This is a genomic window from Desulfotomaculum sp. OF05-3 (assembly GCF_003435535.1).
GTDB classification, from domain to species: Bacteria; Bacillota; Clostridia; order Lachnospirales; family Lachnospiraceae; genus Pilosibacter; species Pilosibacter fragilis.
Genome location: NZ_QWGO01000008.1, coordinates 1 through 57,671, shown reverse-complemented (window position 1 = coordinate 57,671; position 57,671 = coordinate 1). Strand labels below are relative to the sequence as shown.

The following is a 57,671-nucleotide window of genomic DNA, read 5'->3' as shown; positions in this document are numbered from 1 at the left end:
TCCTGTATAATGAGGAATCGTGCAGGGAATACAACCTGGACGGACACGAGAGGTTTAACGGACAGTTTGACTTTTCTGTATCGCTCGTAAGAGCAGGCAAAAATCGTACCAATTCTCTGATTACCGCAGGCAGCGAGGTAATGAAAGAGATTAAATTAAGGTAAATAAATGTAATAGTGAAAACATGTTACAACACTGATAACTGTGAAGAAAATGAACAGTTACCACACCTATGGATTATCAGGAGGAATGAAACAATGAACACAATCGACAATCTGGCGATCAATTCCATCAGAATTTTATCCGCAGATGCGATCCAGAAGGCAAATTCCGGCCATCCGGGACTTCCCCTCGGCAGTGCGCCGATGGCTTATGAGCTCTGGGCACACCACATGAACCACAATCCGGCAAACCCGGAGTGGGCAAACCGTGACCGCTTTATCTTATCCGGCGGACATGGCTCCATGCTGTTGTATTCCCTGCTTCACCTGTTCGGATACGGCCTTACAAAGGAAGACCTTATGAACTTCCGTCAGGTCGGCTCCCTGACTCCGGGACATCCGGAATACGGCCACACCGTAGGCGTTGAGGCTACAACAGGACCGTTAGGCGCAGGTATGGGCATGGCTGTTGGTATGGCAATGGCTGAGAAGCATCTGGCATCCGTATTCAACAAGGAAAGCTACCCGGTTGTCGATCACTTCACATATGTACTCGGCGGCGACGGCTGCATGATGGAGGGAATTTCCTCTGAGGCATTCTCCCTTGCAGGAACACTTGGACTTGGTAAACTTATCGTTCTCTACGATTCCAACCGCATCTCCATCGAGGGAAGCACAGACATCGCATTCCGCGAGAACGTGGAAGAGCGCATGAAAGCATTCGGCTTCCAGACAATTACCGTTGAAGACGGAACAGATATCGATGCCATCGGCGCAGCAATTGAGGTTGCAAAGGCTGATACTGAGCATCCGTCCTTCATCACCATCAAGACTGAGATCGGCTTCGGCTGCCCGGCTAAACAGGGCAAGGCAAGCGCCCACGGCGAGCCGTTAGGTGTTGACAACATCAAAGCAATGAGAGAGACTCTCGGCTGGCAGTATGAGGAGCCGTTCTTTGTACCGGAAGAGGTCTATGAGCATTATTCCCGTCTCGCGGAGGAGAAGGCAGACGTTGAGGCAGCATGGAACGCTATGTTTGCCGCATACTGCGACGAGTACCCGGAGATGGAGAAGCTCTGGGAGCAGTACCACACAGCTCCGGACGCAAAGTCACTGATCGAGAACGAGGCACTCTGGCTCACAAAAGACAAGGCAGAGGCAACACGTTCCCTTTCCGGCAAGATGATCAACATCTTAAAGGACATCATGCCGAACATGATCGGCGGTTCTGCTGACCTTGCTCCGTCCAACAAGACAGCCATGAAGGATGCGGGCGACTTCTCCGCAGAGAACCCGGCAGGCAGAAACCTCCACTTCGGCGTAAGAGAGCTTGCAATGACAGCGATCGGCAACGGTATCATGCTTCACGGCGGTCTCCGCGCTTATGTTGCGACATTCTTCGTGTTCAGTGATTATGTAAAACCGATGGCGAGACTTTCCGCACTGATGGGAGTTCCGCTGACATTTGTTCTGACTCACGACAGCATCGGCGTTGGCGAAGACGGACCGACCCACGAGCCGATCGAGCAGCTCGCTATGTTCCGCGCAATGCCGAACTTCCATGTATTCCGTCCGTGTGACGCGACAGAGACATCCGCAGCATGGCTGTCTGCAGTAACATCTGAGAAGACACCGACAGCGCTTGTCCTTTCCAGACAGAACCTCAATCCGATCCCGGGAAGCAGCAAGGACGCGTTAAAGGGCGGCTATGTGATCGATGACTGCGAGGGAACACCGGACGCAATCCTGATCGCAAGCGGTTCGGAGGTTGATCTTGCGGTTAAGGCGAAAGCAGAGCTTACAGCTGAAGGCAAGAAGATCCGCGTCGTATCCATGCCGTGTATGGATATCTTCGAGGAGCAGAGCGCAGAGTACAAGGAGTCCGTACTTCCGAAGGAAGTCAGAAGAAGAATTGTCGTTGAGGCACTTTCCGACTTCGGCTGGGGCAAGTATGTCGGCCTCGACGGAGCTTATGTGACCATGAAGAGCTTCGGAGCAAGCGGTCCGGCAGCAAAATTGTTCGAGAAGTTCGGATTTACGGTCGAGAACGTTGTAAATACTGTAAAGACCCTGTTCTAATCAGATAGATGGAAAATGCGGCAGCCCGATGTGAAATGGGCGGCTGTGAAAAATAGGGGCTGGCGCCTGGACTATGGGGCGGCAGCTCCGCAAGGTCGTGTGCTGTCCGGACAGATGGCTGAAAGCCGTTGTTGGACGGATAGCGGAAAATCAGGGAAAAGGGGAGCACACATGAGTTTAAAGTGTATTGGAATCGATATCGGCGGAACAAGCGTGAAGCTCGGTATCTTTGAGGAGGACGGAACTCTCGTAAAGAAGTGGGAGATTCCGACAAGAAAAGAGGAGAACGGAAAGTATATCCTGGGCGATATTGCGGCTTCGATCCGCAGAACGGCAAAGGAAAGCGGTCTGGAGCTCTCTGATTTTTCCGGAGCGGGAATGGGATTCCCTGGACCGGTTCTTCCGAACGGACACTGCGAAGTGTGTGTAAACCTCGGCTGGAAGGCCGGAAATCCGCAGCAGGAGCTCAGCAGACTGCTGGATGGTATGGTCGTAAAAAGCGGAAATGACGCGAACGTCGCGGCTCTCGGTGAGATGTGGCAGGGAGGCGGAAAAGGCTACAAAAACCTTGTCATGGTAACTCTGGGAACCGGCGTCGGCGGCGGCATTATCCTGAATGAAAAGATCTGGACCGGCGAACAGGGGGTCGGCGGTGAGATCGGCCATATCCATGTGATGGAAGGTGAGAAAGAGGCGTGCAATTGTGGCGGACACGGCTGCTTAGAGCAGGTGGCTTCCGCGACAGGAATCGCCAGAACCGCAAGAAGAATGCTGGCGGCAGATAACCGCCCGTCCACTCTCAGAAGCTTAAAGAACATCAGCGCGAAGAACGTGCTGGATGCAGCGAAGGCGGGAGATGCGCTTGCACTGGAATCCCTCAATAAGTCCTGCTATTACCTTGGCTGGGCTCTTGCGACGATCTCCATGGTTCTGGATCCACAGGCATTCCTGATCGGCGGCGGTGTATCCAAGGCCGGAATATTCCTGACTGATATTATTAAGAGGTACCACGATGAGTTATCTCCGATGGCAACAAAGAAGGCGGACATCGTTCTTGCGAAGCTTGGAAATGATGCCGGAATCTACGGTGCCGCGAAGCTGATCATCGGATAAAGAAGAGAGAGTCCGGTGACGGACTCCCTTTTTGCTGTGAACGCACATAGCGCATGTATGGGTGAAAAAGAAAAGTGTCCGCCATAAGTGGACACACATTACCCCTAAAAAAGAGGAGACCCCGGTCGCGACAACCGGGGCAATTATGAAAAATCTATGTGCAATTTGTCTAGTTGGTTAAGTCAAACGACTTTTTGTTTATGCAATAAGTATAAAAAACAAATGTGAACAAATTGTGAACGAACTATGAAGTTATTGTAACACATTCTTATTTGTACGTCTGAGAAAAACGCAATAGAAGGAGAAGATCAATGGCAGTTGAAGAACTGAAAAAAACACTTGTCCTGGGACACAGAAATCCTGACACGGATTCCATCTGCTCAGCCATCTGCTATGCTGGTTTCAAGCATCAGCTTACCGGCGAGAATTATGAGCCGTGCCGTGCCGGAAATGTAAACCCGGAGACACAGTATGTGTTAGATTATTTTAAATTAAAGGCCCCGCGCCTCGTGGAGAACGTCAAGACGCAGGTCAAGGACATCGAGATCCGCAAGACAAAAGGCGTGTCCCGTGGAATTTCCTTAAAGAATGCATGGGGACTCATGCAGGAGAACAACGTCGTCACACTTCCGTGTGTGACGGAGGAAGGTCTCCTGGAGGGCGTTATCACGATCGGCGATATCACCAAGTCCTACATGAACTTATATGACAGCAGCATTATCTCAAAAGCGTGCACGAAGTACGCGAACATCCTTGATACTCTGGAAGGAAGTATGGTAGTCGGCGATTCTGAGGCATATTTTGACCGCGGAAAAGTCCTGATCGCGGCCGCAAACCCGGACCTGATGGAGAACTACATCGAAAAACATGACCTGGTCATCCTCGGAAACCGTTATGAGTCCCAGCTTTGCGCCATCGAGATGGAAGCAGGCTGCATTATCGTCTGCGAGGGCGCAGGTGTATCCCTTACGATCCGCAAACTGGCACAGGAGCGCGGCTGTGCAGTCATTACGACACCGTATGACACCTACACAACAGCCCGTCTGATCAACCAGTCCATGCCGATCAGCTACTTTATGACGAAGGAAAACATCATCGAATTCTCTGAGGAAGATTACCTCGACGATATCCGCGAGATCATGGCGAGCAAGAGACACCGCGATTTCCCGATTCTTGATTCTGACGGAAAGTACATCGGCATGATCTCCAGACGTAACCTCTTAGGCGCAAAGGGAAAGAGTATCATCCTTGTGGACCACAACGAGAAGAGCCAGGCCGTAGAGGGCATGGAGAGCGCCGATATCCGCGAGATCATCGACCACCATCGTCTCGGAACTGTTGAGACCATGTCCCCGGTATTCTTCAGAAACCAGCCCCTAGGCTGCACCGCGACCATCATCTACCAGATGTACCAGGAGAACCACATGGAGATCGATAAAACGACCGCCGGTCTCTTATGCAGCGCGATCATCTCCGATACCCTGTTATTCCGTTCCCCGACCTGTACACCGATCGATAAGGCAGCCGGACTTGCGCTCGCGCAGATCGCTGGTCTCGATATCGAGAAGTACGCCATCGACATGTTCTCCGCAGGAAGCAACCTGAAGGGAAAATCCGACGGCGATATTTTCTACCAGGATTTTAAGAGATTCACAGTAGGAAATTCCGTATTCGGAATCGGCCAGATCACCTCCTTAAATGCAGTGGAGCTCAAGGATCTGAGAACAAGAATGTCCGCATATACGGAGAAAGAGAGAGAGCAGCATGAGATCGACATGATGTTCTTCATGCTCACAAACATTCTGACAGAGTCCACAGATCTGATCTGCACCGGACAGGGAGCGGAGCAGCTTATTGCCAATGCGTTCCATGTAAAGGATGAGGATATGGAGAACGTCAGCGGACAGACCGGAATCGTGAAGCTTCCGGGCGTTGTTTCCAGAAAGAAACAGCTTGCGCCGCAGATCATGATGGCATTACAGTAGTAATTTTTGACGGCAGTTCGGCTGTGGGACCGGCTGGATCAGGAAAAGTCATGACCGGGCTGCCGTATTTATAAGTTGGAAGCAGCGGTTGTTACACATTTGAAAGAAAGTACGGATAGCAGACACTGCAGGTGTGAGAGGCCGGAAAGGTCGCGATTGAAGAAAGGCAGGATCTGTAAAGATGGGAAAACGACAGTTTAAACCAGGAAATATGCTGTACCCGGTTCCAGCTGTCCTTGTGACGGTGGCTGACCGGGAAGGAAATTCGAATATTTTTACGGTGGCATGGGCGGGAACCATCTGTACGAATCCGCCGATGCTGTCCATCAGTGTCCGGCCGGAACGACACTCCTACCATATGATGAAGGAAACTGGGGAGTTCGTCGTAAACCTGACGACGGAGTCCATGGCCTGGGCGACAGACTACTGCGGCGTGCGCTCCGGGCGCGACGTGGATAAGTGGAAAGAGACCGGGCTGACCCCGGAGAAGGCGAACGTGGTGGATGTACCGGTGATCAAAGAGAGCCCGGTGAACATCGAGTGCCGCGTTGTGAAGGTGGAAGAGCTGGGAAGCCATCATATGTTTATCGCCGATGTTGTGGCGGTGGATGTGGATGAGGCGTACATGGATGAAAAGGACACCTTCCATCTTTCCATGGCGAAGCCGTTAGCCTATTCCCATGGAAGATATTATGGGATGGGCGAGGAGCTGGGAAGCTTCGGGTACAGCGTGAGAAAGCAGGAAAAGGGTGCGAAGGCTGGCAGGAAAACTTCAAAATCAGCGGAAAAAGCCGGAGGTGCCGGGAAAGTTCGAAAGTCTGCAGACGTGAACGGCGGAAAGAAAGCAACTACCCGGCCGGAACAAACCAGAAAGGCGAATAGTCAGAAATCCGACGGTCCGCGGAATGATAAGAAGAGACAGAAGTAGTCTGCAGAGTGACTGCAGTCATACGGAACAGTTAACCAGAGATAATTACAGCGACAGGCAAAAGAGCGAGGCATAAGTTATGAAGAAAAAAAATATTCTGATGATCGGAATGCCGGCGTCCGGAAAGAGCACCATCGGCGTGCTTCTTGCGAAGCGTCTTGGATATTCCTTCGTGGATGTGGATCTTGTGATCCAGGAGAAGACCGGAAAGCTTTTGAAGGAGATCATCGCAGAAGAGGGCGATGACGGTTTCCTGCGTGTCGAGGAGCAGGCGAATCTGGATCTCGATGTAGAGAAGTCCGTGATCGCGCCGGGCGGAAGCGTGATCTATGAGGCGAAGGCCATGGAACACTACAAAGAGACCGCGACGATCGTTTATCTGAAACTTTGCTATGAGGATCTGGAATCACGTCTCGGAAACCTTGTGGACCGCGGTGTTGTCTTAAAGGACGGCATGACACTCAGGGATCTCTACAATGAGAGACTTCCGTACTACGAGAAATATGCGGACATCACACTGGATGAGACCGGAAAAGAGTTCGGTGAGCTGGTGGATGAGCTGAGAGCGTATTTTGAAAATTTAGAGAAATAAAATATCCCCGCCGCGTGAGAGAGAGGGGAACGCGGCGGGGAACCCGGGCACGGGGACAGGATTGGAAAGACCCCGGTACCGGTATTACAAAATTTAGTGAAATAGCATATCAAATATTTTTTCCGATACTCTTCATATATTCTTTGAAATCATCCCCAAATTTCAACTTCATACACTCGAGAACAAGCTTCACGCAGCGATCGTCACCGAGTCTGGCGTTGTTGAAGGTCAGGTCATAGTTGACCGGATTTGTCCAGTAGTTGCCTCCGGTGTAATACTTATAATAGTCCGCGCGGTACTTGTCCGTTTTCGTGATCAGATGGTGCGCTTCCTCGACAGTAATGTCATCCATGCGCTCCATGACACGGCGCAGGGTATAGCTTCTCGGTGCTTCCACATAGATGCTGACCACATTATCATAGTCCTTTAAGATATAATCGGCGCACTTTCCGACGATCACGCAGGACTCCGAAGCGGCAAGCTTCTCGATGATGATCTTCTGGTACTCGAAGAGCCGGTCATCTGAAGTAAATCTCGATAACTCACCGGTCGGTGAATGGCGTTTCGGCAGTGCCTGAAGCTGTTTCGTGATCAGACTGCCGTTTAAGGTCTCGTCAGCCTCTTTAAAGTAATGTTCCGGATAACCGCTGTACTGGGAAGCGAGCGTCAGGATACGGTTGTCGTAGCTGTGGATATTCAGCTCATCTGCCAGCTTGGCGGCGATTGCACGTCCGCCGGAACCGAATCCTCTGGCAACTGTGATAACAAAGTTTTTCATACAAGATCTCCCGTCCTTTCCGTAAATTTGACACTAAAAACAGAATAAACTGTCCGGTGAAGCCGGTTGAAATAGGATTTCCGGCTTTCCTGTGTCGAGATCTGTGTAGAATCCCGGGATGTTGCCGGCTTTTGTAAGTGTGTAGCCAAGCTCCTCAAAATGCTGTTCCATGTAGGCGGAAGTCTTCCACTCGCGGAATCCTGTCTCCGGATGTGCCCAGATATGGTCAGCGGTGTCATAGATCAGTTTTTCGTATTTTTCGACGAGAGAAATTAATTTTTTAGAATCTACCATTGTGTATTACTCCTCCTAAATATAAAAATTGTAAGGATCAAGATATTTGTGAGATTTTATTCGTATAAGAAACATGCTACCATATGTCCGTCGCCGGTGTCCACAAGCTTTGGAATTTCTTTCTTACAGCGCTCCGTGCAGTGCGGGCAGCGGCCTGCGAGCGGGCAGCCAACCTGATCCCCGATGGGGCTCGGGATATCGCCGGTGAGGGGCAGGCGTTCTTTTTTATCAAAGGGGCTTTCCGGCGGGATCGCGGAGAGAAGTGCCTGTGTATACGGGTGCTTCGGATCTGCGTAGATTCCCTCGGAGGTGTAGAACTCCATGACACGTCCCAGATACATGATCATGATCCGGTCGCTGATGTATTTGATGATGCCGAGGTCATGGGAGATGAACACATATGTCAGGTTAAACTGCTTCTGCAGGCGGCGGAAGAGGTTGATGACCTGTGCCTGGATCGAAACGTCCAGAGCGGATACCGGCTCGTCGCAGACGATGATCTTCGGCTCCATGGAGAGGGCGCGGGCAATGTTCACACGCTGCCTCTGGCCGCCGGAGAACTCGTGGGGATAGCGCTCCATGTGCTGGATGTCGAGACCGACCTCCTGAAGATACTCTAACGCTTTCTGACGGCGTTCCCTTGCGGTGTCACCGATGTGGTGGACCTTCATCGCTTCCTCAATAGAGTAGGAAGCTGTTTTTCTCGGGTCCAGAGAGGAATACGGATCCTGAAAGATCATCTGGATGTCCCTGCGGGCTGCCTCGCGCTCGTAGACCGGCAGATTCCAGAGATCCTTGCCATTGTAGATGATCGTTCCGGCGGATGGCTTGTGGAGCTTTACAAGACAGCGTCCAAGTGTGGATTTGCCGCATCCGGACTCACCGATGATGCCAAGGGTTTCACCCTCATAAATATCAAAAGAAACATCGCTCAATGCGTGGAGAAGCTTACTCTTTTCCCCTATTTTTTTTCCGCGGATCACGAAATCCTTACTGAGATGATCGACGCTCATGATTACATTTTTCTGCATGTCATATTCACTTCCCCTCGTGTTAATCTGTGCTCGCCGTCCTGTCTGTGGCATGCCACGAAATGTCCGGGAGCGACTTCCTTAAGCGGTGGTACCTGCTGTCTGCAGATCTCCGTCGCGTAAGGACAGCGGTTATAAAAGTTGCAGCAGTGGCCGGTAAGGCGGAGATCCGGCGGTGTGCCCGGGATCGTCTTTAAGTCCTCCTTTGTGGAGCTGCTGAGTTTCGGCATGGAGTCTAAAAGACCCCAGGTGTACGGGTGAAGCGGCTCTTTGTAGAGCGTCTTTGTATCCGCGTATTCTACGGTATTTCCTGCATACATGACCATGACGGTGTCGCACATCTCCCAGACAACGCCAAGGTTGTGGGTGATGAGTAAGATCGCTGTGTTGAGCTTCTTCTGGAGATCCTTTAAAAGCTCAAGAACCTGGGCCTGTACGGTCACATCGAGGGCGGTCGTCGGCTCGTCAGCGATGATGAGCTTCGGATGTCCGCAGACAGCCATGGCGATGATGACACGCTGGCACATACCGCCGGAAAGCTCATGTGGATACGCATCCATTCGTTTCTCGGCTTCCGGGATGCCGACAAGCTTCAGTGCCTCAACAGCCTTATTCCAGGCCTCCTTTTTGCTGATCTCTTCATGCTCTCTGATCATTTCCACCATCTGGTGGCCGATCTTGAATACCGGATCAAGGGAAGTCATCGGGTTCTGGAAGATCATGCAGCACTCATCGCCGCGGAACTTTTCCATCTGCGCTTCGGAGAGATTCCGGATGTCCACACCGTCAAAGATAATGGAGCCGTCCACGATCTTTCCGGTCTTTGCCGGCATGAGCCGCATCACGGAAGCGCTTGTGACGCTCTTTCCGGAACCGGATTCACCGACGATCCCCATGGTCGTGCCCTGACGCAGGCTGAAGCTTACGCCATCGACAGCCTTGGAAACGCCGCTTGCCTGATAGAAATATGTTTTTAATCCATTTACTTTTAAGATTGCATCGTTTTCACTCATAGCCTGCACCTCCTACTGTTTCATTTTCGGATCCATGACATCACGGATACCATCGCCCAACAGGTTGAAACCGATAACAGTCACGAGGATAAACGCGCCTGCGGTTCCCGCAACGTGCGGGGCGGTTGTCAGGCAGTCACGGCCGACACGGAGAATGCTGCCCCAGGAGGCGGTCGGAAGCGCGATGCCGAGTCCTAAGAAGCTTAAGGATGCCTCGGAGATGATAGCGCTTGCGATACGGAGTGTCGCGTAAACGATGATCTGGGATACACAGTTCGGCAAAATATGTAAGAACAGAAGTCTTACCGGGGAAACACCGACAACGCGGCAGGCGTTGCAGTATTCTTCTTCCTTTACGATCAGTACCTGGCCTCTTGTGACACGGGCAAATCCCGGTACGCTTGCGATACCGATGGCCAGAATGACGTTCATGACGCCGTTTCCGAGAACGGTGATCAGGATCATGGCTAACAGGATGAACGGAAAGGAGAACATGCCGTCCATGATCCTCATGAGCACCGCGTCGATCCATCCACCGAAATATCCGGCGGTAAGTCCGATGAGAACGCCGATGATCGCGCCGACGATGGTGGCGCCTACGGCAACGATCATGGAAATACGGGAGCCGTAGATGATACGGGACAGGATATCACGGCCAAGGTCATCCGTGCCGAAGAGATGTCCGGGAGTGCCGATTCCCTTAAACGGCAGGACCGGGTTGATCGCGTTTGGGTCATATGGCGCGATGAGCGGGGCAAATACGGCGATGACTACCATAAAAGCCACGATGAAGAAGCCGACGAGGGCTGTTTTGTTTCTCGCTAATTTATGCCAGGCATTGTTCGCGTTCCGCTCTTTTACGAGCATTGCGATGTTGGCATCCATTCCAAGCGCCTCACCGGAAACAACGGAGGACGCAGCAGCAGGTTTTTTCTTTTTTGATAATGTCATAACTCATCACCCCTTTTCCAGTTTAACTTTCGGATTCAGAATCGCGTAGGCGATATCGACCAGCATGTTGCAGAAGACGAACATGATCGCGGAGAACAGGACCGCACCCTGGATCAGGGAATAATCACGGTTGTTGATCGCAGTGTTGATCATGGTTCCCATGCCCGGCCAGGAGAAGATTCCCTCGGTGATGATGGCACCGGTGAAGGTTCCGGCGATCTGCAGACCTAAAACTGTGATGAGCGGCGGGAGAGCATTCTTTAATCCGTGGATCAGGATGACTTTGAGTTTTTTGATTCCACGGGCTCTGAGACATCGGATGTAGTCGCTGCTCATGATATCGATCATGCTGGAACGCATGGTTCTCGCAAAGGTTGCCATCGGGATCGTCGCGAGGCAGAAGCCGGGAAGGATCATGTGGATCACAACATCGCCGAAGCCTTTGGAGAGATCGCCCATACCCATAACAGGCAGAAGATTCATTTTAACGGAAAACTGAAGAACCAGCATGAGTGCCAGCCAGAAAATAGGCATGGACACACCCACGAGCGTGATGACCATGACAATGTAATCGAAGATCGTATTCTGCTTTAACGCAGCAATGATACCGACGCTGGTTCCGATGATGAAAGCGAAGAGAAGTGCTGTCAGCGTCAGGGTCAATGTGTTTGGAATTCTGGAAGTGATGAGTGGAAGAACGTCCTGACGGTAGCTGTAGGAGTAACCAAAGTCACCGTGGACAAGTCCGCCAAGGTAGAGGGCGTACTGCTCAGGGAGCGATTTGTCGAGGTTCATCTCGGCTCTCATAGCTTCGATGTCCTCCGCATTTGCCTCGATACCTAAGATCGCCACTGCCGGATCGCCCGGAAGCATTCGTGTGAGGCAGAAGGTAAGTGTGACGACGACCAGAAGTGTGGGGATCGTCTGCAATAATCGTTTTATGATGATCTTTCCCATATAAATCCAATCCTTTCATAGCTGTCCTGTTCTCTTCACCGGGAAGAATGTGAAGAGAATGGAACAGTTAAATCTCTGTGAGTGTACAGAAAAAGGGAAACAAACTTAGGATTTGCCTCCCCCTTTCTATGTGTGAAATCCAGCTGCTTTGTGTCTTTAGCACTCACGCAGCGACCGCCGGTTTTCGTAATCCGGGCTATCACCCTGCTTACTCAAACCGGTTTGGTCGTCAAATTCTATTTTTCAACCCAGATATTGTTGAATGGTGTCGCGACTAACATCTGGTTGTCAGCACGGAGAACCGCGTCATGTACCTTCGGGGATACTGCCCAGTTCCGGCACTCATATGCGTAGTAGATGCCGGTGTATTCGTTCATAACCTTCTCAATGACTTTCTTATAGGACTCCGCGCGCTTTGCGTTGTCTGTGGAGCCAAAGCCTTCATTTAAGAGTTCATCCATCTCCGGATCGTTGTAGCCGCCTGCGTTGGAGGAGGCGTGAAGTGTCTGGGAGCTGAAGAACTTTCCGAGGAAACCGTAAGGATCCGGATCGCTGTTCCAGCTTACACCGTAGCTGTTTACAACATCGGACTGCCAGGAATCAACAACCGCTGCGGACCAGTCGGCCATGGCGGAAGACTTGATATCAAGTGTTACACCGATCTGGCTCCAGTAGTACTGTAACATCTGTGCCATTTTCTCGCGATAGGTAGTGGAACCAATGTAAAGGCTCATGGTAAAGCCATCCGGGTAGCCTGCTTCCGCGAGGAGCTTCTTTGCACCTTCCGGATCGTAGGATGGTACAAGATCATTGTATGCAGTGTCATAAGCGAAGGAGTATACCGGAAGCGGCTGATAAGCTCTTGTGCCTTCTCCGTACTGATAGATACCGGCTACCATGGAGTCGATATCGACAGCCATTGTGAGTGCTTTTCTGACATCAGCGTTTGCGGTCGGTCCGTTCTGCATATTGAAGCGGACATAGGTGACAGCGGAACTCGGGGCCTGAAGTAAGAGGTCCGCATCCTGCGCACGCTTGATAGCTTCACCCTGAAGATACATCGCAATGTCGACCTCACCGGTCTGGACTGCGTTGATCGCCTGATTGGAATCGGAGATGATTCGGAACTCAATACCGTCTACGTTCGGCTCTGTGCCCCAGTAATTCTCATTTTTCTTTAATGTGACTTTTTCATCGGTTACAATTTCTTCCAGTGTGAAAGCACCTGTTCCGACGATGTGGGAACCGAAGTCTTCTCCCCAGCCTTCAACTTCCTCTTTCGGAAGGATCGCGTTTCCGATACCGGCTAACTGGGAGATAAACGGTCCTGCAACGGATTTCATATGGATAACGACCTGTGTCGGGCTTGCAGCTTCGCAGTAATCGAAGAAATCACGGCAGATACGGTCTGTGGTACTCTCTTCCTTGCTTCGTTCAAGAGAGTATACAACATCATCCGCGGTCATCTTTCTTCCGTCCTGGAATTTCCCTTTCTGGAAGTATACATCATCACGGAGGTTGATGGTGTAGGTCAGGCCGTCATCACTGACAGTGTAATCAGTTGCCAGACTCGGGATCACATCTTTGTAATCCTTATCCCAGACAAACAGGGTATCGAGAACATTGTACATAATGTGGTTTTCGTACATGGTTGAGTAGGCTTTCGGATCAAGAGTGCGTGGGGATGAAGGCATTGACACAACAAGCGTTCCGCCTTTCACTGCTTCGCCGTCGCTTGAGCCGACCGCGATACCGCCGCCGAGTGTCTGATCCGTAGATTTTGCGTCCGGGGATACCGCATTGGAGGAAGCCGCTGCTGTTTCAGCAGTGGAACCTGCTGCTGTTGTGGAGGATGTCTGGGAACCTCCGCATCCTGCCAGGGAAGATGCTGCCATAACGGCTGCAGCTGCGAGTGCAATAAGTCGTCTCTTCTTCATAAATGAATCTCTCCTCTCTCTTTTCTTTTACGAACGATCCGGGTGGGGAATCTCCGGTGCCGGTGGGTATCCGGCAGTCGCTTCCGGAGAACCGGAGAAACTGCTCAATAATCTTACAGTTAAGTCCGGGTAAAAAAGAAAGGCGCACTTTTGTCAGAAGTTATCGCCTTTGATAGTTGGAATGGATCGTTAATAAAATTATGTGCTTAAGAATAAAACCATAACTTAAAAAAGTCAAGTATTTTTTAAATTAACTTTACTTAATTCGGCACAATAATCAAAAAATAAGAATTATGTAACTTTTGTTTCTACAAAATGGAAAAGACTGTCAATAAAGAGACAGCGGCTCCGATCATGGACAGTCTTTCAGGAACCGATTTCTGTTTGAACCGGATATGATTGGAAAAAATAGTGACTGGATATAGGAATTTTTAATAGCAAAGATTCTGAAAATAAAATTGACATATGGAAAGAAGTGTGCTAATCTTTAATCCATAAAAATTAAAAACAAAAAGTCGATGAGCAAAGAGAGTACATTCGGAATGAAATCACAGAGAGCTGTCGGTGGTGGAAGACAGTATGGAATTCCCTATGGAATGGGTTTGTGAGACGCCAGGTGAAAGAGATTCGAGTAGCTGCGGCCGTGATTCCTGCGTTAAAGGATAAGAGTATCGAAAGAGATTTCCGTACTCTGAAATGAGACAGATTGGTGGCAGATATTCCGATGTGGGATAGCTGCTATTTTTGTTTGAAAGTGTTGTCAAGCGGATAGCCAGAATGACGTGCTTGCACGTCAGGCGGATAGACATTTGACAACCAAGCCTACATGAGTAAGTAGGGCGATAGCCCGGATTACGAATGGAGGCGGCAACTGTGGGAGTGCCGTAGGCACGGAGCAGTTGGCTTTCGAGGAAGCCTGATCTGTGAAATCGGGTGGCACCACGAAATATTCGTCCCGGCATAGTGAAAACTATGTCCGGGATTTTTTAGTTCAAAAAAAGAACTTTTCGGAGCGGCATCCCTTACTTATTCCCGCAAGAGGCAGTCGACCAAAACGAGGAGGAAATGATTATGAGAAAAATGAAAACCATCATGAGCCTTGCTGCCGCCGCAGCTCTTGCAGGAATCCTGCTTACCGGATGCTCCACAGAGGCGGACGAGAAGGCGACAACAGCGGCAGAGACAACAACAGCCGTAGCCGCAGAAAGCACTTCCGAGACCGGAACTGAGGCGGGAAAGACGGAGGGCGGCGCACTTGGCGGAAAGAAGATCTCCGTTATGACCCCGTATCTCACATCTGTCACGACAAACCAGATGGCAGGCTATATTAAGGAAGATCTGGAAGCTGAGGGCGCGGAAGTATTCGTGATCGATACGGCAAACGATTTTGCGGAGCTCGCGAGCCGGATCGAGGATGTTGTTTCTTCCGGAACCGATGGGATCGTCCTTGTGAGCGCTGACCCGAACCAGGTAGCAAACCAGCTTCAGGACGCTTTTGACGCGGACATCCCGGTATTCGGATGTGACAGTGGATTTATCGATGGAATGGAGATCAATGCGACAAGCGACAACTACCAGATGGGTGAACTTATTGTGAGATATTTATTTGACGATCTGATGGGCGGAAAGGGAACCGTGATCGCCCTGACCCACAGACCGCATCCGGGCGTTGTAAAGCGCTGCGAGGCATTTGACGATATTATTAAGGAATATCCGGATATCAAGCTGATCACAGAACAGCATGTACCGGCAGAGCAGCCGATCAACGACGCGCAGGACATCGTTGCAAATCTCTTAACGGCAAACCCGGACAAAGATTCCATCACAGCCGTATTTGCGGCATGGGATGAACCGGCCATCGGCGCTGCAAAGGCACTTCAGGAAGCAGGACGCGAGGAAGTGATCGTCACAGGTGTTGACGGAAACGAGCAGGCTGTTGAGATGATCAAGGATGGAACAAACTTAAAGGCAACTGTAAAACAGAACTTTGAGGGAATGGCAGATATCGTGTGCGAACAGATGGACAAGTACTTTGCCGGTGAGGAGATCGAAAAAGGTGAGATGTACGCACCGGCGGAGCTGATTACACAGGAGAATGCACAGTAAGCAAATGAATCCGGATAAAAATGCCGAAAAATTTTAGAAGTGCTGTTTCAACGGGCATGATACTAAAAACGCTGAACAGGCATAAAACGGAGAATAGAAACAAAAATTAAGGCAGGTAAACAGGATGTTGCTGGATGTAAAGAGCGTAGATAAAAAATTTAACGGTGTATACGCATTAAAAGGTCTGGACTTCTCCCTCGGTGAGGGGGAGATCCATGGCCTTGTCGGTGAGAACGGAGCCGGAAAGTCCACGTTCATCAAGATCCTCGGCGGTGTCTACAAGAGAGACGGCGGCAGTATCCTGTGGAACGGAAAAGAGCTTTCGGAGACGATCCGCCCGGAAGACAGCAGGGCCTTCGGAATCAACATTATTTTCCAGGACAATGTCCTGATTCCGGCGTTCACGGGAATGGAAAATATCTGTCTCGGAAGACCCTATCCGGTAAAAGGCGGGCTGATCCAATGGAAAGAGATGGAACGGGAAGCCGCGGCGAAAGCGGCGGAGCTGGGGATCCATCTTGACCTTAAGAAATCGGTATCCATGATGACCCCGGCACAGAAAAAATGCGTGGAGATCGTCCGGGTGATGATGAGTGACTGTAAGCTTTTGATCCTCGATGAGCCGACAGCGTCCCTTTCCGATAAGGAGACGAATCTGTTATTTTCCATTGTGAGAAACTTAAAGGCAAAAGGAACCTCGGTCCTCTATGTGACACACCGGTTGGAAGAGATCATGGAGCTGACAGACCGGGTCACGGTCTTAAGAAACGGAACGCTGGTGTCCACGGTGGATACGGCAGGAACCAGCAGAAAAGAGCTGGTACGGCTGATGAGCGGGAATGAGGCTGCGTCCGGAGTTGAAGATGCGGAAACGGGAAAGGATGCCGAAGGAAAGATTGGAAAAACAGCTCTGGAAGTCCATGGGATCCGCTCCAAAGACGGAATCGTCCGCGGCGTCGACCTGAACGTAAAGTCCGGTCAGATCACCGGAATGTTTGGCCTATGCGGAAGCGGGCGGACAGAGTTTCTGGAATGCATTTACGGAACGAGAAAGCTGGCGGGCGGCGAGGTCACGATCGACGGAAAGACCACGGTCCACCCTGCTCCGCCGGAATCTATCCGACAGGGAATGGCGTTCATCTGTGAGGATCGGAGAGGAAAAGCCATGATCCCGTCCTTCACTGTCGAGGAAAACATGATGCTCTCCTCCATCGACCGCTACACGAAAGGCGGCTGGTTCCAGAAACGGGCGGCATGCAAAAAGGCGGCGGACATGATCAAGGTGTTAAAGATCAAGTGCATCGGCACCAGCCAGCCTGCAAAAGAGCTTTCCGGCGGAAACCAGCAGAAAGTCATTTTCGCAAAGGCACTCCTCACGGAGCCGTCGATCTGGCTTTGTGATGAGCCGACCCAGGCGGTGGATGTGGTGACGAGACAGGAGATCCACAGACTCTTAAGAGAAGAGGCGAAAAAGGGCAAGGCCGTCCTTTATGTATCGTCGGACCTCACGGAGCTTCTTGAGATCGCCGATGAGGTTGCCGTCATGGCATACGGAAAAGTACGAAAGACATTTGAGAATAAAGACCTGAAACCGACGGACGTGCTGGCGTGCTGTTATGAGGCGGAGAGGGAGGAAAACGACAGATGAGAGGAAAAGCATTAAAGAATTACGGAACGGTGGCGGCGTTAGTCATCATCATCGGAATTTTCGGACTCCTTAGACCTGCGTCGTTTTTTACACTGAAAAACTTCCTTAATATAACACGCCAGGCAGCGCCTCTCGCAATGGTGGCGCTGGGAGCGACCTTCGTTATGACCGTCAACGAGTTCGACCTTTCCATCGGAAACATCGTGAGTCTCGGCGGCGTGGTTGCGGCACTTTTATCGATCCAGGGTGTTCCGATCCCGGTCTGCTTTCTGGCCGCGGTAGTGGCCGGTCTGATCGTCGGCTGCGTGAACGGAGTGATCGTAGCAAAGTTCGGGATCCTTTCCTTTATTACAACACTTGGCATGGGAACCGTACTGGACGGCGTGATTTACGGACTTACCGGAGGCACGACTGTATTTAACGGGATTCCGAAGGCGTTTACGATTCCAGGGATCTTAAAAATCGCGGGCATCCCGTTTATCACCATCGTGGCGGCAATGCTTTATATCGTATTCCACATGTTTATGAATCATATGTCAGCCGGAAGAAAGCTTTATGCCATCGGAGGAAGTAAAGAGGCGGCAGAGACGGCAGGAATCCGGATCTTCCGTTACCGAATTCTCGCTTTTGCGCTCAGCGCGGCAATGGCAGGTCTTGCAGGCGCTCTCGTGGCATCTCGTGTAGGTTCCGCGAATACCACAGCGGGGCAGGGATATTTCTTACAGTCCTACGCGGCGGTATTTATCGGATGCACCGTCTCAAAGAGCGGTGTTCCCTGTGTGATCGGAACCTTAGTCGGAACCATCATTCTGGCGGTTCTGGCGAACGGACTTACGATCCTTCAGATGCCGAGCTTCATGCAGAACATTATCACCGGCGGGATCATCATTCTCGCAGTTGTGCTCCAAAAACTCGGCGCGGGTCATGGTTCACGGTAGGGATTTTTGGTACCGAAAATACCGTAAAATAACATTGAGAGCGGATTTTACCAATTTAGGATGCGAAGGATTGGCAAAATCCTCAGTACTGTGTAACGGTACGGAACGGGGAGGGAATAGATGTTAGCAGCAACCTTTGATATCGGAACGACAGCCGTCAAGGCAGTGGTCGTGAACGAAAATGGAGAGCCCGTCTTTACCGGAAGCTCCGTGATCCACACCATCGAAACGGGAAACTTCAAGGAACAGGATCCGGATGAGTGGTATGGGTCGTTCTGTAAGCTGTCAAAAGAGATGTTTGAGATCATCCCGCCAAAGGAGATCGGGGCTATTATCTTCTCCGGACAGATGCAGGATGTGATCTCGGTTGGGACAGAAGGAAAAGCACTCCGGAATGCGATCCTTTATTCCGACGGTCGGGCGGACGAGCAGGCACGGGTGATCATAAGAGAGGCGGCAAGGCGGAATGTAGTACCTCTCGGGGACGCGTATATCGCGGAGATTACGGGAAACCATTTTGACGGATCGATGCCGCTTGCGAAGATCCTGTGGTTAAAAGAAAATGAGCCGGAGATTTATAAGAAGACCGCATGTTTTCTCATCAGCTCGAAGGACTATATAATAGGTAGACTTACCAGTGTGTTCGCCGGAGACATGACCGCCTGCTCCACGGCGGGGGCCATGGATCTGGACAGGAAGATCTGGTCGGAGGAGCTGATTGGAGCGGCGGGAGTCGATATTAAGAAGTTCCCAAAACTTTTTTACTCCCATGAGTGTGTCGGCACGGTCACGGAGACCGGGGCGACAGAGAGTGGTTATCCGGCAGGAACAAAGGTCTATGCCGGAACCGGGGATGCGGGAGCGACGACACTTGCCAGCGGCATCCTGGCACCGGGGGAGTACAACATCAACCTCGGAACCTCCGGCTGGGTGGCAGCCGTATCCAACCAAAGGATGGAGAGTGAAGGCGGCGGATTCAATCTGGCGGCGATGCAGAAGGACCTGCTCATCAATGTAGTCCCGTTCCTAAACGGCGGAAACGCCCACCGGCTGATCGCGAAGATCCTGTCCAGGGATCCCGACGGGGCACCGGATTTCGGGTATATCTCAGAGCTTCTTGAGAAAGCGGAACCCGGAAGTCACGGACTGTTCTTCCTGCCCTATGTGGCAGGTGAGCGGTTCCCGATCATGGACAGCAGCGTCCGGGGAAGCTTTCTGGGGTTATCTCAGGCGACCACGGCGGCGGACATGGCACAGAGTGTCCTCGAGGGCGTGGCATTTTCCATCCGTCAGGGTCTGGAACTGTTCGACCATCCGGCGTCAAAGATCACGCTGATCGGCGGTGGAGCGAGGGAGCGGCGATGGTGCCAGATCTTAAGCAATGTCATGGGACAGAAGATCTTTGTATACAAGGATCCGGACCTTTTACCGGCACTGGCCATCGCCTCGGCGGTGTTTGTGGCGGAGGGCGTGATCCCGGATTACAAGTCCTTTATCGAGACACTGGAGAGCCAGGGACACTGTGATACGGTGGAGCCGGATCCGGAAGTCTCGGAGAAATACCACAGAATCTATCAGAAATATAAGAACATTTATCCGCTGGTAAGAGAGTTTTACAGCAGATAAAGGTCAGTCGGCAGCCATGATTTTTTTAAACCTGTGGTCTGCAAAAATAGAAAATATGGTAACGGTTAAGTAACATTTCCGCTGCTACAAAATCACGATTTCGATAACTGTCTGGCGGAGATTTGAAAAATCACTCCGGAAATATGGGTATGGACAGTTACAGACAATAAACCAGTTTACACGAGGAGGAAAAATATATGTCAAAAGGCAGATTTGGCGCGCATGGCGGTCAGTACATTCCTGAGACGCTTATGAACGCAGTACTGGAACTCGAAGAGGCATACAACCACTACAAAAATGACCCGGAATTCCAGAAAGAACTCACAACACTTTTAAATGAATACGCGGGCAGACCGTCAAGGCTCTACTACGCGGAGCACATGACAAAGGATCTCGGCGGAGCGAAGATCTATTTAAAGAGAGAGGACTTAAACCATACCGGTGCCCACAAGATCAACAACGTGCTCGGTCAGGTGCTTCTCGCGAAGAAGATGGGAAAGACCCGTGTCATCGCTGAGACAGGCGCAGGCCAGCACGGTGTAGCGACAGCGACGGCGGCAGCGCTCTTCGGCATGGAATGCGAGATCTACATGGGCGAGGAGGACACAAAACGTCAGGCATTAAATGTTTACAAAATGCGCCTTCTCGGAGCAAAGGTGCATGCGGTGACAACCGGAACAGGAACCCTCAAAGATGCTGTTTCGGAGGCAATGAGAGAGTGGACGAACCGGATCGAGGACACCCACTATGTTCTCGGCTCCTGTATGGGACCACATCCGTTCCCGACTATCGTCCGTGACTTCCAGGCGGTTATCTCCAAGGAGATCAAGGAGCAGATGTTAGAGAAAGAGGGACGTCTTCCGGATGCAGTTCTTGCCTGTGTTGGCGGCGGATCCAATGCCATCGGCGCATTCTACAACTTTATTGAAGATAAAGACGTTCAGCTCATCGGCTGTGAGGCAGCAGGACGCGGTGTGAACACGGCAGAGACAGCGGCGACCATCGCCACAGGACGTCTCGGAATCTTCCACGGCATGAAATCTTACTTCTGCCAGGATGAGTACGGCCAAATTGCCCCGGTATATTCCATCTCTGCAGGCCTTGATTACCCGGGAATCGGACCGGAACATGCGAACCTTTACGACACCGGACGGGCCCAGTATGTGGCGATCACTGACGACGAGGCAGTCGATGCGTTCGAGTATCTCTCCAGAATCGAGGGAATCATCCCGGCGATCGAGAGCGCCCATGCCATCGCATACGCAATGAAGCTCGCACCGACGATGGGAAAGGATAAGATCATTGTTGTCAATGTTTCCGGAAGAGGAGACAAGGACTGTGCAGCAATCGCAAGATACAGAGGGGAGGATATTCATGAGTAAGATCGCAAACGCCTTCAAAGGCGGAAATGGAAAGGCATTTATCCCGTTTATCACCTGCGGTGACCCGTCCTTAGAGGTCACGGAGCAGCTTGTATACGCAATGGAGGAGGCAGGCGCAAACCTCATCGAGCTTGGTATCCCGTTCTCCGATCCGACGGCAGAGGGACCGGTGATCCAGGCGGCAAATATCCGCGCCCTGTCCGGCGGCGTGACCACCGACAAAATTTTTGCAATGGTTGAAAAAATCCGGAAAAACACACAAATTCCGATGGTTTTCATGACCTATGCGAATGTTGTCTTCTCCTACGGAACTGAGCGCTTCATCAAGAAGGCGTCTGAGCTTGGCATGGACGGACTGATCCTGCCGGATGTGCCGTATGAGGAGAAAGAAGAGTTTGATTCGGTATGCAAAAAGTATGATATGGATCTGATCTCCCTCATTGCCCCGACCTCCCATGAGAGAATCAGCATGATCGCGAAAGAGGCGTCCGGCTTTGTATACTGCGTATCCTCTCTTGGCGTTACCGGAACGAGAAGCGAGATCACAACGGATATCGGCGCGATGGCGAAGCTTGTGAAAAAGGCGAAAGATATCCCGTGCGCGGTTGGCTTCGGAATCTCCACCCCGGAGCAGGCAAAGAAGATGGCAGGTCTCTCCGACGGCGCTATCGTTGGTTCCGCGATCGTGAAGCTCTGCGGAATGTATGGAAAAGATGCGGTTCCGTATGTGAAAGAGTATGTGAAGTCCATGTGTTACGCGGTGCATGGGATCTAAGAAGCGGCTGGGAAACGCTCCGCGAGGATGCGCAATGATTTTGATAGGAATAAGTCAGCTTCGCTGACCAGAATCACGCGCCAAGTTTCACGGTCGTTCGACTTAAATGAGAAGAATGTTGTCAAAATGGTAATTGGGAACATGCACTTCACATGCACTTTTGCGAGGTAAAGTGTTTGCGTTGTACCGTACTTTGTGCTAAAATTAAATAACGAACTGTCAATTCTGCGGTGCAGGGACTCCTTTGCACCGCAGTTGTTTGTGTTACTTGCGCAAAGATGTAGGTTGTCGCAAGCAACCGCGCGAGACGCACGAATGTGCCAAGGCACGTTCCTTTTTGAAAAGGAGAAGGATGTATGCCAGTAGGAATTATCATCAATGCCCTGTCCGTCGCCATCGGTGGTGTGGTCGGGGCTTTATTTGGGCATAAGCTGCCCACAAGGATCAATTCAGAGCTCACGAAGATCTTCGGCGTCTGCTCCATGGGAATGGGCGTGAGCTCCATCGGTCTTATGAAAAATATGCCCGCCGTTATCTTTGCGGTGATCATTGGGACCGCGTTTGGGCTGGCGGTGAATCTCGGCGGGATCATCAACAGCGGCGCGGCGTGCATGGAGAAGCCGGTCGGAAAGATCTTCCCGAATAAGAATGCGTCCATGTCCAGAGAAGAGTATATGACGATGCTCGTGACGATCATCGTGCTGTTCTGTGCCAGCGGAACAGGAATCTATGGATCTCTGGATTCCGGAATGAGTGGTGACCACACGATTCTGATCTCCAAGTCCATTCTGGACTTCTTTACTGCGATGATTTTTGGAGGAACCCTGGGAATGGTGGTCGCGGCTGTTGCAATCCCGCAGTGCGTGATCTTTCTCGCAATCTTCGCTGCGGCGAAGTTCATCTTTCCGCTTACCACACCGGATATGATCGCGGACTTCAAGGCCTGCGGTGGTTTTCTTCTTCTGGCCACAGGTTTCCGCATCGCAAAGATCCACAACTTCCCGGTCGCCGATATGATCCCCGCGATGGTGCTCGTCATGCCGGTGAGCTGGTTCTGGGGGAATGTGGTGGTGCCGATGCTGTAAGAGTACAGGCGGACGAGAAAAGTACATAATATGAAAATAAAAAATCCCTGAGTATGCAGATCAATGTGATGTGCGTATTCAGGGATTTTTGCAGTCATGTATTCGGAAGAAGCTGCCAGCGGCAGGTACTGATATTATCGGTCAATACCATAATCATAATGAGAGCCGGTTTATGCGTTCTGGTAGTGTTTGCGGGACTGCTGTCTCATCAGGCAGACCAGTGTCACGACTGTGACGCCAAAGCAGTCGATCAGCACGTCCGTAAACCGCCCTGCGCGGCCCGGGACGAAGAGCTGGTGGAATTCGTCGGTGCAGGCGTAGAGGAAGACGATGGCGAGAGCGGTGAGAAGACGGCGTTTCACATTGGAGGTCCGATACGTAAAGTGCAGTCCAAAACGGACGGTGCAGTAAAATACCAGATATTCAGTCATATGAGCGGCTTTCCGGATGGGGAAGCTCATAAGTTCGATGAGGTCGGCGTACTGCGCCGGATTTCCGTGGAAAAAGCCGAGCTTTGTGCCGAGTAAAAGAATTAAGCGGCTTACGGTGTCGCTCATCTCCGTGGACTCCGCCGCCGGCTGGGCGGAGAACCAGCAGATGGCGGCTGCGACGAAGATCGCTGGGAGCCAGGAAAGCAGCTTTGCGGCAGTAGGATATTCTTTTTTATCATTCATATTTCCTTTTTTAGATACACTTGCATTGTCCATATCTTAAAAGCTCCTAAAAATCTGTAGAAATCTATTATTTTATAATCATGAAAAATCCACTGAAGTAATCTCAAAAAATGGTCTTTTTAACTGGGGCAGTGTATTGAAAAGCAGGGGGTAGATACTGCATGCATTACAGCGAAATCTCACCTTTCGCTCTCGCTCTCCGGTCACGGATGGAATGGATCACCGGAACCATGAAAATCGCCACAATTCCACCTGCAAATCCATTATTATATAAATTCATGCCTCCATACACAATTCCGACATTCAAGGCGACGGAAGAGTGCAGGAATCCGGCGAGAAGTCCCATGAGAACTCCGAATTCCCCCGCAATCGGTGCCAGTGTCGTTGAGAATAAAAGTGCCAGCATCGGTGACGGGGAGTTAATGGTCCAGCGTTTTGTGAAGCTCGCGAAGAGGACGCCAAACATGATCGGGGCGATGTTCCGGATATGTTTTCCTGTGGCGGAAAATCCTACGATCGTGAAGATTCCGCCGATAGTCGGTCCGTTTAACTCGCCGCCGACGCCGAGAATAAAGATCGTTGCAAATAAACCGTTGACTGCCATATTGAGGATCGTTGCCGCGCCCCCGTTATCCCGGAGATAATCGGTTCCGCCGATTCCGGAGCAGGATAAGATCTTTCTGTAGGATTCACCGACTTCCTTTCCGCCGAAGAGGAATGCCGCAATGATCATGGCGGCAAACAGCCCGCAGAGGATCGCAAACAGCAGCTGGTTATTGCCCTCGGACCAGATCAGGCGGGACTCAGTGGTGATGCCGAAGGATTTTAACACGGATACAACGACGGTGGCGATGATCCCGGCGGAAAAACCTACGTTATAGAGGGAGTAACCTTTGTGGGAATAATGAACATGGGTGGATAACGGCGGCAGCACGAAACCGATCATGAGTCCCACAGCGAGGCTGATGAGAAGCCGTAGCAGGTAGGGGAGATCCGAGATATACATGATCTGCGTGATGATCGGGGACAGGCTGGTGCCGTAAAAACCGATGTAAACGTAACGGGACAGGTGTGTTTTATGGTAGTGGGAGTAGAGGTACACACCAAACAGGATCGCCCAGATATTTAAGAGGTTCTTTCCGAACAGGGAGAAGCCGAACATCAGGCAGCTGGATGTGATCGTATGTCCGTCCATCTCCATATCAAGGAAATAGATGGTCCAGATACATAAAAGCGTCAGCAGTCCGGCGTTGATAAAGGAAGTTCCGATGCCGCCGACCAGGAAGTAGTCCGTGATCAGGAAGTCCGGCTCCTTGATCAATGTCCAGAGTCCCGGAAGGATTTCAGTGATGGGCTGTAAAAACAGTCCCACGATCATGAAATAGAGTGGGATCAGGGACAGAAGACGGAATTTCTGGAGTCTTGTGATGGGGTGGAAATTTGTCATGTACGTGTCCTTTCTAAAGATAAAATTACAAGTGAAAAACCATTGAGAATGGGCTTCGTGACAGGCTTTTGCAGTGCAGCATCTGTAAATTCTGTGCCGCGGTTCGGAAAATTGGGGTATCCGACGGGCATGGAGGAATGCGCACATGGATTAGTATACCGTAAAATTGCAGTAATAGAAAGTATTTCTGTGAGAAAGAGAATTTATTGATTTCGGATATATGCTGACAGAGTTGCTTGCAGCCTCAATAAATAATAGAGATGATTATGTAATAACTCAAAATACAATTTGAAATAAAAAAGAGATCCAGGCATAGAATGCGTTGGATCTCTTTTGCTCCACCGAAAAATGTCAGTGCGAAAAGTTTCTGAGTATCGGAATTACTGAATGAACAGCGTGTTCACATCAAGCTCATTCTCAATCATGCCGGATTCATACATGAAATCGGCTGTCTTCTGGAAACCTTCTTTGTCAGCGTCAGTGATTTCTGTGGAGAAGTCATAGAAACCGTACATTTCCTTTACCGCGTCAACATCAAGGTCAAGTGTTGCGGCAACAGTCTCCATGGTTGCCTCCTGGTTATCAGCCATGTAGGATGCGATCTCTTCCTGTGCAGCGTTTAATTTTTTAATGACATCCGGATGCTCGTCGTAGAACTTCTGGGTCGTTGCAACTGCGATCAGTGCGCTGATCAGGCCCTCACCGTCTGCAACAAGGTGGTAGCCCTGCTGTTCTGCGTTGTAAGCAGTTGCGCCTGCGAGCAGGGCAACGTCAACGCTGCCGCCATCAAGACCTGCCTTTGCGTCAGGAATGCTCATGTTTACATAATTTACATCGTCAAGAGTCATGCCTGCCTGAGCAAGGTAGGAGACAAGGAGTTCATGAAGGTTGGTACCGGTTGGTCCTGCAATCGTCTTGCCTTTTAAACTCTCCGGAGTTGTCAGAGTCTCATCCTTGGAGTACATGCAGAATGCCTTCGGGGAACGGCTGTACATGTTTAATACCTTGATGTCAGCACCGTTTGCAGCGGACAGGATCACGGATGTTGCACCTACTGCGTAGAGAACCTGAACGTCGCCGGAAGCCAGAGCCTGTGTCTGGTCAGCGCCGGAAGTAAGCTCTGCGTACTCAACCGGAACGCCGAGTTCTTTCGCGAAGATTTCCTGGTCCTTCTCGATGATAGTCGGTACATTTAACGGGGACGTTACATAGGTAACGGTGAGTTTGTCGATGGATGTCTCAGCGTCAGCTGTAGCCTCGGCAGAAGTTTCAGCCTCAGCGGAAGTCTCAGCGGTTGTCTCGGCAGCAGAAGCAGCCTCAGTCTCTTTGCCCGCAGATCCGGAGCAGCTTGCAAGGGAAAATGTCATGCATGCCGCGAGTCCTAATGCGATCAGTTTTTTCATTTTGTTTTGTCCTCCTCATGTAAGTTGAAAAAATAAGTGTATGATACGCCTAAGTTAATAGGCAGATATCCGAACTTAATAAAATGATGGGAATCCCTTAAATAAGGAAACCAGCTATTAAAATTTTTTTTGGGACAGCTCATAACATTATGTTTATGCTTTGAATGTAATATCTGCTGGAAATAGCGTAAGAATAATATCATAAAAATCAGAATATCTTGAATTACACATAAAATATATTTAATTTATAAAATTCAGATTCTCAATGATATCCCTCTTGAGTACAATAAACTCCTCATTCAGCAGATTTCTTTCCCCGGATGGCGTCTTCACCGGATAAACATGCTTCACAAGCCCCTTTTCAATCATCACGATCTGGTCACCGAGGATCAGTGCTTCATCGATGCTGTGGGTCACGAACATGATGCTGGAACGTTCCTTCTGCTGAACGCGGAGAAGTTCCCTCTGCATCTGTTCCCTCGTGAAATAGTCGAGAGCCGCGAATGGCTCATCCATCAGGATAAAGGTTGGCTTGTAGGCCAGTGCCCTGGCGATGGCCGCGCGCTGCTGCATGCCGCCGGAAAGCTGGGACGGGTATGCCTTTTCAAAGCCGGACAGGTTCACCGTGGAGACGATGTCCTGGATCTTCTCCTGATCGACCTGATTTTTCTTCAAACCGAAAATAATATTGTTCCAGACATTGAGCCATGGCATGAGCCGCGGTTCCTGGAACACAAAGGCGGTCTTGTGGGCGCCGTCCCAGAGAACCTCACCGCTGTCAGCGGATTCCAGACCGCCGGTGAGCCGCAGCAGAGTCGTTTTTCCGCAGCCGCTCTGACCTAAGATCACGGTGATCTTTCCTTCCGGGATCTCGAGATCGACGCCGTTTAAGACAGGAAACGTCCGGCCGTCAACCTGATATGTTTTATGAATGTCTTTTAATCTAATTCCAGCCATTTTCACCGGCTCCTTTCAGAAAGATGCTGATGAGAAGACCGAAGATCCGGTCTGTCAGATAACCTGCGATGCCGATGGCGAAGATGCCGACGATGACCTTGTCGGTCCGGGACATCTGCTGGGCAAACAGGATCATGTGCCCCAGACCGGTGGACGCTGCGACCATCTCAGCACCGATGATGGCACGCCAACTGTAACCCAGACCGATGCGCATTCCCACGAGAATGTCCGCCATGGCGTAGGGCAGCATGATGCGAAAGAATTTCTGCCGGTCCGTGTAGCCGAACATGGTTCCGACTTCCAGAAGCTTCTGGTCACAGCCCGTAAATCCCTTGACGATGTTTAAATACATCGGGAAAAAGGAGGCCAGAACGATGATGACCGTCTTTGTAGTTTCGCCGATTCCGCACCATAAAATAAGTAGCGGGATCATGCTGAGCGGCGGTACGTTCCTGAAGAACTGCACCAGGTATTCATAGTAACCTGCGGAGGCCGGAATCATCGCCCGCAGCATACCGAAGGCAAATGCCAGGATAAAGGCGATTACAAAGCCTTTTCCGACACGCAGGAAGCTGATCCTTAAGTCACGGAAGAGTTCACCGCTCTGCAGCATTTTGCAGAAGCTCTGGAAGACCCGCCACGGGGACGGGAGCACATAGGAACTTAAGATGCCTGCACGGCAGACGATATACCAGACGGCAAAGACCGCAAGGATGCCGATGAATGGCGGGAAATATTTTTTAAACTTCTGATTCATCGCACTCCATCTCCTCTGTGGCAGCCCTGAACACAGTACAAAAGCTCGATCAGTTTTGCGTTTTTCCAGTCATTTCCGGTCACATAGGATTCAATAGCCGGACGACCGGATCGGCTGACAACGGAAAACGGAAGATCCTTAAAGAATCCCGGTGGAATCGGACTTGCGTCCGGCGCGGGTTCCGTTGGCTCGCCAAGTGCAACGAGAAAGCGGTTCCATGGTACGAAATGTGTGTCTTTTAATTCCAACTTATTTCCCATGTCGGCTAAGATCCGGCATGGAGTTGTGATGATCTTTTCACCGTCCGCGAGATCCGGACGTTCTGCCAGTTCTCTCGCACAGTGGATCAGAATCGGCTCAATATCCGCGATCTGGATCTCAGGCTGCAGGGAATGTACCAGAGATACCGCTGCCGGACATCTCGCGTCCGCAAAAGTTCCATCTGCATGTTCCAAAAGCTCCCGATACTTCCGAAGCACGATCTCGCCCCAGCTTTCCCGACAGACCACTCGCGTCAGGTCATGCTTTTCCAGCATCCTCTCCAGTGCCTCCACCGAGATCATCCTCTCCGATACTGGATTGATCCATAGATAAGTCAAAGTAAAACCCCTTTCAATTAGCTATAACTAACCAATATTATTCAGCATAGCAGATTAGTAGGGAAATGTCAATTGAGAATGGAGGTCTTTTATAGTTGAGGAGAATTTTAACTTGACAATTATAATACATAATGACATAATGACTATATAATAACATGTCAATAAACGCCAAGGAGGAAAGTGAATATGGCTCCTAAAACAATATTAAGCAATGAGGATCTTGGAAAAAAAATAAAAGTCAGGCGCAATGAACTTAGACTCACAATTGAAGAAGCGGCTTCGCGAGCGGGCGTAGGTGTAAAAACCTGGTGCCGCTATGAATCAGGAGGCTCTATTCGAAAAGATAAATGTAAAGGAATTTGTAAGGCTCTAAACTGGCGCAGTTTTCCTGACAATGCAGGCAGTGAGCCGGGGAAAAATTTGATTGAAGAATACAAGGGACATAAAGCATGGTCACAGTTTTTAGCAGATAACTATGGAGTTAAAGCAGCTGTGTCTTTTGCCGTAGGCAGTGATGTCCTGCTTGATTATATTGAACAGGATCTATCAGATCTTGCATCTATGCCTGTGGGTTCTCATATTGGTCAATTAAACACATCGTTTATTAAGATGGATCTTCCTGCACAGTTTCTGATGAGATATACGTATGATTTTCTTTATCAAATGAAATGTACACTTGTTCATTTGCGCAGAAGTTTAAGTACTGGGAGAATGGTTAAAGCACATACAGTTATGGAAGAACTCATTATTTATTTATGTAATGAGGAAGCAATGGCGTTTATGGAAGTCAGCGATGAACGGGTAGCAACAGATAGTAAAAATTTGGGCTATTCAGAGGACTGGGTTTTTGACATGTTTGATGATGAAGATATTATTACTTTTTTATATTCCAATAGTAATTTAGAGGAAGATCATCCGTATTTTTTCACGCATTGGAATGAACAGCAATTTTATATGGATAATGAATAAGAGATAGTGTAAGATTTAGGGAGATAGTATGAATAAAAATGATACAATGAAATGGGAAGACATTTATAAAGTCTGGAAATGGGAAATGTGTAAATTTCCTGTTTTATCAGCTCAAAAGTACTGTTTAAAAACAGAAATTTCTAAACCGCGATTTGGACCGTGTTACAGCTTCAACTGGATTGAAAAAGAAAGAAGGAATCTATTGAATCTGATGTAGCGGCCCTAACTTCAGGACGAATGGAAATTGAAGCAGGGTGGAGCAAAGGAACAATTAGAACGGCTGCCTTGTTATGTTCTTGTGAAAAGGAAGAAGAGTTTGCTGCTGTTTGGATTTGTGCATTTGTGCTTTCTTTGACGCGGGGAAGATCAGGCGGAGATGGGACTCATAGAAATGCATTTAACTTGGAATATGAGGCAGCTCCTGTGTTTGCGAGAAAATATGGCTATTGGCATTCAAATTCAAGAGAATTTTTCCCGGAATTTTATATTCCTATGGAATTGTTTTGGGAAGATAAAAAATTGTCAGTATCCGCTCTTGTAAAATTGGCAGCACTCAATGCAGCAGTGGTAATAGGAAATTATACTCCTGTTGAGTACAAAAGAATATAACCTGTTAAATATGAAAGCAGCTGAAGAAGGGAAAGCCAATAAAATTAAAATAGGAAGTGAATGTATGGATATTAAAAGGCATGTTTACCAGACATTACTCAAATGGAAAAATGACAATTGTCATACGACACTAGAGGTTAATGGTGCGAGGCAGGTAGGAAAGACGTATATCATTAACAAATTTGCAGATGAAAATTTTAGTCATAAAGTGTATATAAACTTATTTGAACTGAGCGGAGAACAGTTCCTTTCCTGTTATCAAAAGGCATGCGATTGGCAGCCGGGAGAGGGACCGCGCCCTCAAGCTCCGCTGCATGATGCATTTCGTCTGTTTGATGAAAATTTTTCAGACACAGAGGACACCGTTATTATCATAGATGAAATTCAAGAGTCAGCAGAAATTTATAACCGAATTCGTGAATTCACACGACAGTTTCGGTGCCGCTTTATTGTTACAGGCAGCTATCTTGGAAGGATCTATGAACCGGAATTTCGGTATTCAAGTGGGGATGTTACAAGTATTCAAATCTATACCTTATCATATGAAGAATTTCTGGAAGCAGCAGATACGGATCTATATGAAAAATATAAGCTGCATGGAAAAAAACTGGATTCAGCGACAGGGGCAGAATTAAAATCATGGTATGATATATATTGTCAAATTGGTGGTTATCCATCTGTTGTTCGTGAATACTTAAATTCGAAAAGTATAGAGCGAGCACGGAGTGAATTGATTAGAATCATTGATACCTTTATGAATGAATCAATTCGTTATTTTACAGATGTTCTTGACACTCAGGTATTTACGGATATTTTTCTTTCAATTTGCAGGATACTTGGCAGAGAAAAAAAGGGACTTGAAGAAGATAGTATCAGTGAAGAACTTCAAAAATTGGTAACAAGAGACTATTCCAGCAATATTAGCAAGGCAGTCTGCAACCGGGCAATTAGTTGGTTACGTTTTTGCGGCGTAATTGGATTTTGTGGGAAAATTATAGAAATGGACATTCTAAATTTTAAACCAGGATGCAGATGCTATTTTATGGATCTGGGATTAGCAAGTTATTATATGGCGCGAGTTGGGGCTGCACAAACAGAAATTGCAGGCATGCTGAGTGAAAACTTTGTATATATTAATTTGAAGAAGCGGCAGGATTTTCCAGAAGAAATTGCCTTTGAAATGCCAGCATTTGCGACTTTTAAGGGTGGAGAAGTAGATTTTGTGGTACAAGGTCTGAAGTCCTCCCGGAGATATGCAATAGAAGTGAAAACTGGAAAACACATTGGAAATACGGCAAAAAAAGTATTGGAATCGGGAAAAGCTGATTGTTTATTGTATTTGAAAGGTGATACGTTAGGGGGGCAGGAAGGAAAAATAGAGACCGTACCCATTTATCTTCTGGAAAAATTGAATTTTTAACTTGAAATCTTAGAAAGGCAGTGATATACTTTCAAACGTTGCTAAGCCCGCAAAAACCAAGGTCTTAAAGGGCTTTCGCCGATTCCCGGCGTAAGGTCATATACTTGCAGTATATGCCTTCCGCAGCAGTTGGCAGATGTACATGCGAACATGTCCGCCTGACTCATTGCTGCGCGAAAATGAATCGAGTGTTCGTGACCTTCCACTCGTAAAACAAAACTAAAGGAGAAACTGAATATGAAAAACAACGCAACAAACAGCCCGGTACTGACACTTGTATACGGGGCGGCTATCGCGGCGATCTATGTGGTGCTGACGATGGTGTTCCTGCCGATCAGCTTTGGACCGATCCAGTTTCGGATCTCTGAGCTTCTCTGCGTACTTCCGTACTTTACCCCGGCGGCAATTCCGGGACTCTTTATCGGATGCCTGCTTGCCAACTTCCTTGGCGGCGCGGCGGCTCTCGATGTGATCTTTGGAAGTATTGCGACCCTGATCGGTGCGGTAGGTTCTTACCTGCTCCGGAAAAACCGCTATCTGGTATCTGTTCCGCCGATCCTCGCGAACATGATCATTGTTCCGTGGGTGCTCCGCTTCGCATACGGTTCTGAGGACATGATCTGGTTTTCCACGATCACAGTCGGAATCGGAGAGATCCTGGCTATCGGCCTTCTTGGTCAGATCCTGTTATCCGTTCTGATCCGGTATCAGCATGTGATTTTTGGAAAAGCTGCAGCGTAAAATTAGTGATCCCGTATCTGTTGGATGAAAAATCCAGTAGATGCGGGATTTTTTATGGAACAGGAAATTTCGAGAAATTCCCTGTTCCATAAAAAGGTACTAACGTGCCAAAGATGCGCACTCGCGCGAAGATATAGATTATCGCAAGTGACCGCGCGAGGGGCTGTGAAAAAACATAGCCTATAAAAAAGAAGGGCCAAATGATTTCTCATTTTTTCACACGCCCTTTTTATATAGAAAGTGCTGCACAGAAAAGAAAAGATCTGCGTGAATTTCGCCTCATGTTAATTTTTCCTCGAGGATAGATTTTCTTTAATTTTTGTGATATCATGTGTAAAAGACTGTGTATATTTAAACACATATTTTATACGTGCTTAAATGTATACAGTGTAAAACATTTAAAATAGAGATCAAACATCCGAAAGGAGACAACGATGTATCATATCGATTTTAATAAACCAGAACACATTCACTTTATCGGAATCGGCGGAATCAGCATGAGCGGACTGGCTGAGATCCTGCTGGAGAGAGGATTCACAGTAAGCGGCTCCGATGCCCATGAATCCGAGCTCACCGATAAGCTCACCGCCCACGGCGCAAAGGTCGTCTACGGGCAGCGGGCGGAGAACATTACTGACGATATCGACGCTGTTGTATATACAGCGGCAGTCCACCCGGATAACCCGGAGTACGCGGCGGCAGCGGCGAAGAATCTGCCGATCCTTTCCAGAGCAGAGCTTCTCGGACAGCTCATGAAAAACTATGAGAAATCCATCGCCGTATCCGGTACCCACGGAAAGACAACGACGACCTCCATGCTGACGGAGATCCTTATGGACGAGAAGAAGAACCCGACGATCTCTGTCGGCGGAATGCTGGACTCTATCGGCGGCAACATCCGTGTCGGCGGTCCGGAGCTCTTCGTGACAGAGGCCTGTGAGTATACAAACAGCTTCCTGTCCTTCTTCCCGAACATGGAGATCATATTAAATATAGAAGCAGATCACCTCGATTTCTTCAAAGACATCGAAGATATCCGCCATTCTTTCCGCAAATTTGCGGAGCTTCTTCCGGAAAACGGCATCCTGATCATCAACAGCGATATCCACGACTATAAGGAGATCTGCGACGGACTTCCGATCAAGGTGATCACCGTCGGAAGTGATCCGGCAAAGAGCCACTACAGTGCCGCGGACGTGACATTCAACGAGAACGCTTGCGCGACATACATACTTTTAGAAGACGGAAAAGCAATTGATACAATTACACTGGGCGTTCCGGGAATCCACAATGTATACAATTCCCTGGCGGCCATCGCGGCGGCTCATGAGCTGGGAATCCGCGGAGATGGAATCAAGAACGGACTTCTTAGATTTACAGGTACTCACCGCAGATTCGAGAAAAAGGGCGAGATCGGCGGTGTGACCATCATCGATGATTACGCGCATCATCCGCAGGAGATCGCGGCAACTCTGGCAGCGGCGAAAAATTACCCACACCGTGAGATCTGGTGCGTCTTCCAGCCGCATACATATACGAGAACCAAGGCGCTGATGGAGGACTTTGCGAAGGCGTTATCCACAGCGGACCATGTTGTTCTCGCGGACATCTATGCAGCTCGGGAGACGGATAATCTGGGAATCAGCTCCGGGACATTGGCGGAAAAGATCGCTGCGCTGGGGACGGATACCCACTATTTCCCGAGTTTCGATGCGATCGAGACATTTCTTCTTGAAAATTGTGTCAACGGCGACCTGTTGATAACTATGGGGGCCGGAGATATTGTAAAAGTGGGCGAAAAGCTCCTTGGACAGTAAGTTATCCACATTATCCACAGAGTTTTCAACAGAATCCTGTTGAATACCCTGTGGATTTTTTGATTTACATAACTGTAAATTTGAAAATGCCGGAAAGTAGGGAAAAATAAGGAAAAACGGGAATTTTTCGAGTTTCATTGATAATTATGTAACGCATTTATCCACGTTATCCACATTATCCACAATCAGCGCAGTGGATAATTCCGGCTATTTCATTTTTTGTGGGGGTATGTTATGATATTTCAAGATGAGAAGAGATAACGAGTGTGCCGGAAAGTGCGGTGCTGCCCGGAAAACTGAAAATGTGAGACGTAAGTGGCCGATGGAGAGAACGACCGATAGGGCAGAAGGCGGATATATCAGGCAGATTTGAAATGGAACGTGAACATAAAGGGTGAAAAAAGAATGGGTTTAGGCTACAAAAACAACATAAATGCGGCAGTGACCGCCGTTTCCAATACATTTATTGACGAATACATGGGGACAGCCAGCGGAGAATATGTAAAAGTGTATCTGTATCTTCTGCGCCATGAAGGTGAGAACGTGGAGATCCCGGATATCGCGGATGCGCTGAACCACACAGAGGCGGATGTCCGCCGCGCTCTGGCCTACTGGGAGCGTGCGGGTGTTCTCGCACCGGAAAGAGAATTCGTGGAAGAGCAGGAGACTGCGGTGACGCGGGAGATGGCGGAAGAGACAGAAAATTCAGGCGCGAGGTTCGCAGAAAACCGTCAGAATGCGGGATCTGCGCCCGGACGGGGAGAAATGAACGGACAGAAATCAGGGGCGGAGGTTCCGATGGACGAAGGGGCATCCCAGGATGTGCCGTCCATGGAAAAACCTGCGATCCCGGATGCAGGAAACAGTTACGACCGTATGAAACGCCTTTCCTCCGATGAGGAATTCTCCGCGCTTCTCTACGCGGTTCAGCAGTATCTCGGAAAGACATTCAGCGCGATCGAATGTGAGAAATTTGCCTACTTTTACGACGTGCTGCACATGTCATGCGAGCTTCTCGAATATCTCGCGGAATACTGTGCTGAAGGCGGCCACACGAGCATTCGCTACATAGAGAAAGTAGCTTTAAAATGGTATGAGGAAGGAATTCATACTAAGGATGAGGCGCGAGAATACTCTATAAGATACTCAAAAGATATGTCTGCGGTTAAGAAAGCATTCGGCATCATGGGAAGGATTCCCGGAACAGCAGAACAGGAATTTATACGCCGCTGGTTTAAGGAATTCGGTTTCGATTCCATGATCGTCACGGAGGCATGCAACAGGACGCTCACAGCCACGGGAGCGGCGAGCTTCCCATATGCCGACAAGATCCTCACAGGCTGGAAGGAAAACGGCGTGCGGACCTTACAGGACGTTGAGGCCTTAGATAAACTTCGTCAGGAGAAACAGGCGAAAAAATCCGGCGCGGCATCGAGACAGACCCGGAACACATCGACAAACCGGTTCAACAACTTTGAACAGCGGTCCTACAATTACGATGATTATGTCTGGGATGACATAAAGAACAGAAAATAACGGTCAGTCGGTCCGCACCTTGATGCATGGACCGCAAGAGTTACTGTGTACGGGGAATAAGTTCTCTGAATGGAAACTCGTAAAAAATGCAGGAAAAAAGGAGGCAGTGCGGATGGCACTCAGTAATTCCCAGTACGACGCGATCATGCGTGTCTACAATCAGAGACAGTTTCAGGACAAGCGCGAGCAGGATAAGCGGATCGCGGAAGTGTACGAGAAAGTCCCGCAGGTAGAGGCGCTGTCCGACGAGATCGCGGCGACTATGGCTCAGGCGGCGAGAAAGATTCTTGCCGGTGACCGTGCGGCGGCGGATCAGTTGAAAAAAGACGCGGAATTTTTAAAAGAGCAGAAAGCGGTCTACTTAAAACAGAACGGATACCCAGCAAACTACCTGGAGCTCCAGTACGTCTGCCCGGACTGTAAGGATACGGGATACACGGACGGAAAAAAATGCCACTGCTTCAAGCACATGGAGATCGAGATCCTGTACGACCAGTCGAATATCCGCGAAGTTCTGGAACGGGAGAATTTCGACACACTTTCCATGGCATACTATGACAGAAATCATGTGGACGAAAAAACAGGAATGACCGTCTACGACTATATGTCCAGGGTGATCAGGGAATGTAAGGAATATGTGGAAAACTTCAAAAATGAGAAAGGAAGTATCCTGTTCACCGGAAATACGGGCTGTGGAAAGACATTCCTGAGCAACTGTATCGCGCGGGAGCTGATCCGAAGATATTTTTCTGTGGTCTATCTCACGGCAACGGATATGTTCGACATTCTGGCAGGAAGCCGTTTCAGTGGAGGCGATGACGATGAGGCGAAGGACCGGGCGTCCTATATTCTGGATTGTGACCTTCTGATCATCGACGACCTTGGAACTGAATTGATCAATACATTCACGGCATCCCAGATGTTTTACTGTGTTAATGAGCGGCTGAACCGAAATAAGGGAACGATCATCTCCACAAACCTGACACTTGGCGAGCTTCAGGACGCGTTCACGGAGCGCGTGACATCAAGGATCATGAGCCGGTATAAGATCATACCATTGATCGGGGATGATCTCCGTCTCGTGCGCAGAGGATTTATGCGCAGAGGATAATAAAAATGTGCCGGATGGTCGTAGAAAAAAGGAAAATCCTGTCGGAGACGGCCGGAAATCCGGTTGACGGGGCGGGTGGATGGTGCTATAAATGAAATGTATGTACGCTGCAAAAATGGGGAACCGGGTAAATACCGTGAAGAACAGGCAGCCCGGAGAGCGGCGGATAAAAATATCAAATAATGAGTAGAAAAAACAGGGAGGAACAGGAATGCTGTACGAAGAAAAGCAGATTGAGACAATACCGGTTGGACCTTTAGGTCTGATTCCGCTGAAAAGCTGTGAGGATCTGGGTAAAAAGGTAGATGCCTGGCTGGTCGAGTGGAGAAAAGAAAGAGAGAGCGAGCATAAGACCACGATCGCTTTTGCTGGATACCAGAAAGATTCCTATATTATCGGCGCAAAGACTCCGCGTTTCGGCTCTGGTGAGGCAAAGGGAGAGCTGACAGAGTCTGTCCGCGGTGATGACCTCTATATTATGGTAGATGTCTGCAATTATAATATGACATACACGATGAACGGCTTAAAGAACCACATGTCTCCGGATGACCACTATCAGGACTTAAAGCGCGTGATCGCAGCCGTAGGCGGAAAGGGCAGAAGGATCAATGTGATCATGCCGTTCCTCTATGAGAGCCGCCAGCACAAGAGAACGGGTCGTGAGTCCTTAGACTGCGCGATGGCGCTCCGCGAGCTTGTTGACATGGGCGTTGAGAACATCATTACGTTCGATGCGCATGATCCGCGCGTCCAGAATGCGATCCCGTTAAAGGGCTTTGAGACGGTACAGCCGATCTACCAGTTTATCAAATACCTGTTAAAGAACGAGAAGGAGCTTGAGATCGACAGTGACCACATGATGGTCATCAGCCCGGATGAAGGCGGTATGGGACGCGCAGTCTTCTTCGCAAATGTTCTCGGACTGGATCTCGGTATGTTCTACAAGAGACGTGATTACACAAAGATCATCAACGGCCGCAACCCGATCGTTGCCCATGAGTTCCTCGGCGCAAGCGTGGAGGGCAAGGACGTGATCATCGTTGACGATATGATCTCCTCCGGCGAGAGCATGCTCGACACCGCAAAAGAGTTAAAGAGAATGAAGGCAAGAAAGGTCTTCATCTGCACGACATTCGGTCTCTTTACAGGCGGATTAAAGAAATTTGATGAGTACTACGAGAATGGCATCATCGACCGCGTCCTGACGACGAACCTTGTTTACCAGACACCGGAGCTGCTCTCAAAACCGTACTATATCAATGTTGACATGAGTAAGTACATTGCTCTTATCATCGACAACTTGAACCACGACGCGTCCTTGAGCGATCTCTTAAACCCGACAGGAAGGATCAACCGCCTGTTGGCGAAGTACCGCGCCGGGGAGAGATAAGAATATTGGCAGTGAACGAACCGCAGTGAATTAGAAATTATGTGACCATATAAGAATGCCTGTCCTTTACCGGAAATTTTCCGGAGAAGGACAGGCACTTCTTTATTTCTGGGACTCTTATGAAAGATTCAGCTTTCATCATAGTGACATTGCGATGAGATATGGTACTCTTTGATCTTATATTGCAGGCAGCGCCTTGAGATGCCAGGATATTCGGCTGTTTTGGCCCGATAACCGGAACAGTATTGGAAACAGGAGATGCTGAAAATCCCTTGGAAAATGAAGTGAGAAAAACTGCCAGGGGAAAAACATTAGACTAATTCACGAATCACCCGTGCTACGAGTGTACGGGAAAGAAGGACTGGTTTTTGGGTCAGAGCCTGGATGCGTTCCTTCATTTCGATGGTGTATCCGATGCAGTCTAAAAGGATCAGATCTGTATCAGCGGGGATCTCCTTTGATGCTGCAAAAACAGCGAGAGGATCACCGTATGGGGATACAGAGGTCACGTGGAGAGAGTCACAGCAGTCTTTCCATTTTCCGGGCATCTGTGCCTCCTGCTCCTTTGTAGGAATGATGACAGACAGATTTTTCACGCCGATGGCCGGGATCAGTCCCTTTAAGATATGGTCAGGGAAGATAAGGGGGACATTGGAGCGAAATTCAGCCGGAAATTCTCCGGTGCAGAGGAAAAGGATCAGGGAAACACCCTGCTGTTCGAGATCGTCAATGCAAAGCTGCAGGCGGGGAAGAATGTAGGATTCCCCGAATGTCACTGAGGTTCCGTCTGTGAGTCTCGACACAAGGACATTTTCACCGGGACGTGGAACAAACTTTGCAATCTCTTCCTTTGAAAGTCCGTCCAGTGCTCCTGCCTGAATGATCTCAACCGAGTCTCCGAGGATGGGCTGGATCTCAGGAATCAGGTCAACTCTGGGAGACTGGCCGACAGTAATCGCGCCGATTTTTTTCATAGTGATACCCCTTTCAGAATCATTGGTTTGAGGGCTGTCAGTGACAGTCCACATGTACATGCTACCTTTGTTCAGATATCATCAATATATCACATCTGTTGGCTCAAAGCCAGATAAACATTGTGCTTCCCATCTATCAATCCACATTTTTCGTATATTTCTGTCTCTTCCGGACGAACGTTGACGGTGTCATTCCGAGGCTCTCTGCGGCCTCACGGACGTTTCCGTACTTTTCGTAGGCATGGAAGGAATGAACCCGGCATCCTGTGAGGGGGGCAGAGTCGTTCTCAGCTGGAGGCGACGACGGCGTTTCTCGAGAAGAGGGCACATGGGGAGTTTATGAGAAAATAGAGAAAACCCTGCCAAATTGAGAATGAGGAACCCTCCGGGAATCGCAAAATGCGGTAACCGGAGGGTTTCTTATGACTTGCCGCTTATCAGCTGGTGTATGTCAGGAGGTAAGATAAATTTAACAGAAATTTAGGATTTTCCGCTGTCCGGATGTGGTATGATATTGGCACAGAAAGGCTGATGTGCGTCAGCAGTCTGATTGATAAGATATAAGAAATATGCTATAATGAAATGCGGCTTACAGAGAGGAGACAGCTATGAGAAAGACGTATTTGTACATGACAGCAGTAGCAATGAGCGCAGCTTTGGCGGCCGGATGCCAGAAGGCAGAACCGGCGGAGACAACTGCGGCAGCAGAGACAGTGGCTGAGTCAACCGGAACAGGGATGGCGGAGAGTGAGTCTTCTGAAACCAGTGGAACAGCGGCGCAGGACGATGAGAGGCTTGCGGATTATCACCTGCTTCAGGGAATCGTGACGGGGACAAATGACGAAAAAGGAACGTTTACGCTCAAAGCAGATGACGGTGGAGAATATGTGATCACGACCGGGAATATTGGTGACGTGGAGACCGAGATCGCGGATGACAGTCTTGTTGTGATTGGATATATCGGTGTCGAGATCCATGACAATATGGATCTGGAGAAAGTCAATATGGTGATCGCGGCACCGGGAGATGATGACTGGACGATCGCATACGCAGAGGGAACGACGACGGCCAATGCGATGAGCACGTTTATGATGGTGACAGCAGATGGAACTGAGATGGGTTTCATGAAGGATGGCTGTCCGATGGATGAGGATGCTCTGGGCGGAGACAGCGGAGCGAAGATTGGCGTTGTATATATGGATTCCGAGGATGTAAGTTTCCCTCTGGAGATCAAGAAATTGCAGTAAAAAATATAAATATGGGATTTTTTCCGGAAAATAGCTGGCTATAACGGTCTTCAGTTTAGCTGTCCGGGAATAGCAAAGTTTTTGAGAATTATAATATATCAAGAAAGAAAATGGGGTTTAAAAATGGCAGATTTATTTCACCGTGTAAGTATTCGTAAATTTAAAGATGAGGCTGTATCAAATGAAGATATCGGCTATATTCTGGAGGCAGCGATGGCAGCGCCGTCCGCGAAGAATCAGCAGCCGTGGGAGTTTTATGTAGTAGAAAATTGTGAAGTCTTAAAACAGCTCGGAGAGTCCAGCCCGTTCTCCGCCCCGGCAGGAAAAGCACCGGTGGCGATCGTGACTGCATACCGTGAGGAATGCGATCTGCCGGAATTTGCACAGATCGATATGAGCATCATGATGGAAAACCTGTGGCTTGCAGCGGATGAGATCGGACTTGGCGGCGTATGGCTCGGCGTAGCTCCGAGAGAGGACCGGATGAAGGATGTAGAGAAGATCGTCGGGATCCCGGCGGGACAGCGGGCCTTCGGCATCTTTGCTCTCGGTTACCCGGATGAGGAGCGGACCCAGCAGGATCGGTTCGATCAGAGCAGGATCCATTATGTGAAATAGGACGGTCTTTTTTCTGACAGATTCCATCGACGGAGTCGGTCCGGAATGAATTTTTCGCATTACTGGGGGGAGAAAAAGCAATGAAGGATCGGACAAAGGTAGATATTTCGACGGCGTTGACGACGTTATTGGCAAAGAAGGCGATCGATGATATTACCGTGCGGGAGATCGTAGAGCTATATGATATCCGGAGACAGATCTTCTGCACAGCAATCCGGGAATCGCGAATATGTCGGTTGAGAAGCAGAACTTTATCAGCAGGGCGTATTCCAGAGTGTTTGTCGGTCTGTTTCTGGACTGGGTCAGCAATGGGATGAAGGCAAAGGATCTGGACTGCTTTTCGGATGCCTGCATTCTGGTAGAAGGCGGAATTGAGGGAGTCTTGAAAAAATTAAAAAAATGATCCTGAAACAAAACAGGATCGGACGCGAAGGGCGTGTGAAGAATAAAGCTTCATTTTTCACACGCCCTTTTTGTGTAACAGGAAGTTTCGGGGAATTCCCTGCTACACAAAAGGCATTAACGTGCCGATGATGCGCATTTGCGGGCAGACGGATGCAAATTACAGATTTTTTCTGAAAAATTCTTCTGCGTTCCGGAACATGATTCCCTCTGCCAGATCCTTTGACATTCCCTTTTCCAGGAAATATTCGTAGAGATCAGCAGCCTTTGCCGGAGTGTTCAGGTATGTAGGAAGTGTCGCACCGTCGAAGTCGGAGCCGAGGGCGATGTTTTCATAGGCACCGAGGCTGAAAAAGTGCTCGATGTGGCGGTAGAGGTCGTCGGGAGAATCGCCGATGCCTCCATCGGTAATGAAACTCTTGCAGTAGTTCAGACCAATGAGGCAGTTCCGGCGGACCATCTCGCGGATCATATCATCCGTCAGGTTCCGCTTGTGGGAACAGATGGCGCGCGCGTTGGAGTGGGTCGCAACGAACGGACGGCGGGCGGTCTCAAAGAGGTCGGCGTAGCCGGTGTCGTTTAAATGGGAGACATCAACGAGGATCCCGCGGTCTTCCATTTCATGGACTGCCTGCCGTCCGAAATCTGTCATTCCGTGAGTGGTGGCGTGGCCGGAACCGAGCTCATTTTCGCCGTTCCAGGTAAGTGTCATGCAGCGGACTCCGTCATCTGCCAGTTTTTTTACGCGGGTGATATCACCGGCGAGAGCTGCTCCGCCCTCGATGGTCAGAAAAGCGGCCGTCTTTCCTGCCTCCCATGCAGCCTGCATATCGGAAGCGGAACGGCAGGGGGAGATGCGGTCATGGAATTTTTCCATCTGGCGGTTAAAATTGTCACGGTTTGTTTCGTAGTAATCGATGGCGGCCTGTCCGCGGTGCTGATCCGGGATGAAGATGGCATAAAACTGTGCCCAGTGAACGTCAGACGGGATCGCGTTCAGGGAGAGCACACGGTCCGGATCATCAAGCGTGTCCGGGGTCAGCCCCTTATGGGTACAGTCTGTGAGCGTGTCGCAGTGCAGATCGATAAGAGCATAGGGATTCATGGGAAATTCCTCCTGAAAATATATTTTGAATTTATTGTAACGGAACCGTTCAGACGTTTCCGTCAATTCTGTCTCCGGATCTCGCCTTTTAGGATCATCGGGTAGCGGATCAGGGAATCGGAATCAAGCGCCTCTTTTTTCATATCCACCGCGGTGATCTGGTGGTTTTCGTAGGTCGTATAGTAGTAGGTTCCGGTCTCGGCACTGCAGCAGGAGGTGTAGATCGTGATCTCATATTTTCCTTCTGCAACCTCACAGCAGCCGCGCTGCTGGTCCACAGAGCCTAAGATATGGAAGAACTGGCTGACGCTTTCTTCTTCGCTGTCACCGGAGATCGAGTTCGCGCGGGTGAATGCCACGCGGGCAAAGCGGGACTGGGAAGAGAGATCCCCCGGAAGACCGAGAGCGCCCATGCCGCGGCTGTAGGTGGCAAGCGGAAGCTCCGGAGAAAAATGATTTTCCGGCTGGCGCGGGGAAAGCCCGAGATAGTTATTTAAATGGAACATCTGCAGATCGAAGGGCGGATTGTTTGTGAGAACACCGGCAGGATCATCATGGACATGGAGTCCGTCGGCCATGGATTCCACAACGATCGCCTCGTTTTTATCGGCAATGATCCAGTGGAGACTTGCGGCAGGCATCTGCGGACTAAAAGGTGTTCCGACAAGATTCATACGGGCAAGTGCTTCGCGGACCTCCGGAATGGTTGCGCACCGGCTTAAGATCCAGGGGATAAATTCAAACTGGGCAACATTCTGCATTCCATCCACCGGCTCTGCATAGGCGGCGTTTCCGACAAAGTTGAGTCCTGCCATGCCGAGTCCCTTTTCGTTCATGGCATCATAATACAGAGGATAATTGTCTGCAATGTGCGCCATGCCGATGATGGCATAGTGGGATGTAAGCGTACCCATATGGCGGAACGGGATCGGGTAATTGCGGGGAGTGATCGTGATCTCCTCGCCGTAGGAAAATTCGTAGTCTAAGGTCCTTCCAAAATAAAAGCCCTTTGTCTTGTAAGTTGCTGCTGTACACATAAGACAGGAACCTCCTTAAAAATAGTAAATTCGCAGCGCGTTTATCTCATTCGGAGACCTGACTCCCACGGAGACAAATTTGCTGTTACTCACCACCTGAAAGAGGCGGGAGTCTTTTCGCCTGAGATAAATACGGATATAGTTTCTTCTGCATAAAAAAGATTATACCGCATTTTTTGGAAAAATTCATTAAAAAGAGCTTTACAAAAACACTTTAGTATGGTAACATGATAGCACGATGAAAACAGAGAGGTGAAACCGGACAGAAAAATGCGGCCGGTTTTCGGATATGACAAAAAGCTGGTCCGGGCAGCCGGATCACGGACAGATAAGAGGAGGAAATAATGATGAAAAAGAGATTATTAAGTGCAGTTATGGCATCCGCAATGGTACTTTCCCTCGCAGCATGCGGCGGAGCAAAGACAGAGACAACAGCAGCAGAGACAACTGCCGAGAAAAAAGAGGAGACAACAACAGCAGGTACGACAACTGCGGAGACGGCAGAAGCAGCAGGAGGCACACTGATCGTCGGCTTCGATCAGGATTTCCCGCCAATGGGATTTGTTGGTGACAACGGCGAATACACAGGTTTTGACCTTGATCTTGCGAAAGAAGTCGCAAGCCGTCTCGGTCTCGAATACAAGGCACAGCCGGTTGCCTGGGACTCCAAGGATATGGAGCTTGAATCCGGCAACATCGACTGTATCTGGAACGGATTTACGATCACAGGCCGCGAGGATGATTATACCTGGACTACACCGTATATGGCAAACAAGCAGGTATTCGTTGTAGCGAACGATTCCGATATCAAGAGTCAGGCTGACCTTGCGGGAAAAGTCGTGGAAGTACAGGCCGATTCCTCAGCGGAGGCTGCGTTGAAGGAAAATCAGGATCTTGCAAATACATTCGGCCAGCTTTTAACGACACCGGATTATAACACCGCATTTATGGATCTCGAACAGGGCGCGGTTGACGCAGTCGCAATGGACGTGATCGTTGCAGGCTACCAGATCAAGCAGAGAAACGCGGACTTTAAGATCCTTGACGATTCCCTCTCTGAGGAAGAATATGGCATTGGCTTTAAGAAGGGCAACACAGAGTTAAGAGATAAAGTACAGGGAGCGTTAGAGGAGATGGCTGCCGACGGCACATTAGCGAAGATCTCTGATGAATGGTTCGGCGAGGACGTTACGACGATCGGAAAGTAAGCGCGTGTCGGAGCTGTAGAAATCTTGCGGGATACGGAAATGCTGTTTGACAGACATTCCCATATCGGCTAAAATAGTAAAAGAATTTTGATTACGGGAACCGGAAAACAGTTCCCGTAATTTGTGTTATTTATCTCAGTCGAGAAGACTCCCACCTCTTTAGATGGTGAATAATAGCAAATTTGTCTCAGTGGGAGTCAGGTCTCTGACTGAGATAAACGCTCCGCGAGGATGCGCAGTGATTCTGTATGGAATATGTCAGCTTTGCTGACCAGAATCACGCGCCAAGTCTCACGGACGTTCGACTTGAATATGAAGGAAAGCAGGTAAAGATCGTATGGGTAAAATGACAATCGGGCAGATGGTCGCACAGCTCGCCGGTGGTATGCTGATCAGTACGCAGATCTTCGTGATCACGCTGCTGTTTTCTCTTCCACTTGGACTTATTGTGGCGTTCGGACGCTTATCGAAAAATCGCGTGATCAGCATGATCGTAAAATTTTACATCTCTATCATGCGCGGAACTCCGTTAATGCTGCAGCTGATGGTCGTTTATTTCGGACCATACTATCTGTTTCATATTAAAGTCGGCAGCGGTTACCGCCTGACAGCGACCTTTATCGGCTTTGTGATCAACTACGCGGCATATTTTGCAGAAATCTACCGCAGCGGCATTCAGTCGATGCCGATCGGCCAGTATGAGGCGGCACAGATCCTTGGCTACACGAAAGCTCAGACCTTTTTCAAGATCATTCTGCCTCAGGTCATCAAGCGCATTTTGCCGTCGATCACAAATGAGGTGATCACACTTGTAAAGGATACGTCCCTGTCATTCACCCTGAGTGTCGCTGAGATGTTCACGATCGCGAAAGCCCTGGCAGCATCCCAGACAAATATGATCCCGTTTGTCGCAGCCGGAATTTTCTACTATGTGTTCAACCTCATCGTGGCTGTCGTTATGGAGTGGATCGAGAAAAAGCTGGATTATTACCGGTAGGACTGGAGGTCTGTGGATCATGAATCTGTTAGAGTTAAATCATGTAGAAAAATCATTTGAGAACCTGTCTGTGCTGAAGGATATCTCCATCAGCATCGGCGAGGGCGAGATCGTATCCATCATCGGACCGTCCGGATCCGGGAAATCAACGCTGCTCAGGTGCGCGACAATGCTTGAGAAGATGGATGGCGGCGAGATCGTATATCTTGGGAAAAAAGCGGCATGGACGGACAAGGACGGACATGTGGTCTATGCGGATAAGAAGGACATGAAGGAGATCCGGAGCCAGTATGGTCTCGTGTTCCAGAATTTTAATCTTTTCCCGCATTATTCTGTGCTGAAGAATATCGTTGACGCGCCGATCCATGTGCAGAAGCGAGACAAGGAGACGGTATATCAGGAAGCGAGAGAGCTGTTAAAGAAGATGGGACTGGCGGACAAGGAAGACTATTATCCCTGCCAGTTATCCGGAGGACAGTGCCAGCGTGTGGCGATCGCGAGAGCTCTGGCGCTGAACCCGAAGATCCTGTTCTTCGATGAACCCACATCAGCTCTGGACCCGGAGCTGACAGCCGAGGTGTTAAAGGTGATCCGTTCTCTGGCGGATCTGAATATCGCCATGGTGATCGTTACCCATGAGATGGCGTTTGCAAGGGATATTTCCCACCGCGTGATCTTCATGGAGGGCGGCGTGATCGTCGAGGAGGGAACGCCGGAGAAGGTGTTTGCATCCGATAATGAGAGAATGAGGAGCTTTCTGGGACGATATGGGGAGATCCTGTAATTATGTTGACCTCTCTTGCGTTAATATTTTTAGTGGGACTTTCCGCCGCAGCAATCTGCGGGAGGCTGCGGCTGCCGCGTATTATTGGTATGCTGTTCACGGGAATTATTCTGGGACCGCATGTTTTAGGTCTTCTGGATGACAAGATCCTGTCGATCTCATCGGAACTCCGGCAGATGGCTCTTATTATTATTTTATTGAAAGCAGGGCTTTCTTTAAATCTTGCGGATCTGAAAAAAGTAGGCCGTCCGGCAGTCATGATGTCGTTTGTACCGGCAAGCTTTGAGATTTGTGGATATCTGCTCTGTGCGCCGATGATCCTGGGGATAACGAGAATTGAGGCGGCAGTCATGGGCGCGGTCCTGGCGGCAGTGTCTCCGGCGGTCGTAGTGCCGAGGATGGTACAGCTCATGGAAAGCGGATATGGAACGAAAAAGAGTATTCCACAGATGATCTTAGCGGGAGCGTCCTGCGATGATATTTTTGTAATCGTGCTGTTTTCCACATTTTCCGGGATGGCCCAGGGCGGTACGGCGGATATGAAGCAGTTTTTAAATATCCCGGTGTCCATTGTGCTTGGAATCCTGCTGGGCGCGGTCGTTGGATATCTTTTGAGCCTCTTTTTTGAGACCGCCTATGCGAAAGCACATTATGTGAGAAACAGTATGAAGGTCATGATCGTTCTTGGAGTTTCCTTCCTTCTGATGGCTGTGGAGACATGGGTGAAGGCTTATGTATCAGTGTCCGGTCTGTTGGCCGTAGTCAGCATGGCATGCGTTCTGAAGATCAAATGCCCGAAATCTGTCTCAGGAAGACTCTCGGAGAAATTCGGAAAGCTCTGGATCGCGGCGGAAGTTGTCTTATTTGTACTGGTCGGTGCAGCGGTTGATATCCGGTATACGGCGATGGCCGGAGCCGCGGCGATTGTCATGATCCTGCTGGCGTTGATGTTCCGTGCTGTCGGTGTTCTTGTGTGCATGACGGGAACGGCATTGGATAAGAAGGAACGGGTATTTACGGTGATCGCGTATCTGCCGAAAGCGACGGTGCAGGCGGCGATCGGTTCTGTTCCGATGGCAATGGGACTTGCCTGCGGTCAGATCGTGTTGTCAGTAGCGGTCCTTGCAATCCTGATCACGGCACCGCTTGGGGCGATCGGGATGGATATGACGTATAAGAAGCTGTTGAAAAAACAGGAAAAAATCTCATAATATAAATTTGATTTGAAAAAATACCGGATGTGGGCTATAATGAGCGCAAAATATGCGGTATCAGGCAGGCGTTTTCATCAGGGACGTTTTATTTCACTGAGCTGATATTTGAAATACCGCAAAACAGGAGGCAATTATGGATTTCGAAAAATTATGCGCAGAAAGATATTCTCTTAGAAAATATGCAGATCGCCCGGTGGAGGCAGAAAAGCTGGAAAAGGTGCTGGAGGCAGGTCACAATGCACCGACGGCTCACAATCTCCAGCCGCAGCGCATTCTTGTGATGCAGAGCAGAGAGGCATTGGAGAAAGCAGAGGAGTGCACCGCATGCAAGTTCCATGCACCGGTGATCCTTGTTGTCGCGTATGATCCGGCGAAGGCCTGGAACCGTGAGGGAGATATGAAGAACCACGGGGAGATCGATGCGACGATCGCGGCGACACAGATGATGCTTCAGGCGGCAGATCTCGGTCTTGGAACCTGCTATGTCGGCATGTTCAGCCAGGAGAAGCTTCATGAGCTGTTCCCGGAGATGAAGGGACTTGTTGCGACTGCGATGCTTCCGCTCGGATATCCGGCAGAGACGGCGCATCCGTCAAGACTTCACACCGACAGAATGCCGTTAGATGAGATGGTGATCCGTCTGTAAAAGCATATACATAGATTCAGACCTGCCAAAGTGGAAGAAAGCCACGGGCAGGTCTCTTCTTTTTCTGAAGTGTTCGCGTTGCTGTACACGGGCAATGTCAGTGACGTGTTGTTACTGTACACGGGTAGGAATTTTCTGAACTGAAAATTCCGTACAATACAGTGGTGGTAGTGGATTTTGCCGATTCGGAATGCGAAGCATCGGCAAAATCCTGTTACAGTGCGCGGGCATGGAGTGCCCGTGTACTGTAACGACGTGTTCGCGGCATAAAAACTTTTGTTCGTATAAAAAATACACAAAATATCTTTTTTGTGGTAAAATATCGGACAGGAGGCAGCCTGAGATGACCGCTTCTGTTACTCAGTATTGAAAAACGGAGGAATGACAGATGGAATATAAGGTTTCCGAGAAGATTCAGAAGAAATTCGACACACTGACAAAGGATGCAAAGGTTCAGAAAGCCCTTCAGTTTATGGAAGATGACCAGAACGAGATCATCAACAGACAGATCGAGCTTACCCTGATCCCGGCACCGACGAACCATGAGCAGAAAAAAGCAGCGAGACTTCTTGAGATGTTTAAGGAGGAAGGTCTTACAGACTGCCATATCGACGAGTACGGCAACTGCATCGGAATCCGAAAAGGTACCGGTGGCGGAAAGACGGTTCTTGTAGAGGGACATATGGACACGGTATTCCCGCTTGATACAAAGCTTGAGATCGTCCGTGAGGACGGCTTTATCAAATGCCCGGGAATCGTGGATGATACGAGAGGATGTGCGACCGTCCTGTCTACGATCCGCGCTTTAAATGCGGCAGGAATTGAGACAAAGGGCGATATTCAGTTTGTCGGAACGGTTCAGGAGGAAGGAACCGGCGCGTTAAAAGGAATGCAGTATTATGTAAACCACCATCCGGAGCTGGATGCCAGCATTTCCGTTGACGGCCCGGGATTTCAGGAGATCACCTATGAGGCGACCGGAATCCAGACATACGAGATCAACTTCCACGGCATCGGCGGACATGCCTGCGGAGCCTTCGCAAAGGTAGCAAACCCGATCCATGCGGCAGGACGTGCGATCGCGAAGATCTCTGAGATCCAGGTTCCGAAGGAGCCGATGACTACATTTGCGGTGACCACCATGCAGGCGGGAAGCTTCGAGGCTGTCCATGCGATCGTTCCGGTGGCACAGATCCGCTTCAACTTCCGTTCGAACTCTCAGGAAGAGCTTGAGAAGCTCCGCAAGAAGATCTTCGATGCCATCGATGAGGCATGCAAGGAGGAGACAGAGCGCTGGGGCATGGATACGATCACATACGATGTAAAACATATCTGTGATGTCAATGCCGGCCATCAGGATGCCCATGCGCCGATCGTAGAGGGCGCCATGGCGGCGGCAGAGTATCTTGGATGCGAGGAGCCGAAGCTTGGAAACGGTGGCTCCACAAACTGCAACCGTGCTCTCGAAGCAGGACTCCCGGCAGTGTGCCTCGGCATGGGCGCGGATTATGATATCCACGCGCATATGCTTTCCGAGCAGTTTAAGGTTGAGGGTGCATATAAGGGCTGCCAGCAGACATTGCTGCTTGCGCTGCTCTGCGCGGGCATGGATGATGTAGAGAGCATTATCGAGAAATAGCAGGATAAAAATGAAAGCTTAGCATGAAAACGGCACAGGCCTGTCAGGTAAATGGCGGGTGTGTGCCGTTTTTGATCGACCGATCTGCATGGTGACACTTTTTATGAAAAGCCGCACATTTGCCGCAGAAAATCAAGGAAAAAGCAAGAAATAATCACCTTGACACTATGTAGTGCGTTGGATAAAATAGAGAATGACAGTTGGATTGTGCCGATCTGCAGTCGAAAGCGTGCTGCAAGCTTGCCAGCATAAACGCTTTTGAATGAAAAGCGGTATAAGGGCAATGCCCGGAGTTTCTTGGGCGCCGGAGGCGAACAAGAAGAGAGCAATCCGGTAACTGAAAATAAAAAAGGCAGGATGGAATCATGAAAAAAATAAGAATGCTTCTTCCGACAGGCGCTGTGATCGGCATGCTGGTGGTGGGAACAGCGTTTCCTGCGATGGCAGCGGCAGATAGCGATACGGCAAAATTTGTACGCGGCACTACGATCAATGCGGTGGATGTCTCCAAGCAGACGGCACAGCAGGCGAAAGGATATCTGGAAGGTTATTTCAACGAACACTACGAGATTAAAATACAGGACGCGGACGGCAACCTGGAAGTCTTAAAGGGAACCGATGTCGGTTACCACTTAAACGTTACCGGCAGCGTCGATGATATTTTAAAGGAGCAGAATGACACAGGAAGAAAGACGGGGCCCGGCTCTGACCAGAGCTACACAGTGACCGTGGAGGCAACTCTCGATGACGGGAAGCTTGCCGCAGCGCTGGCAAACCTGCACTGTGTGACGGCGGCAACACCGACTTCCAACGCGTATATCTCTGCTTACGAGGAAGGAAAACCCTTTACGATCGTTCCAGAAGTTCAGGGAAACGAACTGGATATGGATAAAATGAAGGCTGCCGTTAAATCAGCACTTTTAAGCCAGAAAAAACAGATCCGGCTTGCAGACGAGGATTGCTATAAAAAGATCACCGTAAAATCTGATGACGCGAACCTGGTACAGCTCTGCACAACATTAAACGCATACAAGGATATCCAGATTACATATGTGTTTGGATCCAGCAGAGAGACCCTGGATGGTCTGGAACTGGCAAAATGGGTGACTGGGACGAACGGCACTGAGATCCAGGTAGACCGTGACAAGGCAGTAGCATATGTGAAGTCTTTAGCGGATAAGTATGACACTTACGGAAACCATAAGTATAAGACGACATCCGGCCGGGATGTTGTTGTATACGGAAAATATGGCTGGAAGATCAACCAGACAGCCGAGACAGACGCCCTCGTGGAGGCAGTAAAAGCGTGCCAGACAACGGAGCGCGAGCCGATCTACGAGAGCCGCGGCGCGACCCACGATGGTTATGATTTCGGACAGACTTATATCGAGGTGGATCTTGCCACACAGCATCTCTATTTCTATAAAGATGGAAAAGTGATCATCGACAGCCCGTTCGTATCCGGAAACGTGTCAAAGAACTACACGACACCTCCGGGACTCTTTGAGCTGTATTATAAACAGAAAGACCGTGTATTAAAGGGAGAAGATTATGCGGCTCCTGTAAAATACTGGATGCCGTTCAACGGTGGGATCGGACTTCATGACGCGGACTGGAGAAGCAAGTTCGGCGGAACGATCTACCAGACAAACGGTTCCCACGGATGCATCAACCTGCCGCCGAAGGTAGCAGCACAGGTGTATGAGAACGCATATAAGGGAATTCCGATCATCTGCTGCAATTAAAGCGGGGACGGATCTCAAAAAGGATGAAAAGTAACTGTTCAGTATGGCTGCGCATTTACGAAAAATAATTATGGAAAGAATATTCATCAGAGGGAGATATGCACCGGAAAAGGTGACAAAAGCCGCAGCATGAATACCGAAAGGGAAAGAAAAAATGGATAAACAGCAGGTTTTAAATCAGTTAAGAAACGCAAAGGAGATCTATGTTATCATGTCTCTGTGCACAAAAATGCCGTATGTGGTATGCGACAAAGAGACATTCGATGACGAAGTTCTGCTCTATTTTAAGGAAGAAGATATCAGACGTGAGGGCAAGCGCCTCATCGAGGAGAAGATTCCGGTACAGATCGCGAAAGTCGACGCGAACCAGATGCTTCACTTTTATGGAAACCTTTACACGATGGGTGTAAACTGCCTGATGGTAGACCAGTATATGGAGAGCGAGTGCCGGATCCAGCTTTCGGAGCTTGTGAACCGTCCGGGCCAGAATAAGCCGGGTGCACCGGAAGAAGAGAAGAAAACCTGGATCGAGAACCCGAGCCTTCATCTGACTGCCCTGTACTTTATGCAGGAGCTTCGCAGACAGAAATTCGAGAAGATGCCGGATGAGTTAAAGGAGATGCAGGAGGAGATCCTTGCAGACTTTACCCGCGGAACATACATCACCGCATTTCAGGAAGGTGCGGGCGTTCCGTTATTAAAACAGAAAAACGGTGATGCGTACCAGCCGATCTTTACGGACATCATTGAGTTCGGAAAATTCAACTCGAAGAACCAGTTCAAAGCGATCGCGGTAACCGCAGATAAGATCCCGAGCATCCTCGTAAAAGAGGCAAAGGGAGTGGTTGTAAACCCATTTGGCGTTAATCTCCAGATGCCGATCACAAAGCGTACTGTTCCGAACCCGGAAGCTGCTGCACATGCGGATGCTCAGGCGGCAGTTCAGGCAACTCAGGTCGAGGTCAATGCGACTCATGAGAGAGCAGGCGCTGAGGAAGAGAGCGGAGCCGGGAATAAGGCAGAGAACTAAAGAAAAATTATGAAACTCCGGCGTGTCCGCATCACGGAAAACAGTGAGCAGGATACGGCGGAGTTTGTAATACTTCCCGGTCTCAGGGAACAGGCCCGCAGAGGTGGGATAAGGAGGTTGACAGCTTTGGAGAGTGACAGAAGGAAGATCGAAGAAACATATTTAAAGGCAGTGGATATCGGATATTCCTACCGCCTCGCAAAGAAGATGGAGGAATTTAAGAGCAATCCGGTCCTTGGCTACCGCACGGCGGGATCGAAGGCGGAATTTGGCACTGGGGAATTCCTGAAAGAGGAGATGAAGCGGATCGGGCTCTCTGATATCCATAAAGATGAGATCTGTCTGGATTCCTGGGAGTTTGAGAAGGCGGTCATGCGGTTTACGGACCGAGACGGAGAAAAACATGAAATCCAGCTCGGCGCTTATCAGACAGAGTTTGTAACGGATGGCTGGAAAGAGTATCCGCTTGTCTATGCCGGACGAGGAAAGGAAGCGGACTATGACGGCGTGGATGTGACAGGATGCCTTGTGATGGTGGATATCAACCAGAGAGACGAGTGGTGGATCAACTATCCGGTGTATCAGGCCCACTTAAAGGGCGCGGCGGCGGTGATCGCAGTTCAGGACAACGGCTATGGAGAGATTGACAGTGAGGCGTTAAATGCCCAGGATATCGCAGGACCGAAGGACGCCCCGGCGTTTTCCATGTCGAGAAAGGATGCGGAGATCCTGAAAGCGGCATTAAAGGAGAAACCGCGGATCACGGTACAGTTTGACGCGAAATCCGTAGTGAAGGAAAATATGCCATCCTATAATGTCTGGGGAACCATTCCCGGAAGGTCGGAGGACATGATCCTGCTCAGCGGCCATTATGACTCTTATTTTGATGGATTTCAGGATGATAACTGCGCTATCGCGCTGATGTTTGGGATCGCCAGGACGCTTTTAGAGATTGGATATAAACCTGAGAAGACCATCGTTTTCTGCTGTATGGCGGCGGAGGAATGGGGGATCGAGAACTCCAAGTATGACTGGTCTACCGGTGCATGGCAGCAGGTATTTAAGCTCCGGCCGGAATGGCAGGGAAAGGTCATCGCGGACCTGAATTTCGAGCTCCCGGCCTACGCCCACAATCCCTGGGACGCGATCCGGTCCACCTACGAATATGAAGACTTCCTGACAGAATTTGTGAAAGAGTTTCCTGTGGACGCGAGAAAGGTCTACCCGGAAGGTCTCGGGGTCCAGTGCCCGATCGAGACGTGGTCAGATGATTTCTCCGTTGCGATCTCAGGAATTCCGTCCATGGTGAATGAATTTAGCAGCGCGGAGTTTATGGAGACCCATTATCACTCCCAGTTTGACAACGACGAGTATTACAACGCGGATGTGTTCCGGTTCCACCATGAGCTGTATGGACTTCTTGTCATGGCATTCGACCGGGTGAAAGTTGCGCCGGTGAATGTTGGAAGAACGCTCCAGGCGCTCCAGGAGAGCGTCAGACCGGTTACGGGACGGGAGGACGAGAAGAGTCTCCGGGTTCTGCTGGAGCGGACGGCTGAGGCGAAGAAGATCGCGGATGAGGTGTACCGGAAGGTAAAAGAAATTAATGATGTGAAGAATGCCGATGCTGCATGCTGTATACATAAAGGTGGTCAAGAATCTCATATAGAAGAAAAATCCGAGGCCGATGGGGCGGATGAAGCGGAAAGTGCGACTGTTCAACGTGGCGAAAATGCAGCGGATACAGAAGCGAATGATAGAAACGCTGCGCTTCAGAGGCAGCTCCTGTATTTGTTCCGCAAATGCCAGGACTATTTTGTCCGTCTCAACTGGCACGATGAGGTCCTGTTCCCCCACGAGGCCGCCCAGAGCAATCTGCGCCATATCGGCGATGCAGTGCGCAGTCTGGAAAATAAGGACGTCAGAGGGGCTCTTGACGCCTTGTATCTGGTGGACAACAATCAGTATGCGTTCCAGTTTGACGATGAAGTATATCACTATTTTACGGAATATGTCTTGAACCAGGAAAAAGACCGGCTGCAGTGGGGAGCTGGACGGATCGTCCATCATGTGGATCTCTCGAAAGAGGTCAAGAGTCTCAAAAAGAAGATCGCCGAGGGCGGACATGACGTGACGGAAGAGCTTTGTGCACTGAAAAAAATGGAGGAAGAGCAGCTTGCCTGCTTTGACGATGACATAAGATATATGACCCAGGCCGTGGATACCCTGACGGATGGGTTAAAAAAAGCGAAAGAGGTGTTGGATTTTTAGTTATGGACAGCCAGATATTGTACCGGGTACAGAGAGAAGATCTGCCCCGGCTCCAGAAAATGCTGGTAGAATGTTTTGCCAGAGACCCGCTTTATGAGACTCTGATCCCGGATGCCGAGACGAGAAAGCGGCTGATGCCGGAACTTTTTGAGTGTGATCTGAACGAGTTTTATGAGACATGTGAAATTTTTGCGGATAGCCCGGAGTTAAACGGACTCCTGGTCGTCTCCGATGAGGCGGAGGAATATGATCCGGTCCGCTTTTACCTTACAGAAGCGTGGGCGTCCTTAAAGACAGATGAGTATCTGATCAAGGAGGACAAGAGCTTAAAGACGCTCTGGAATTTTATCAAGGGACGTGATTACTTAAACTCCCATTGGACGGCCCAGCTTCACCAGGAGAACCGCTTACATATCATCTACCTTGCGGTGAGTCCGAGTGTACAGCATCACGGGGTTGCGGAAAAACTGATGGATGATGCGATCCGGTATGCCGGAGAACACCGGATGATGATCTCGTTGGAGACGCACAATGAGAAGAATGTGGCGTTTTATGCGCATTTCGGATTTAAGGTGTTCGGGATCGTGGAGAAAGGCATGGGACTGAAGCAGTATTGCCTGGTGAGAGAAATTCAGTAACCTGAAGAGGACTTATCCGGCCATGGCGGCTCTGCGGTGCACCGGAAACGGTCAGGAAATTTCATAACAGATAAAAAACAAGGACCTCAGCGATTGGCAGCCGCTGAGGTCCTTATTTTTATGGTATATATTGAGGAATAAACTTGCCCTTATTGGCAAATTGGGCAACTATTTCATGATCGCATCACCCGATATACAGGTGATGCAGGATCAAAGATTTTGATTATCTCTGAACACGTCCGGATCCATCGCCGCCAGCTAATTTCTTAACTTCGTCTACGGAAACCATGTTCATGTCGCCTTCGATGGAGTGCTTTAAGCAGGAAGCTGCTACTGCGAACTCGATAATGCTCTGAGCATCCATGTCGCTTAAGCAAGCGTAGATCAGTCCGCCGCCGAAGCTGTCGCCGCCGCCTACACGGTCAACGATGTGCATTGCGTATTTCTTGCTGAAGTAGTAGTCCTTGCCATCGTATAACATAGCGGACCAGTTGTTATCGTTTGCGGAGATGGACTCACGAAGTGTGATAGCAACCTTCTGGAAACCGAAACGGTCAGCAAGCTGTTTTGCAACGTCCTTGTAACCCTCGTGGTTTACAGCACCCTTTGTAACGTCTGTGTTGGAAGCCTTGATACCGAATACATCGGAAGCATCCTCTTCGTTTGCGATGCAGACATCAACATATTTGCAGAGCTCACCCATAACCTCGCCTGCTTTAGCCTTTGTCCAGAGCTTATTTCTGTAGTTTAAGTCGCAGGAAACTGTGATGCCGAGTTCTTTTGCTTTCTTACATGCCTCAAGGCAGATAGCAGCAACAGTGTCGTTTAATGCCGGTGTGATACCTGTGAAGTGGAACCAGTCAGCGCCCTCGAAGATCTTAGCCCAGTCGAAATCTTCCGGAGTAGCCTCGGAGATTGCGGAATGTGCACGATCATAGATAACCTTGGACGGTCTCTGGGAAGCACCTTTTTCAAGGAAGTAGATACCTACACGGTCGCCGCCGCGTGTGATAGTGGAAGTATCAACGCCGTATCTTCTTAACTCGTTGACAGCAGCCTGGCCGATCTCGTGCTTCGGAAGCTTTGTAACGAATGCAGCGTCAAAACCGTAGTTTGCAAGGGAAACAGCTACGTTAGCCTCGCCGCCGCCGTAAGTAGCGCCGAAGTTGTTAGCCTGAACGAAACGATAGTATCCCTCCGGAGCGAGACGGAGCATGATTTCACCAAATGTAATAACTCTCTTGGACATGAGGATTCTCCTTAAAATTTAATATAATTTAACCTGTTGTGCTAGATAAAATAATATA

53 protein-coding genes and 1 other annotated feature (1 of these 54 running past the window's edge) are annotated in these 57,671 nt (G+C 49.6%); of the genes, 34 read left to right on the top strand and 19 right to left on the bottom strand.

Going from position 1 to position 57,671, the window contains the following annotated elements:
- From DXA87_RS06245 to DXA87_RS06220, 6 genes are all read left to right on the top strand, one after another.
- Positions 1-164 carry the final stretch of a DUF5711 family protein gene (locus DXA87_RS06245; protein WP_117503580.1) on the top strand. Its footprint begins 1,282 nt before the window's first position, so only the last 164 of its 1,446 coding nucleotides appear in the window; its start codon lies beyond the left edge, outside the window; the stop codon is at positions 162-164.
- 93 nt (positions 165-257) lie between these two features.
- Positions 258-2,240 (top strand): transketolase, encoded by a 1,983-nt coding sequence (tkt, locus tag DXA87_RS06240; RefSeq protein WP_117503579.1) that lies wholly within the window; start codon positions 258-260, stop codon positions 2,238-2,240.
- 171 nt (positions 2,241-2,411) lie between these two features.
- Positions 2,412-3,353 carry an ROK family glucokinase gene (locus DXA87_RS06235; RefSeq protein WP_117503578.1) on the top strand — a complete coding sequence of 314 codons (942 nt, stop codon included), beginning with the start codon at positions 2,412-2,414 and terminating at the stop codon, positions 3,351-3,353.
- 311 nt (positions 3,354-3,664) lie between these two features.
- On the top strand, positions 3,665-5,338 hold the full coding sequence (locus DXA87_RS06230; protein ID WP_117503577.1) for a putative manganese-dependent inorganic diphosphatase: 1,674 nt from the start codon (positions 3,665-3,667) through the stop codon (positions 5,336-5,338).
- A 181-nt stretch (positions 5,339-5,519) separates the two neighbouring features.
- Complete coding sequence (locus tag DXA87_RS06225) at positions 5,520-6,266, top strand: flavin reductase family protein (protein ID WP_117503576.1); 747 nt, start codon at positions 5,520-5,522, stop codon at positions 6,264-6,266.
- A 79-nt stretch (positions 6,267-6,345) separates the two neighbouring features.
- Positions 6,346-6,858 carry a shikimate kinase gene (locus DXA87_RS06220; RefSeq protein WP_015552916.1) on the top strand — a complete coding sequence of 171 codons (513 nt, stop codon included), beginning with the start codon at positions 6,346-6,348 and terminating at the stop codon, positions 6,856-6,858.
- Between the two features lie 109 nt (positions 6,859-6,967).
- Here DXA87_RS06220 and DXA87_RS06215 read toward each other — a convergent pair whose 3' ends face one another.
- The 7 genes from DXA87_RS06215 to DXA87_RS06185 form a co-directional block, all read right to left on the bottom strand.
- Positions 6,968-7,636: a cytidylate kinase-like family protein gene (locus DXA87_RS06215; RefSeq protein WP_117503575.1), complete on the bottom strand. Its 669-nt coding sequence runs from the start codon at positions 7,634-7,636 to the stop codon at positions 6,968-6,970.
- 33 nt (positions 7,637-7,669) lie between these two features.
- The gene (locus DXA87_RS06210; RefSeq protein WP_015552918.1) at positions 7,670-7,930 is read right to left on the bottom strand and encodes a hypothetical protein; all 261 of its coding nucleotides are present in this window, start codon (positions 7,928-7,930) and stop codon (positions 7,670-7,672) included.
- A 56-nt stretch (positions 7,931-7,986) separates the two neighbouring features.
- Positions 7,987-8,961: an oligopeptide/dipeptide ABC transporter ATP-binding protein gene (locus tag DXA87_RS06205; RefSeq protein ID WP_117503574.1), complete on the bottom strand. Its 975-nt coding sequence runs from the start codon at positions 8,959-8,961 to the stop codon at positions 7,987-7,989.
- Entirely contained in the window at positions 8,946-9,974 is a 1,029-nt protein-coding gene (locus DXA87_RS06200) for an ABC transporter ATP-binding protein (RefSeq protein WP_117503573.1), read from the bottom strand. The genes DXA87_RS06205 and DXA87_RS06200 overlap by 16 nt, the downstream gene beginning before the upstream one ends.
- Positions 9,975-9,986: 12 nt before the next feature.
- A complete protein-coding gene (locus tag DXA87_RS06195) occupies positions 9,987-10,925 on the bottom strand; it encodes an ABC transporter permease (RefSeq protein WP_242990670.1) in 939 nt (312 codons plus the stop codon).
- Between the two features lie 6 nt (positions 10,926-10,931).
- On the bottom strand, positions 10,932-11,882 hold the full coding sequence (locus DXA87_RS06190; RefSeq protein WP_117503572.1) for an ABC transporter permease: 951 nt from the start codon (positions 11,880-11,882) through the stop codon (positions 10,932-10,934).
- 236 nt (positions 11,883-12,118) lie between these two features.
- Positions 12,119-13,819, bottom strand: coding sequence for an ABC transporter substrate-binding protein (locus DXA87_RS06185; protein WP_117503571.1), 1,701 nt, complete (start codon positions 13,817-13,819; stop codon positions 12,119-12,121).
- Between the two features lie 509 nt (positions 13,820-14,328).
- Positions 14,329-14,780, top strand: a binding site (T-box leader).
- Positions 14,781-14,890: 110 nt separating this feature from the next.
- Between DXA87_RS06185 and DXA87_RS06180 the strand changes: the two genes are divergently transcribed.
- From DXA87_RS06180 to DXA87_RS06150, 7 genes are all read left to right on the top strand, one after another.
- Positions 14,891-15,925 (top strand): substrate-binding domain-containing protein, encoded by a 1,035-nt coding sequence (locus DXA87_RS06180; protein ID WP_117503570.1) that lies wholly within the window; start codon positions 14,891-14,893, stop codon positions 15,923-15,925.
- A 124-nt stretch (positions 15,926-16,049) separates the two neighbouring features.
- A complete protein-coding gene (locus DXA87_RS06175) occupies positions 16,050-17,573 on the top strand; it encodes a sugar ABC transporter ATP-binding protein (protein ID WP_117503569.1) in 1,524 nt (507 codons plus the stop codon).
- Positions 17,570-18,511: an ABC transporter permease gene (locus DXA87_RS06170; RefSeq protein ID WP_117483574.1), complete on the top strand. Its 942-nt coding sequence runs from the start codon at positions 17,570-17,572 to the stop codon at positions 18,509-18,511. Before DXA87_RS06175 ends, DXA87_RS06170 begins: the two co-directional genes overlap by 4 nt.
- A gap of 120 nt (positions 18,512-18,631) precedes the next feature.
- Positions 18,632-20,137, top strand: a complete 1,506-nt coding sequence (locus tag DXA87_RS06165) for an FGGY family carbohydrate kinase (protein ID WP_117503568.1) — start codon at positions 18,632-18,634, stop codon at positions 20,135-20,137.
- A 197-nt stretch (positions 20,138-20,334) separates the two neighbouring features.
- On the top strand, positions 20,335-21,519 hold the full coding sequence (gene trpB, locus DXA87_RS06160) for a tryptophan synthase subunit beta (protein ID WP_117471359.1): 1,185 nt from the start codon (positions 20,335-20,337) through the stop codon (positions 21,517-21,519).
- Positions 21,512-22,294, top strand: coding sequence for a tryptophan synthase subunit alpha (gene trpA, locus DXA87_RS06155; RefSeq protein WP_117503567.1), 783 nt, complete (start codon positions 21,512-21,514; stop codon positions 22,292-22,294). Before trpB ends, trpA begins: the two co-directional genes overlap by 8 nt.
- Positions 22,295-22,650: 356 nt before the next feature.
- Positions 22,651-23,379, top strand: coding sequence for a DUF554 domain-containing protein (locus DXA87_RS06150; RefSeq protein WP_021905098.1), 729 nt, complete (start codon positions 22,651-22,653; stop codon positions 23,377-23,379).
- 170 nt (positions 23,380-23,549) lie between these two features.
- On the opposite strand, the gene DXA87_RS06145 is transcribed toward DXA87_RS06150, so the two are convergent.
- The 6 genes from DXA87_RS06145 to DXA87_RS06120 all read right to left on the bottom strand — a co-directional run bounded on the left by DXA87_RS06145 (position 23,550) and on the right by DXA87_RS06120 (position 29,216).
- On the bottom strand, positions 23,550-24,086 hold the full coding sequence (locus tag DXA87_RS06145; RefSeq protein WP_117503566.1) for a VanZ family protein: 537 nt from the start codon (positions 24,084-24,086) through the stop codon (positions 23,550-23,552).
- A 133-nt stretch (positions 24,087-24,219) separates the two neighbouring features.
- The gene (locus DXA87_RS06140; RefSeq protein WP_117503565.1) at positions 24,220-25,500 is read right to left on the bottom strand and encodes a DUF1576 domain-containing protein; all 1,281 of its coding nucleotides are present in this window, start codon (positions 25,498-25,500) and stop codon (positions 24,220-24,222) included.
- 380 nt (positions 25,501-25,880) lie between these two features.
- Positions 25,881-26,903, bottom strand: a complete 1,023-nt coding sequence (locus tag DXA87_RS06135) for an NrtA/SsuA/CpmA family ABC transporter substrate-binding protein (RefSeq protein ID WP_117503564.1) — start codon at positions 26,901-26,903, stop codon at positions 25,881-25,883.
- A 240-nt stretch (positions 26,904-27,143) separates the two neighbouring features.
- Complete coding sequence (locus DXA87_RS06130) at positions 27,144-27,860, bottom strand: ABC transporter ATP-binding protein (protein WP_117503563.1); 717 nt, start codon at positions 27,858-27,860, stop codon at positions 27,144-27,146.
- Positions 27,847-28,617, bottom strand: a complete 771-nt coding sequence (locus DXA87_RS06125; protein ID WP_117503562.1) for an ABC transporter permease — start codon at positions 28,615-28,617, stop codon at positions 27,847-27,849. Before DXA87_RS06125 ends, DXA87_RS06130 begins: the two co-directional genes overlap by 14 nt.
- Positions 28,614-29,216: a hypothetical protein gene (locus DXA87_RS06120; RefSeq protein ID WP_117503561.1), complete on the bottom strand. Its 603-nt coding sequence runs from the start codon at positions 29,214-29,216 to the stop codon at positions 28,614-28,616. The genes DXA87_RS06125 and DXA87_RS06120 overlap by 4 nt, the downstream gene beginning before the upstream one ends.
- Positions 29,217-29,402: 186 nt before the next feature.
- Here DXA87_RS06120 and DXA87_RS06115 point away from each other — a divergent pair, with 186 nt between their 5' ends.
- The 8 genes from DXA87_RS06115 (at position 29,403) to DXA87_RS06075 (ending at position 38,809) form a co-directional block, all read left to right on the top strand.
- Positions 29,403-30,185 (top strand): helix-turn-helix transcriptional regulator, encoded by a 783-nt coding sequence (locus DXA87_RS06115; RefSeq protein ID WP_117503560.1) that lies wholly within the window; start codon positions 29,403-29,405, stop codon positions 30,183-30,185.
- A gap of 237 nt (positions 30,186-30,422) precedes the next feature.
- Positions 30,423-30,794, top strand: a complete 372-nt coding sequence (locus DXA87_RS06105) for a hypothetical protein (protein WP_117503558.1) — start codon at positions 30,423-30,425, stop codon at positions 30,792-30,794.
- 64 nt (positions 30,795-30,858) lie between these two features.
- Positions 30,859-32,214, top strand: coding sequence for an AAA family ATPase (locus tag DXA87_RS06100; RefSeq protein ID WP_117503614.1), 1,356 nt, complete (start codon positions 30,859-30,861; stop codon positions 32,212-32,214).
- A gap of 237 nt (positions 32,215-32,451) precedes the next feature.
- Entirely contained in the window at positions 32,452-32,955 is a 504-nt protein-coding gene (locus DXA87_RS06095; RefSeq protein ID WP_117503557.1) for a QueT transporter family protein, read from the top strand.
- Between the two features lie 434 nt (positions 32,956-33,389).
- A complete protein-coding gene (gene murC / locus DXA87_RS06090) occupies positions 33,390-34,772 on the top strand; it encodes a UDP-N-acetylmuramate--L-alanine ligase (protein WP_117503556.1) in 1,383 nt (460 codons plus the stop codon).
- Between the two features lie 405 nt (positions 34,773-35,177).
- Positions 35,178-36,308 carry a DnaD domain protein gene (locus DXA87_RS06085; RefSeq protein WP_117503555.1) on the top strand — a complete coding sequence of 377 codons (1,131 nt, stop codon included), beginning with the start codon at positions 35,178-35,180 and terminating at the stop codon, positions 36,306-36,308.
- A 112-nt stretch (positions 36,309-36,420) separates the two neighbouring features.
- Positions 36,421-37,419 (top strand): ATP-binding protein, encoded by a 999-nt coding sequence (locus tag DXA87_RS06080; RefSeq protein ID WP_117503554.1) that lies wholly within the window; start codon positions 36,421-36,423, stop codon positions 37,417-37,419.
- Positions 37,420-37,630: 211 nt separating this feature from the next.
- Positions 37,631-38,809 (top strand): ribose-phosphate pyrophosphokinase, encoded by a 1,179-nt coding sequence (locus DXA87_RS06075; RefSeq protein ID WP_117483560.1) that lies wholly within the window; start codon positions 37,631-37,633, stop codon positions 38,807-38,809.
- 128 nt (positions 38,810-38,937) lie between these two features.
- On the opposite strand, the gene DXA87_RS06070 is transcribed toward DXA87_RS06075, so the two are convergent.
- The 3 genes from DXA87_RS06070 to DXA87_RS18705 all read right to left on the bottom strand — a co-directional run bounded on the left by DXA87_RS06070 (position 38,938) and on the right by DXA87_RS18705 (position 40,111).
- A complete protein-coding gene (locus DXA87_RS06070) occupies positions 38,938-39,069 on the bottom strand; it encodes a helix-turn-helix domain-containing protein (RefSeq protein WP_242998016.1) in 132 nt (43 codons plus the stop codon).
- A gap of 51 nt (positions 39,070-39,120) precedes the next feature.
- Positions 39,121-39,783: an AroM family protein gene (locus DXA87_RS06065; RefSeq protein WP_117503553.1), complete on the bottom strand. Its 663-nt coding sequence runs from the start codon at positions 39,781-39,783 to the stop codon at positions 39,121-39,123.
- Between the two features lie 136 nt (positions 39,784-39,919).
- On the bottom strand, positions 39,920-40,111 hold the full coding sequence (locus DXA87_RS18705; RefSeq protein WP_348982208.1) for a helix-turn-helix domain-containing protein: 192 nt from the start codon (positions 40,109-40,111) through the stop codon (positions 39,920-39,922).
- 280 nt (positions 40,112-40,391) lie between these two features.
- Here DXA87_RS18705 and DXA87_RS06055 point away from each other — a divergent pair, with 280 nt between their 5' ends.
- The 3 genes from DXA87_RS06055 to DXA87_RS17930 all read left to right on the top strand — a co-directional run bounded on the left by DXA87_RS06055 (position 40,392) and on the right by DXA87_RS17930 (position 42,051).
- Positions 40,392-41,030: a hypothetical protein gene (locus tag DXA87_RS06055; RefSeq protein ID WP_117468973.1), complete on the top strand. Its 639-nt coding sequence runs from the start codon at positions 40,392-40,394 to the stop codon at positions 41,028-41,030.
- A gap of 123 nt (positions 41,031-41,153) precedes the next feature.
- Entirely contained in the window at positions 41,154-41,648 is a 495-nt protein-coding gene (locus DXA87_RS06050; RefSeq protein WP_117503552.1) for a nitroreductase family protein, read from the top strand.
- 229 nt (positions 41,649-41,877) lie between these two features.
- Positions 41,878-42,051 (top strand): TetR-like C-terminal domain-containing protein, encoded by a 174-nt coding sequence (locus DXA87_RS17930; RefSeq protein WP_158553033.1) that lies wholly within the window; start codon positions 41,878-41,880, stop codon positions 42,049-42,051.
- A gap of 159 nt (positions 42,052-42,210) precedes the next feature.
- Here DXA87_RS17930 and DXA87_RS06045 read toward each other — a convergent pair whose 3' ends face one another.
- The gene (locus tag DXA87_RS06045) at positions 42,211-43,155 is read right to left on the bottom strand and encodes a membrane dipeptidase (RefSeq protein ID WP_117503551.1); all 945 of its coding nucleotides are present in this window, start codon (positions 43,153-43,155) and stop codon (positions 42,211-42,213) included.
- Positions 43,156-43,217: 62 nt separating this feature from the next.
- Positions 43,218-44,192: a choloylglycine hydrolase gene (gene bsh / locus DXA87_RS06040; RefSeq protein WP_117503550.1), complete on the bottom strand. Its 975-nt coding sequence runs from the start codon at positions 44,190-44,192 to the stop codon at positions 43,218-43,220.
- Between the two features lie 347 nt (positions 44,193-44,539).
- Between bsh and DXA87_RS06035 the strand changes: the two genes are divergently transcribed.
- From DXA87_RS06035 to DXA87_RS05990, 10 genes are all read left to right on the top strand, one after another.
- Complete coding sequence (locus DXA87_RS06035) at positions 44,540-45,400, top strand: amino acid ABC transporter substrate-binding protein (RefSeq protein WP_117503549.1); 861 nt, start codon at positions 44,540-44,542, stop codon at positions 45,398-45,400.
- 346 nt (positions 45,401-45,746) lie between these two features.
- The gene (locus DXA87_RS06030) at positions 45,747-46,397 is read left to right on the top strand and encodes an amino acid ABC transporter permease (RefSeq protein ID WP_347465600.1); all 651 of its coding nucleotides are present in this window, start codon (positions 45,747-45,749) and stop codon (positions 46,395-46,397) included.
- Positions 46,398-46,416: 19 nt separating this feature from the next.
- A complete protein-coding gene (locus DXA87_RS06025; protein ID WP_117503548.1) occupies positions 46,417-47,181 on the top strand; it encodes an amino acid ABC transporter ATP-binding protein in 765 nt (254 codons plus the stop codon).
- Positions 47,182-47,183: 2 nt separating this feature from the next.
- Positions 47,184-48,392, top strand: a complete 1,209-nt coding sequence (locus DXA87_RS06020; RefSeq protein ID WP_117503547.1) for a cation:proton antiporter — start codon at positions 47,184-47,186, stop codon at positions 48,390-48,392.
- A gap of 136 nt (positions 48,393-48,528) precedes the next feature.
- Entirely contained in the window at positions 48,529-49,041 is a 513-nt protein-coding gene (locus tag DXA87_RS06015; protein ID WP_015552955.1) for a nitroreductase family protein, read from the top strand.
- 388 nt (positions 49,042-49,429) lie between these two features.
- On the top strand, positions 49,430-50,680 hold the full coding sequence (locus DXA87_RS06010; RefSeq protein WP_117503546.1) for a M20/M25/M40 family metallo-hydrolase: 1,251 nt from the start codon (positions 49,430-49,432) through the stop codon (positions 50,678-50,680).
- Positions 50,681-51,045: 365 nt separating this feature from the next.
- On the top strand, positions 51,046-52,425 hold the full coding sequence (locus tag DXA87_RS06005; protein ID WP_015552957.1) for a L,D-transpeptidase family protein: 1,380 nt from the start codon (positions 51,046-51,048) through the stop codon (positions 52,423-52,425).
- A 154-nt stretch (positions 52,426-52,579) separates the two neighbouring features.
- Complete coding sequence (locus tag DXA87_RS06000) at positions 52,580-53,455, top strand: SseB family protein (protein WP_117503545.1); 876 nt, start codon at positions 52,580-52,582, stop codon at positions 53,453-53,455.
- Between the two features lie 126 nt (positions 53,456-53,581).
- The gene (locus DXA87_RS05995) at positions 53,582-55,726 is read left to right on the top strand and encodes a M28 family peptidase (protein WP_242998015.1); all 2,145 of its coding nucleotides are present in this window, start codon (positions 53,582-53,584) and stop codon (positions 55,724-55,726) included.
- Positions 55,727-55,728: 2 nt separating this feature from the next.
- Entirely contained in the window at positions 55,729-56,364 is a 636-nt protein-coding gene (locus DXA87_RS05990; RefSeq protein ID WP_117468983.1) for a GNAT family N-acetyltransferase, read from the top strand.
- 223 nt (positions 56,365-56,587) lie between these two features.
- Here the strand turns inward: DXA87_RS05990 and DXA87_RS05985 are convergent, their stop codons facing one another.
- Entirely contained in the window at positions 56,588-57,613 is a 1,026-nt protein-coding gene (locus DXA87_RS05985; protein ID WP_021905128.1) for a sugar kinase, read from the bottom strand.
- Positions 57,614-57,671 lie beyond the last annotated feature (58 nt).

Excerpts from the sequence above, each read along its gene's own strand:
- DXA87_RS06055 (WP_117468973.1), top strand. The coding sequence starts at position 40,392 with ATGAGAAAGACGTATTTGTACATGACAGCAGTAGCAATGAGCGCAGCT.
- DXA87_RS06215 (WP_117503575.1), bottom strand. The coding sequence starts at position 7,636 with ATGAAAAACTTTGTTATCACAGTTGCCAGAGGATTCGGTTCCGGCGGA.
- bsh (WP_117503550.1), bottom strand. The coding sequence starts at position 44,192 with ATGTGTACAGCAGCAACTTACAAGACAAAGGGCTTTTATTTTGGAAGG.
- DXA87_RS06025 (WP_117503548.1), top strand. The coding sequence starts at position 46,417 with ATGAATCTGTTAGAGTTAAATCATGTAGAAAAATCATTTGAGAACCTG.
- DXA87_RS06175 (WP_117503569.1), top strand. The coding sequence starts at position 16,050 with ATGTTGCTGGATGTAAAGAGCGTAGATAAAAAATTTAACGGTGTATAC.
- DXA87_RS05985 (WP_021905128.1), bottom strand. The coding sequence starts at position 57,613 with ATGTCCAAGAGAGTTATTACATTTGGTGAAATCATGCTCCGTCTCGCT.
- DXA87_RS06165 (WP_117503568.1), top strand. The coding sequence starts at position 18,632 with ATGTTAGCAGCAACCTTTGATATCGGAACGACAGCCGTCAAGGCAGTG.
- DXA87_RS06230 (WP_117503577.1), top strand. The coding sequence starts at position 3,665 with ATGGCAGTTGAAGAACTGAAAAAAACACTTGTCCTGGGACACAGAAAT.
- DXA87_RS06000 (WP_117503545.1), top strand. The coding sequence starts at position 52,580 with ATGGATAAACAGCAGGTTTTAAATCAGTTAAGAAACGCAAAGGAGATC.
- DXA87_RS06085 (WP_117503555.1), top strand. The coding sequence starts at position 35,178 with ATGGGTTTAGGCTACAAAAACAACATAAATGCGGCAGTGACCGCCGTT.
- DXA87_RS06115 (WP_117503560.1), top strand. The coding sequence starts at position 29,403 with ATGGCTCCTAAAACAATATTAAGCAATGAGGATCTTGGAAAAAAAATA.
- DXA87_RS06235 (WP_117503578.1), top strand. The coding sequence starts at position 2,412 with ATGAGTTTAAAGTGTATTGGAATCGATATCGGCGGAACAAGCGTGAAG.
- DXA87_RS06080 (WP_117503554.1), top strand. The coding sequence starts at position 36,421 with ATGGCACTCAGTAATTCCCAGTACGACGCGATCATGCGTGTCTACAAT.
- DXA87_RS06125 (WP_117503562.1), bottom strand. The coding sequence starts at position 28,617 with ATGAATCAGAAGTTTAAAAAATATTTCCCGCCATTCATCGGCATCCTT.
- tkt (WP_117503579.1), top strand. The coding sequence starts at position 258 with ATGAACACAATCGACAATCTGGCGATCAATTCCATCAGAATTTTATCC.
- DXA87_RS06065 (WP_117503553.1), bottom strand. The coding sequence starts at position 39,783 with ATGAAAAAAATCGGCGCGATTACTGTCGGCCAGTCTCCCAGAGTTGAC.
- DXA87_RS06180 (WP_117503570.1), top strand. The coding sequence starts at position 14,891 with ATGAGAAAAATGAAAACCATCATGAGCCTTGCTGCCGCCGCAGCTCTT.
- DXA87_RS06010 (WP_117503546.1), top strand. The coding sequence starts at position 49,430 with ATGGAATATAAGGTTTCCGAGAAGATTCAGAAGAAATTCGACACACTG.
- DXA87_RS06035 (WP_117503549.1), top strand. The coding sequence starts at position 44,540 with ATGAAAAAGAGATTATTAAGTGCAGTTATGGCATCCGCAATGGTACTT.
- DXA87_RS06170 (WP_117483574.1), top strand. The coding sequence starts at position 17,570 with ATGAGAGGAAAAGCATTAAAGAATTACGGAACGGTGGCGGCGTTAGTC.
- DXA87_RS06220 (WP_015552916.1), top strand. The coding sequence starts at position 6,346 with ATGAAGAAAAAAAATATTCTGATGATCGGAATGCCGGCGTCCGGAAAG.
- trpB (WP_117471359.1), top strand. The coding sequence starts at position 20,335 with ATGTCAAAAGGCAGATTTGGCGCGCATGGCGGTCAGTACATTCCTGAG.
- DXA87_RS06145 (WP_117503566.1), bottom strand. The coding sequence starts at position 24,086 with ATGGACAATGCAAGTGTATCTAAAAAAGGAAATATGAATGATAAAAAA.
- trpA (WP_117503567.1), top strand. The coding sequence starts at position 21,512 with ATGAGTAAGATCGCAAACGCCTTCAAAGGCGGAAATGGAAAGGCATTT.
- murC (WP_117503556.1), top strand. The coding sequence starts at position 33,390 with ATGTATCATATCGATTTTAATAAACCAGAACACATTCACTTTATCGGA.
- DXA87_RS06015 (WP_015552955.1), top strand. The coding sequence starts at position 48,529 with ATGGATTTCGAAAAATTATGCGCAGAAAGATATTCTCTTAGAAAATAT.
- DXA87_RS06045 (WP_117503551.1), bottom strand. The coding sequence starts at position 43,155 with ATGAATCCCTATGCTCTTATCGATCTGCACTGCGACACGCTCACAGAC.
- DXA87_RS06190 (WP_117503572.1), bottom strand. The coding sequence starts at position 11,882 with ATGGGAAAGATCATCATAAAACGATTATTGCAGACGATCCCCACACTT.
- DXA87_RS06105 (WP_117503558.1), top strand. The coding sequence starts at position 30,423 with ATGGAAATTGAAGCAGGGTGGAGCAAAGGAACAATTAGAACGGCTGCC.
- DXA87_RS06205 (WP_117503574.1), bottom strand. The coding sequence starts at position 8,961 with ATGCAGAAAAATGTAATCATGAGCGTCGATCATCTCAGTAAGGATTTC.
- DXA87_RS06075 (WP_117483560.1), top strand. The coding sequence starts at position 37,631 with ATGCTGTACGAAGAAAAGCAGATTGAGACAATACCGGTTGGACCTTTA.
- DXA87_RS06095 (WP_117503557.1), top strand. The coding sequence starts at position 32,452 with ATGAAAAACAACGCAACAAACAGCCCGGTACTGACACTTGTATACGGG.
- DXA87_RS06050 (WP_117503552.1), top strand. The coding sequence starts at position 41,154 with ATGGCAGATTTATTTCACCGTGTAAGTATTCGTAAATTTAAAGATGAG.
- DXA87_RS06020 (WP_117503547.1), top strand. The coding sequence starts at position 47,184 with ATGTTGACCTCTCTTGCGTTAATATTTTTAGTGGGACTTTCCGCCGCA.
- DXA87_RS06005 (WP_015552957.1), top strand. The coding sequence starts at position 51,046 with ATGAAAAAAATAAGAATGCTTCTTCCGACAGGCGCTGTGATCGGCATG.
- DXA87_RS05990 (WP_117468983.1), top strand. The coding sequence starts at position 55,729 with ATGGACAGCCAGATATTGTACCGGGTACAGAGAGAAGATCTGCCCCGG.
- DXA87_RS06030 (WP_347465600.1), top strand. The coding sequence starts at position 45,747 with ATGACAATCGGGCAGATGGTCGCACAGCTCGCCGGTGGTATGCTGATC.
- DXA87_RS06140 (WP_117503565.1), bottom strand. The coding sequence starts at position 25,500 with ATGACAAATTTCCACCCCATCACAAGACTCCAGAAATTCCGTCTTCTG.
- DXA87_RS06210 (WP_015552918.1), bottom strand. The coding sequence starts at position 7,930 with ATGGTAGATTCTAAAAAATTAATTTCTCTCGTCGAAAAATACGAAAAA.
- DXA87_RS06200 (WP_117503573.1), bottom strand. The coding sequence starts at position 9,974 with ATGAGTGAAAACGATGCAATCTTAAAAGTAAATGGATTAAAAACATAT.
- DXA87_RS06185 (WP_117503571.1), bottom strand. The coding sequence starts at position 13,819 with ATGAAGAAGAGACGACTTATTGCACTCGCAGCTGCAGCCGTTATGGCA.
- DXA87_RS06225 (WP_117503576.1), top strand. The coding sequence starts at position 5,520 with ATGGGAAAACGACAGTTTAAACCAGGAAATATGCTGTACCCGGTTCCA.
- DXA87_RS06130 (WP_117503563.1), bottom strand. The coding sequence starts at position 27,860 with ATGGCTGGAATTAGATTAAAAGACATTCATAAAACATATCAGGTTGAC.
- DXA87_RS06135 (WP_117503564.1), bottom strand. The coding sequence starts at position 26,903 with ATGAAAAAACTGATCGCATTAGGACTCGCGGCATGCATGACATTTTCC.
- DXA87_RS06100 (WP_117503614.1), top strand. The coding sequence starts at position 30,859 with ATGGATATTAAAAGGCATGTTTACCAGACATTACTCAAATGGAAAAAT.
- DXA87_RS06150 (WP_021905098.1), top strand. The coding sequence starts at position 22,651 with ATGCCAGTAGGAATTATCATCAATGCCCTGTCCGTCGCCATCGGTGGT.
- DXA87_RS17930 (WP_158553033.1), top strand. The coding sequence starts at position 41,878 with ATGTCGGTTGAGAAGCAGAACTTTATCAGCAGGGCGTATTCCAGAGTG.
- DXA87_RS06195 (WP_242990670.1), bottom strand. The coding sequence starts at position 10,925 with ATGACATTATCAAAAAAGAAAAAACCTGCTGCTGCGTCCTCCGTTGTT.